At 71.9% G+C, this 56475-nt stretch carries 50 protein-coding genes and 2 pseudogenes (1 of these 52 only partly in view); 34 read left to right on the top strand and 18 right to left on the bottom strand.

Annotation, left to right across the window (positions count from 1 at the left end):
- The 3 genes from ACFF45_RS12190 to ACFF45_RS12180 all read right to left on the bottom strand — a co-directional run.
- Nucleotides 1-508: the 5' portion of a 2'-5' RNA ligase family protein gene (locus tag ACFF45_RS12190; RefSeq protein WP_381345620.1), read on the bottom strand. The gene continues 116 nt to the left of window position 1, outside the view; only the first 508 of its 624 coding nucleotides appear in the window; it begins with the start codon at nucleotides 506-508; the stop codon falls past the left edge of the window.
- 322 nt (nucleotides 509-830) lie between these two features.
- Nucleotides 831-2666 carry an FG-GAP-like repeat-containing protein gene (locus ACFF45_RS12185; RefSeq protein WP_381345619.1) on the bottom strand — a complete coding sequence of 612 codons (1836 nt, stop codon included), beginning with the start codon at nucleotides 2664-2666 and terminating at the stop codon, nucleotides 831-833.
- A gap of 67 nt (nucleotides 2667-2733) precedes the next feature.
- Nucleotides 2734-3453: a hypothetical protein gene (locus ACFF45_RS12180; protein ID WP_381345617.1), complete on the bottom strand. Its 720-nt coding sequence runs from the start codon at nucleotides 3451-3453 to the stop codon at nucleotides 2734-2736.
- Nucleotides 3454-3784: 331 nt separating this feature from the next.
- Here ACFF45_RS12180 and ACFF45_RS12175 point away from each other — a divergent pair, with 331 nt between their 5' ends.
- Nucleotides 3785-4900: a flagellar basal body L-ring protein FlgH gene (locus ACFF45_RS12175; protein WP_381345615.1), complete on the top strand. Its 1116-nt coding sequence runs from the start codon at nucleotides 3785-3787 to the stop codon at nucleotides 4898-4900.
- A gap of 5 nt (nucleotides 4901-4905) precedes the next feature.
- Entirely contained in the window at nucleotides 4906-5394 is a 489-nt protein-coding gene (locus ACFF45_RS12170) for a hypothetical protein (protein WP_381345687.1), read from the top strand.
- A gap of 51 nt (nucleotides 5395-5445) precedes the next feature.
- Here ACFF45_RS12170 and ACFF45_RS12165 read toward each other — a convergent pair whose 3' ends face one another.
- The 3 genes from ACFF45_RS12165 to ACFF45_RS12160 form a co-directional block, all read right to left on the bottom strand.
- Entirely contained in the window at nucleotides 5446-6516 is a 1071-nt protein-coding gene (locus ACFF45_RS12165) for an RICIN domain-containing protein (protein WP_446697132.1), read from the bottom strand.
- Nucleotides 6513-6851, bottom strand: a complete 339-nt coding sequence (locus ACFF45_RS35640) for an NHL domain-containing protein (RefSeq protein ID WP_446697131.1) — start codon at nucleotides 6849-6851, stop codon at nucleotides 6513-6515. Before ACFF45_RS35640 ends, ACFF45_RS12165 begins: the two co-directional genes overlap by 4 nt.
- A gap of 153 nt (nucleotides 6852-7004) precedes the next feature.
- The gene (locus ACFF45_RS12160) at nucleotides 7005-7736 is read right to left on the bottom strand and encodes a PDZ domain-containing protein (RefSeq protein WP_381345613.1); all 732 of its coding nucleotides are present in this window, start codon (nucleotides 7734-7736) and stop codon (nucleotides 7005-7007) included.
- A gap of 297 nt (nucleotides 7737-8033) precedes the next feature.
- Between ACFF45_RS12160 and ACFF45_RS12155 the strand changes: the two genes are divergently transcribed.
- The 6 genes from ACFF45_RS12155 (at nucleotide 8034) to ACFF45_RS12130 (ending at nucleotide 14975) form a co-directional block, all read left to right on the top strand.
- Nucleotides 8034-9230 (top strand): exo-beta-N-acetylmuramidase NamZ family protein, encoded by a 1197-nt coding sequence (locus ACFF45_RS12155; protein ID WP_381345611.1) that lies wholly within the window; start codon nucleotides 8034-8036, stop codon nucleotides 9228-9230.
- Between the two features lie 165 nt (nucleotides 9231-9395).
- Complete coding sequence (locus ACFF45_RS12150) at nucleotides 9396-10379, top strand: GNAT family N-acetyltransferase (protein WP_381345609.1); 984 nt, start codon at nucleotides 9396-9398, stop codon at nucleotides 10377-10379.
- The gene (locus ACFF45_RS12145; RefSeq protein WP_381345607.1) at nucleotides 10376-11716 is read left to right on the top strand and encodes an ABC transporter substrate-binding protein; all 1341 of its coding nucleotides are present in this window, start codon (nucleotides 10376-10378) and stop codon (nucleotides 11714-11716) included. The genes ACFF45_RS12150 and ACFF45_RS12145 overlap by 4 nt, the downstream gene beginning before the upstream one ends.
- Nucleotides 11710-12672: a carbohydrate ABC transporter permease gene (locus tag ACFF45_RS12140; protein ID WP_381345605.1), complete on the top strand. Its 963-nt coding sequence runs from the start codon at nucleotides 11710-11712 to the stop codon at nucleotides 12670-12672. Before ACFF45_RS12145 ends, ACFF45_RS12140 begins: the two co-directional genes overlap by 7 nt.
- On the top strand, nucleotides 12669-13538 hold the full coding sequence (locus tag ACFF45_RS12135; RefSeq protein WP_381345603.1) for a carbohydrate ABC transporter permease: 870 nt from the start codon (nucleotides 12669-12671) through the stop codon (nucleotides 13536-13538). The genes ACFF45_RS12140 and ACFF45_RS12135 overlap by 4 nt, the downstream gene beginning before the upstream one ends.
- A gap of 312 nt (nucleotides 13539-13850) precedes the next feature.
- Nucleotides 13851-14975 (top strand): MFS transporter, encoded by a 1125-nt coding sequence (locus ACFF45_RS12130; RefSeq protein WP_381345602.1) that lies wholly within the window; start codon nucleotides 13851-13853, stop codon nucleotides 14973-14975.
- Between the two features lie 8 nt (nucleotides 14976-14983).
- Here ACFF45_RS12130 and ACFF45_RS12125 read toward each other — a convergent pair whose 3' ends face one another.
- Nucleotides 14984-17779: a glycoside hydrolase family 2 protein gene (locus tag ACFF45_RS12125; protein WP_381345600.1), complete on the bottom strand. Its 2796-nt coding sequence runs from the start codon at nucleotides 17777-17779 to the stop codon at nucleotides 14984-14986.
- A 232-nt stretch (nucleotides 17780-18011) separates the two neighbouring features.
- Between ACFF45_RS12125 and ACFF45_RS12120 the strand changes: the two genes are divergently transcribed.
- Nucleotides 18012-18299 (top strand): hypothetical protein, encoded by a 288-nt coding sequence (locus ACFF45_RS12120; RefSeq protein ID WP_381345598.1) that lies wholly within the window; start codon nucleotides 18012-18014, stop codon nucleotides 18297-18299.
- A 564-nt stretch (nucleotides 18300-18863) separates the two neighbouring features.
- On the opposite strand, the gene ACFF45_RS12115 is transcribed toward ACFF45_RS12120, so the two are convergent.
- Nucleotides 18864-19580 (bottom strand): TetR/AcrR family transcriptional regulator, encoded by a 717-nt coding sequence (locus ACFF45_RS12115; protein WP_381345596.1) that lies wholly within the window; start codon nucleotides 19578-19580, stop codon nucleotides 18864-18866.
- 83 nt (nucleotides 19581-19663) lie between these two features.
- Here ACFF45_RS12115 and ACFF45_RS12110 point away from each other — a divergent pair, with 83 nt between their 5' ends.
- On the top strand, nucleotides 19664-20608 hold the full coding sequence (locus ACFF45_RS12110; protein ID WP_381345594.1) for an aldo/keto reductase: 945 nt from the start codon (nucleotides 19664-19666) through the stop codon (nucleotides 20606-20608).
- Between the two features lie 143 nt (nucleotides 20609-20751).
- Here the strand turns inward: ACFF45_RS12110 and ACFF45_RS12105 are convergent, their stop codons facing one another.
- Entirely contained in the window at nucleotides 20752-22494 is a 1743-nt protein-coding gene (locus ACFF45_RS12105; protein WP_381345593.1) for a CocE/NonD family hydrolase, read from the bottom strand.
- A 121-nt stretch (nucleotides 22495-22615) separates the two neighbouring features.
- Between ACFF45_RS12105 and ACFF45_RS12100 the strand changes: the two genes are divergently transcribed.
- The gene (locus ACFF45_RS12100) at nucleotides 22616-23260 is read left to right on the top strand and encodes a TetR/AcrR family transcriptional regulator (protein WP_381345592.1); all 645 of its coding nucleotides are present in this window, start codon (nucleotides 22616-22618) and stop codon (nucleotides 23258-23260) included.
- A 113-nt stretch (nucleotides 23261-23373) separates the two neighbouring features.
- Nucleotides 23374-23904 (top strand): DUF6584 family protein, encoded by a 531-nt coding sequence (locus ACFF45_RS12095; RefSeq protein WP_381345590.1) that lies wholly within the window; start codon nucleotides 23374-23376, stop codon nucleotides 23902-23904.
- A gap of 379 nt (nucleotides 23905-24283) precedes the next feature.
- Here the strand turns inward: ACFF45_RS12095 and ACFF45_RS12090 are convergent, their stop codons facing one another.
- Complete coding sequence (locus ACFF45_RS12090; RefSeq protein ID WP_381345589.1) at nucleotides 24284-25597, bottom strand: vanadium-dependent haloperoxidase; 1314 nt, start codon at nucleotides 25595-25597, stop codon at nucleotides 24284-24286.
- A 528-nt stretch (nucleotides 25598-26125) separates the two neighbouring features.
- Between ACFF45_RS12090 and ACFF45_RS12085 the strand changes: the two genes are divergently transcribed.
- Nucleotides 26126-26851 (top strand): DUF4241 domain-containing protein, encoded by a 726-nt coding sequence (locus ACFF45_RS12085; RefSeq protein ID WP_381345588.1) that lies wholly within the window; start codon nucleotides 26126-26128, stop codon nucleotides 26849-26851.
- Between the two features lie 124 nt (nucleotides 26852-26975).
- On the opposite strand, the gene ACFF45_RS12080 is transcribed toward ACFF45_RS12085, so the two are convergent.
- Both ACFF45_RS12080 and ACFF45_RS12075 read right to left on the bottom strand, forming a co-directional pair.
- Nucleotides 26976-27359: a transposase gene (locus ACFF45_RS12080; protein WP_381345586.1), complete on the bottom strand. Its 384-nt coding sequence runs from the start codon at nucleotides 27357-27359 to the stop codon at nucleotides 26976-26978.
- Between the two features lie 363 nt (nucleotides 27360-27722).
- Nucleotides 27723-27926 (bottom strand): annotated as a pseudogene (locus ACFF45_RS12075) (class I SAM-dependent methyltransferase); the annotation flags it as partial.
- Between the two features lie 278 nt (nucleotides 27927-28204).
- Here ACFF45_RS12075 and ACFF45_RS12070 point away from each other — a divergent pair.
- Nucleotides 28205-28390 (top strand): hypothetical protein, encoded by a 186-nt coding sequence (locus ACFF45_RS12070; RefSeq protein WP_381345585.1) that lies wholly within the window; start codon nucleotides 28205-28207, stop codon nucleotides 28388-28390.
- 128 nt (nucleotides 28391-28518) lie between these two features.
- Here the strand turns inward: ACFF45_RS12070 and ACFF45_RS12065 are convergent, their stop codons facing one another.
- Nucleotides 28519-28968, bottom strand: a complete 450-nt coding sequence (locus ACFF45_RS12065; RefSeq protein ID WP_381345584.1) for a phosphotransferase — start codon at nucleotides 28966-28968, stop codon at nucleotides 28519-28521.
- 1854 nt (nucleotides 28969-30822) lie between these two features.
- Complete coding sequence (locus tag ACFF45_RS12060) at nucleotides 30823-31341, bottom strand: ArsI/CadI family heavy metal resistance metalloenzyme (protein WP_381345583.1); 519 nt, start codon at nucleotides 31339-31341, stop codon at nucleotides 30823-30825.
- A 90-nt stretch (nucleotides 31342-31431) separates the two neighbouring features.
- On the opposite strand from ACFF45_RS12060, the gene ACFF45_RS12055 reads away from it, so the two are divergent.
- Genes ACFF45_RS12055 through ACFF45_RS12045 form a run of 3 tightly spaced genes read left to right on the top strand, consistent with a single transcriptional unit; the run spans nucleotide 31432 to nucleotide 33001 of the window.
- The gene (locus ACFF45_RS12055) at nucleotides 31432-31809 is read left to right on the top strand and encodes an ArsR/SmtB family transcription factor (protein ID WP_381345582.1); all 378 of its coding nucleotides are present in this window, start codon (nucleotides 31432-31434) and stop codon (nucleotides 31807-31809) included.
- Nucleotides 31806-32579: an aquaporin gene (locus tag ACFF45_RS12050; protein WP_381345581.1), complete on the top strand. Its 774-nt coding sequence runs from the start codon at nucleotides 31806-31808 to the stop codon at nucleotides 32577-32579. The genes ACFF45_RS12055 and ACFF45_RS12050 overlap by 4 nt, the downstream gene beginning before the upstream one ends.
- Nucleotides 32576-33001 (top strand): arsenate reductase ArsC, encoded by a 426-nt coding sequence (locus ACFF45_RS12045; RefSeq protein ID WP_381345579.1) that lies wholly within the window; start codon nucleotides 32576-32578, stop codon nucleotides 32999-33001. Before ACFF45_RS12050 ends, ACFF45_RS12045 begins: the two co-directional genes overlap by 4 nt.
- 318 nt (nucleotides 33002-33319) lie before the next feature.
- Here ACFF45_RS12045 and ACFF45_RS12040 read toward each other — a convergent pair whose 3' ends face one another.
- From ACFF45_RS12040 to ppk2, 3 genes and pseudogenes are all read right to left on the bottom strand, one after another.
- Nucleotides 33320-34171, bottom strand: a complete 852-nt coding sequence (locus ACFF45_RS12040) for a Vgb family protein (RefSeq protein WP_381345577.1) — start codon at nucleotides 34169-34171, stop codon at nucleotides 33320-33322.
- A 153-nt stretch (nucleotides 34172-34324) separates the two neighbouring features.
- Nucleotides 34325-34791 (bottom strand): annotated as a pseudogene (locus tag ACFF45_RS12035) (alpha/beta fold hydrolase); the annotation flags it as partial.
- Nucleotides 34792-35052: 261 nt separating this feature from the next.
- A complete protein-coding gene (ppk2, locus tag ACFF45_RS12030) occupies nucleotides 35053-35856 on the bottom strand; it encodes a polyphosphate kinase 2 (protein WP_381345575.1) in 804 nt (267 codons plus the stop codon).
- 556 nt (nucleotides 35857-36412) lie between these two features.
- Here ppk2 and ACFF45_RS12025 point away from each other — a divergent pair.
- From ACFF45_RS12025 to ACFF45_RS12010, 4 genes are all read left to right on the top strand, one after another.
- Nucleotides 36413-38794: a phosphoketolase family protein gene (locus tag ACFF45_RS12025; RefSeq protein WP_381345573.1), complete on the top strand. Its 2382-nt coding sequence runs from the start codon at nucleotides 36413-36415 to the stop codon at nucleotides 38792-38794.
- 262 nt (nucleotides 38795-39056) lie between these two features.
- Nucleotides 39057-39704, top strand: a complete 648-nt coding sequence (locus ACFF45_RS12020; protein ID WP_381345571.1) for a nitroreductase — start codon at nucleotides 39057-39059, stop codon at nucleotides 39702-39704.
- A gap of 239 nt (nucleotides 39705-39943) precedes the next feature.
- The gene (locus ACFF45_RS12015; protein WP_381345570.1) at nucleotides 39944-41371 is read left to right on the top strand and encodes an MFS transporter; all 1428 of its coding nucleotides are present in this window, start codon (nucleotides 39944-39946) and stop codon (nucleotides 41369-41371) included.
- 121 nt (nucleotides 41372-41492) lie between these two features.
- Nucleotides 41493-42389 carry a LysR family transcriptional regulator gene (locus ACFF45_RS12010; protein WP_381345568.1) on the top strand — a complete coding sequence of 299 codons (897 nt, stop codon included), beginning with the start codon at nucleotides 41493-41495 and terminating at the stop codon, nucleotides 42387-42389.
- Between the two features lie 34 nt (nucleotides 42390-42423).
- Here ACFF45_RS12010 and ACFF45_RS12005 read toward each other — a convergent pair whose 3' ends face one another.
- Nucleotides 42424-43338: a LysR family transcriptional regulator gene (locus ACFF45_RS12005; RefSeq protein ID WP_381345566.1), complete on the bottom strand. Its 915-nt coding sequence runs from the start codon at nucleotides 43336-43338 to the stop codon at nucleotides 42424-42426.
- Between the two features lie 111 nt (nucleotides 43339-43449).
- Between ACFF45_RS12005 and ACFF45_RS12000 the strand changes: the two genes are divergently transcribed.
- The 13 genes from ACFF45_RS12000 to ACFF45_RS11940 form a co-directional block, all read left to right on the top strand.
- Nucleotides 43450-44136: a DUF6152 family protein gene (locus ACFF45_RS12000; protein WP_381345564.1), complete on the top strand. Its 687-nt coding sequence runs from the start codon at nucleotides 43450-43452 to the stop codon at nucleotides 44134-44136.
- Between the two features lie 3 nt (nucleotides 44137-44139).
- Complete coding sequence (locus ACFF45_RS11995; RefSeq protein WP_381345562.1) at nucleotides 44140-44622, top strand: DUF6644 family protein; 483 nt, start codon at nucleotides 44140-44142, stop codon at nucleotides 44620-44622.
- 450 nt (nucleotides 44623-45072) lie between these two features.
- Nucleotides 45073-46218 (top strand): phenylacetate--CoA ligase family protein, encoded by a 1146-nt coding sequence (locus tag ACFF45_RS11990; RefSeq protein WP_381345560.1) that lies wholly within the window; start codon nucleotides 45073-45075, stop codon nucleotides 46216-46218.
- A complete protein-coding gene (locus tag ACFF45_RS11985; protein WP_381345558.1) occupies nucleotides 46218-48002 on the top strand; it encodes a prenyltransferase/squalene oxidase repeat-containing protein in 1785 nt (594 codons plus the stop codon). Before ACFF45_RS11990 ends, ACFF45_RS11985 begins: the two co-directional genes overlap by 1 nt.
- Before the next feature lie 20 nt (nucleotides 48003-48022).
- Nucleotides 48023-48457 (top strand): hypothetical protein, encoded by a 435-nt coding sequence (locus ACFF45_RS11980; protein WP_381345556.1) that lies wholly within the window; start codon nucleotides 48023-48025, stop codon nucleotides 48455-48457.
- Nucleotides 48454-48765: an acyl carrier protein gene (locus ACFF45_RS11975; RefSeq protein WP_381345554.1), complete on the top strand. Its 312-nt coding sequence runs from the start codon at nucleotides 48454-48456 to the stop codon at nucleotides 48763-48765. The genes ACFF45_RS11980 and ACFF45_RS11975 overlap by 4 nt, the downstream gene beginning before the upstream one ends.
- The gene (locus ACFF45_RS11970; protein WP_381345552.1) at nucleotides 48758-49834 is read left to right on the top strand and encodes an acyl-CoA synthetase family protein; all 1077 of its coding nucleotides are present in this window, start codon (nucleotides 48758-48760) and stop codon (nucleotides 49832-49834) included. Before ACFF45_RS11975 ends, ACFF45_RS11970 begins: the two co-directional genes overlap by 8 nt.
- A 75-nt stretch (nucleotides 49835-49909) precedes the next feature.
- Nucleotides 49910-51115 (top strand): 3-deoxy-7-phosphoheptulonate synthase, encoded by a 1206-nt coding sequence (locus tag ACFF45_RS11965; RefSeq protein WP_381345550.1) that lies wholly within the window; start codon nucleotides 49910-49912, stop codon nucleotides 51113-51115.
- 44 nt (nucleotides 51116-51159) lie between these two features.
- A complete protein-coding gene (locus ACFF45_RS11960) occupies nucleotides 51160-52221 on the top strand; it encodes an SMP-30/gluconolactonase/LRE family protein (protein WP_381345548.1) in 1062 nt (353 codons plus the stop codon).
- Nucleotides 52222-52349: 128 nt separating this feature from the next.
- Complete coding sequence (locus ACFF45_RS11955) at nucleotides 52350-53951, top strand: HAL/PAL/TAL family ammonia-lyase (protein WP_381345546.1); 1602 nt, start codon at nucleotides 52350-52352, stop codon at nucleotides 53949-53951.
- Nucleotides 53952-53996: 45 nt separating this feature from the next.
- A complete protein-coding gene (locus ACFF45_RS11950; RefSeq protein WP_381345545.1) occupies nucleotides 53997-54749 on the top strand; it encodes an SDR family NAD(P)-dependent oxidoreductase in 753 nt (250 codons plus the stop codon).
- A 58-nt stretch (nucleotides 54750-54807) separates the two neighbouring features.
- Nucleotides 54808-56115, top strand: a complete 1308-nt coding sequence (aroA, locus tag ACFF45_RS11945) for a 3-phosphoshikimate 1-carboxyvinyltransferase (protein ID WP_381345544.1) — start codon at nucleotides 54808-54810, stop codon at nucleotides 56113-56115.
- Nucleotides 56112-56475: chorismate synthase (locus tag ACFF45_RS11940; RefSeq protein WP_381345542.1), on the top strand; the 364-nt coding region annotated here is incomplete at its 3' end. The genes aroA and ACFF45_RS11940, both read left to right, overlap by 4 nt.

Here is a 56475-nt window from a genome sequence, read left to right as displayed (position 1 = left end):
CTTCGGCGGTGGGGAAGTCACCGCCGGCCAGGCCGAGGGTGACGTGGGGCCGGAAGCCGTCCTCGACGATGTCCAGGCCCCGGGTGGTCTCCTCCTGGATCCGGGTGAGCTCCGGGCTGTGCTCGACGCCCAGCCGGACCTGTTCGCCCCTCTGGACGACCTCTTCGTCGTGCCGGTAGGCGGGATTCCTCGCCAGGGTCCAGCTGCCGTGGCGGACGTCCCCGGTCAGGCGGATCGTGGGCGCGGCCCAGGAACGCTCTGGGACCAGGGCCTTGGCCTGTCGGAGCTTGTGCTTGTCGGCGTTGTGCAGGAACCCGAGGGTGATGTGGATGTGCTCGGGGTGCTGAGGGCCGACGACGTCGTCGCAGTGCCGTTGCAGGTCGACCAGCGCATCGACGAGCGCCGGGGGAACGCGCAGACAGAAGAAGGCGTTCGTGGTCTCGCCGTCGGACGAGGTGGCTCTCTTCAGGCCGAGGGCGTCCTCGGCGTCGTCGAGGAATCCGGTCATCGCTGCCTTGGAAGTCGTTGTCGGTGAGTACCCGCCGCCGGGTGGCTACAGGTGCGTGTCCGGTCCCCGGGCGCGCGGACCGGGTCGCAGCCCTCGCGCTCGGCCTCGACGGGATCCGGGGACGGGCTGCGGCAGCGCGTGCCGCCACCGCCCGCACTCCGCCCCTGTCCTGATCCGCACCGCGTCGTCCTCACGTGCACTGCGGTCCGATCACGTGCTGCGGGAGCGCGCCGACGCCTCCTGGCCCAGGTGGGGGAGCGCTGTCACTCCTGCACGCCGACGGCCAGTCACCCTGAGGCGGCTGGGGAGGACCCTGCGACGGTCACCGGGTCCTGAAGCGGCGGAAGAGGTTGCGGGCCACGTACACGCCCGGGCCGCCGAAGCCGACGATGTCGACGCGTCCGTCACCGGTGATGTCGGCGAGGAAGCGGGGGTGGTGGCCGACGCGCCAGGCGCCGGCGTCCTCGTCGTACCCGAAGCCGCGGCACACCAGCTGGGCCTGCTCGAACCGGCCGTCGCCGCGGCTGTGCGAGACCCAGACCCCCTCGTCGCCGAAACCGACGATGTCCGGGTTGCCGTCGCCGGTGACGTCGGCGAGGAGGCGGAGGTGCTTCCCGCTCGTCCACCCCTGGGCCGACCCGAAGTCGTTCAGGACCAGCTGCGGGGGTTCGAACGTGCCGTCGCCGCGCCCGCGCGAGACGGCGACGCCCTGCGGGCCGAACCCGACGACGTCCACCGCTTTGCCGACGGTGGTCCCGACCAGGAACCGGGGGTGCTCCTCGACCGAGCTCCACCCCTGGTCGGCCCCGAAGTCGTCGAGGACGTACAGGGGGTCGGTGAACGTGCCGTCCTCGTCCTGGAGTGAGATCCAGACGCCGTCGTCGTGGCAGCCGACGATGTCGAGCCTGCCGTTGCCGGTGGTGTCGGCGAGGAAGCGGGGGTGCTTGTCGGCACGCCACCCGCCGGCCTTCTCGTCGTGGCCGAAGGCCCGCAGCACCGGTTCGCCGGCGATCGGTGCGAACGTGCCGTCCTCGTCCTGGAGTGAGATCCAGACGCCGTCGTCGTGGCAGCCGACGATGTCGAGCCTGCCGTTGCCGGTGGTGTCGGCGAGGAAGCGGGGGTGCTTGTCGGCACGCCACCCGCCGGCCTGCTGTCCGTGTCCGAACGCCGTCAGGGCCGGCTCGCCGGCCGCGGGCGCGAACGTCCCGTCCTCGTCCTGCGGGGACACACGGACACCGTCGGCGCAGAGCACGACGGCGTCGGGCCTGCCGTCGCCCGTCGTGTCCGCGAGGGTCCACAGGTCCGCGGGGCTCGGGGAGGGTACGGGCCGGTGCAGGACGCGCTCGTCGTCGAACGTGCCGTCGCCCCTGCTGGACGACGTCACCGCCCCCTTGGCGGGTGCGAGTCCCACGATGTCCGCGCGGCCCGTTCCCGTGGTGTCCGCGAGGAACCGTTCGCCGAGCCCGGCCCACCAGCCCGGCTGCCCGCTGTGCGCGCGGTCGGCTCCGGCGCTCTTCCACCCGCCGGCGTCCTGGTCGCTCCCGAACCGTTCGAGGACCAGCAGCATGTCGCTGAAGGAGGGCGTCGCCCCGGGGGCCGGCCGCAGCGCGGCCGAGCGGGTCAGCCGCCAGGACCGGCGGCCGTTCCAGTGGCTCAGCGGGGCCCAGCGCAGCACGGGATCGCTGGTGCGCTCGGGCTCGGCCGGCACGAACCGCCACCGCTGGCTCTCCGCGCTGTCGTCGTACTCGCGCAGAACGACCGGGGTGTCCTCGTCGCCGGGGTCGCCCAGGTCGAGGACGGCGCCGTCGGTCGTGTTCTCGATGAAGCAGAGGCCCGCTTCGCCCTCCACGGGCACGACGTGCCACCGCTGGCTCCTGCTGCCGGCCGCGGCGTCCGCCTGGCGGACGCCGCGATCCGCGGCGGCGGGGCCGTCGAGCACCTTGCCGCTGACCGCGTTGCGGATCACATACGCATGGTCGCCCTCTCCCTGGGCGGCCTGCACGGGGGCGAGCCGCCACTGCTCCGGGCCCGGGCCGCCCTCGGGGACGTCACGGACGACGAGTGCCCCGTCCGCGCCCGGCGCGTCCGCGACGCCGAGGGACTTCCCCGTGGCGGCGTGGACGATCTCCAGCTTCAGTTCTTCCGTGGGCACGGGCATCGTGGTGCCTCTTCCAGACGGTGCGGACGTTGGCTCGGGTCGGGTGTGGCACGGCGACGGCCGCGGATCACGTGAAGACGTGGTGGTACGGGACGTTCCACTCGCTGGGCAGCCGCGGGTAGAGCGTGTTGATGACCGTCCCGGTGAAGTCCCCGCCCCAGTTGTAGGTCAGGCGCACCTCGCTGTCGGCCGTCACCGCGTGGTCCTTGAACCCGAGGATGGCGTCGGGGTGGGTGATCGGCACGAAGGTGATGCCGCCCCACGGCGTCACCGTCACGATCCAGAGCTGGGTGTCCTCGGGCGCGCCGTTCTTGCCGCGCCACAGGTCGTCCACCTTGTCGGGAAGGCCGACCTGGACGGTGTCGGCGGTGCTCTTGGGGGCCTCCTGGTGGACGGTGATGCGCCGGCGCCGCGGCTTGGGCACGCCGTCGTCACCGCGCCCGGCGTCGGTGTCGCTCGCACTGGCGGGCCGGGGCGGCACCTGGCCCGCGGCGCTCTCGACGAAGTACAGCGGACGCTGACCGAAGAACCCTGCCGGGGTGACGTACCAGAGGTGGCCCTGCGCCTCCTTGGTGGCCGGGTCGAGCGCGGTGGCCAGCTCGACCCCCTTGTCGTGGCTCTCCTCCTTCAGCTCGGCAGGCCGCAGGTAGCCGCCGTTGAAGGCGTGGACGAGCATGACCGGCCGGTTCTCGACCAGCGCCGCCACGATCGCGTTGTCGTAGCTGTTCACCGCCACCGGGCCGCCGACCACCAAATTCGCCATCGTCGTGCGTTCTTGGGTGTACATCGCGGAAACCTCACTTGTTCTGGAAGTGGAGAACATGCGTCGGACGTTCAGTGCAGTGGTCCCATTGCACGGCATTACCGCAAGTGAAATAGATCTCAGCCGAAAGATCTGGTGGAAAGTATCGGCCGAGCAATCGACAGTGCCGCAACTTACCTTCACGCCAACCCGGTTGAGAGCCGTCCACGAGCGTTGTTCACTCGATTGAGCGTGATGTGCGCAGCCGTCTTCCCGGGAAATAGAGCCCCTGATACTTTCGATTTTCGGCATACGCGCAGATTGCTGTTCACCTTTTCACCGAGTGCGGTTCTGTCAGACCAGTCAAGGACGGGGAATGCCTTCCAACGCGTACAACCTGGCCCGGGCCAAGCGTCAGCCGCTGACGAAGAGGAACCTGCGGGAGCTGAACATCGCGCAGACCTGGCAGTCCATCCTGGACCACCCGAATCTGGTCTACGTCGACGACTACGGCGCACGGCACCAGCCGGTCGGGTTCTCCGTGAACAAGTCGAGCTTCGGCGCTTTTCCCGGCACCGCTTTCCAACTGGGCTGGCTCGCCTACATGAACCTCGGGGAGCCGCTGATCGAGGAGCGGCGCAACATCGACCAGCCCCCGCCCGACACGTTCTCCTCGCGCGCCTACGTCAACCGCAGCCAGACGTCCCCGATGACCTTCACCGACTCGGTCGATTTCACCGTGTCGAACGGGGTCACGTGGTCGCTCCACGGGGACGCCAAACTCACCTTCGGCGGCAGCGTCAGCGCGCAGTTGCAGTTGCAGTTGCAGAATCAGCTCAAGATGGACCTCCAGACGCAACTCCAGACACAGCTCCGGAACGACATGGCGAACAAGAACGCCGACACCACGACCAACAAGAACAGCAAAGACAACATGGGAACGGACAAGTCCAACACCACCGAGACGACCACGACGAATTCCGCGGCGAACTCCGCGACGAACGCGGTGACGAATTCGGTGGCGTTCACGACCCAAGGCAGCGCCACCGGCAGCGCGACGCTCAACGCGCAGCTGGCGCTGGGCATCGCCGCCACCGTCGGCGGTTCCCTGAGCACCAGCTGGGCGTCGAAATCACAGATCTCCGGCCAGGTCCCGCCGGGCTCCCGCGTGGAGACGATCGCCACGCAGCGGCGTTGCCGCAAGCTGTACCGCTACGAGATCCCGGTGACCTTCTCCGGACTGATCGCGGTGAAGTACGACGTGCCGGTGGCGGTGCTGTCTCCCCCGCAGCCCGGGGACTACCCCGGCCTCGCCCACGTGGTCGCCCGCCCCATCGGCGACATCGACCTGGCCGGCGGCGGCTTCCTGATGCACGGGTGGGCCGAGGTCGTCTCCGCCCTGGACGTCCACCACACGATGTTCGACTCCGAGAGCCTGACCGACAGCCACCGAGCGCTGCACAAGCAGCCTTCACCGGATGACCAGGGGTGACGACCATGGTGTTCGACAACATCTTCCAGTCCGCCAGCAAGGGCGCGGGGCTCTTCTCGGTGACCACCGACGGTGCCAGGCCACAGCCGGGCGCGGACGTCGACTTCGAGGACGCCGACGACGACACATACGACGACACGAGCACGAGCCTGTTCAGCAACGCGATCCATGGCGCCACCTCCCGCGCGAAGATCGTGCAGGAGCAGTCACCCGAAGCACGGGCCATCCTGGGCTTCCTCGGCTCCTTCATCCAGACCACCCAGGCATCGGCCGGCGCGCAGGCCCAGTACGCCCGGGACCCCGGCTCGGTGTCCACGGCGGCGGACGCCGGCATGCAGCAGGCGAGCAGGACGGTGACGAAGCACAGCGGCCTGCAGAAGGACGAGGACCTGGCGAACACACCGAGGAAGAGCGACTACACCAAGGCCCCCAAAGCACCGGAGGCCCCCAAGGCGTCCGAACCGAGCGCCGAGGACCCGTCCGGTTCCCCGTAGTACCCGGCAGCCGAGGGGGCAGGGGCGAAGCCGTCCCTGCCCCCTCGTGCGTCACACGGTGAGCAACTGCCACTGCCGCTCCCGGTGATCACCCTCCGCCCCGTGCTGCCTGATCACCGTGCGGGCGTTGGTGTCGGCCCGCAGAAGCAGACCACTGTTCCGGTTCGCGATCTCGTACACCCGCGGGGTGCCGTTCCCTGGGCCCACCGGGATCAGCCTCCAGTGCTGATGGCGTGCGTCGGCACCCTCGTAAGCGCGCTGCGCGACCACCGCCCCGGCCGCCTCCTGCGCTCCGACGACCTCCAGGACCTTGCCGCTGCGCACGTTCTCGATCGTGTACAGGACATCGCCGTCGTCCCGGCCCGCGACGACCAGCCGCCACCGCTGGTGATCCCTGGCGACGGCGAGGGACTGGTGCACCTCGGCCCCGTCTCTGGTGGACTCACGCAGGATCGCCATCCGCAGTCTGCTGCGGACGTTGGCCCACGAGACCACCGTGCCCGACGCGGGCAGCCCGGCCATGTCGGCCAACGCGACCTTGCGGACCCGGTTGTTGACGTAGTCGGCGATGCAGAGGGAGCCGACGCAGTCCACAGCGAGCCCGAGCGGGTAGTTCAGCCGGGCCGAGGCCGCCGGGCCGTCGTCGCCGCCGAAGCCCTCGGTGCCCGTGCCGGCGACCGTGCTGATCGTGCCGTCCGCCGTGATCTGCCGGATCCGGTGGTTGTTGTGGTCGGAGACGTAGAGGGTGCCGGTGCTGTCCACCGCCACACCCAGCGGGAAGTTCAGCCGGGCCGAGGCCGCCGGGCCGTCGTCGCCGCCGAAGCCCTCGGTGCCCGTCCCGGCGACCGTGCTGATCGTGCCGTCCGCCGTGACCTTCCTGACCCGATGGTTGTCGGCGTCGGCGACGTAGAGGTCACCCGCGCCATCCACCGCCACTCCGCACGGGCCGTTCAGCTGGGCCGAGACGGCCGCGCCGCCGTCCCCGCCGAATCCCGCGGCCCCGGTCCCCGCGACCGTGCTGATCTTCCCGTCGGAGGTGACCTTCCGGATCCGGTGGTTGTTGTTGTCGGCGATGTAGAGGGTGCCGGTGCCGTCCACCGCGATGCCGTACGGGTAGCTCAACTCGGCGGCGGTGCGAGACCGTCGTCGCCGCCGAACCCCTCGGTGCCCGTGCCGGCGACCGTGCTGATCTTCCCGTCGGAGGTGACCTTCCGGATCCGGTGGTTGTCGGCGTCGGCGATGTAGAGGGCGCCGGTGCCGTCCACCGCAACCTCACGCGGGCTGTTCAGCTGGGCCGAGACGGCCGCGCCGCCGTCCCCGCCGAATCCCGCGGCCCCGGTCCCCGCGACCGTGCTGATCTTCCCGTCCGTGGTGACCTTCCGGATCCGGTGGTTGTCGTTGTCGGCGATGTAGAGGGTGCCGGTGCTGTCCACCGCGACCCCGTACGGACGGTTCACGCGAGCTGAGACGGCAGGCCCGTCGTCCCCTTCGAACCCGGCGTCCCCCGTCCCTGCGACCGTTCTGATCGGAGGGGCGAAGCGCTCACCATCTGCGGCTGCCGCGTGGGCAGTGCTCATCGTCATCCCTTCACTTCTTCGGCGGGCCGGTGATCACTGGTCGATCGTGTACCGCAGGGTCATGGGGGTGCCGCCACGCCTGATGTCCACGGGCACGGTGGCCCCGGCCCGCCTGCCGGCGAGGGCGGCGTTGAGGGATGCCGGCGAGGTGACGGGCTGCCCGTCGACGGCGGTGACGATGTCGTTGACCATGAACCCCGCGGCGGCGGCGTGCACGTCGGGGTCGACGAACCGGACCCGGGCACCTCCGCCCCCGGGGGCGTTGCCGGCGTACCCGCCGAAGGCACCCGGGGTGCCCGGGGTGATGTCGACGTCCAGGGGCACCGTCACGCCTTCGGCGGTGAGGCTCCCGCTGAACCGGCCGCCCGCCAGGGGCGCGTCGTCGTTGGCGGCGACGTAGACCGTCCACGGCCAGATCCAGTGGTAGCGGCTCTGGAGGTCGAGGGTGGCGGACGAGCCGTCGGCGGCGATGCTCACCGGACAGGCGAGGCCCCTGCAACGGGGATCCACCTGGGTGATGCGGGTGTACTGCGGGGCCTGGACCGTGATCCGGCCGGGATCATGCACCTGCCGGTCCGGTGGGAAGTCGACGGGCCTGGCCGGCCCGGGAGCGTCCAGTCCGGGGACGTTCGACTGAGGAGTCACCGCCCGGACCGCCGCGGTCCTGCCGGACTTCGCCGCAGCGGTGGCCGCGGGCACCGTGCCCCCTGCCAGCAGGCTCGCCCCGAGTGCGAGCACGGTGCATGCCGTCATGGGTCTGCGCATGGATCCCTCCCCAAGTCGGTACTACTGAAAGTAGTCATCCGATAGCACAAGATAACCGCACGCCCGGATGGCATCAATCAGGTATTAACTAGTCATATAACGCGCCAACTCCCCGGGACGGCCCGCCGATCGGCCGGTGATCTCGAAGCGCGGGACAGGACACCTCGCGCGAGGCGCCGCCCCGGCGATCCGGACCGACTTCGATGCGACCCGTAGGTAAACAATTGCGCAATTACCAGACATACCACTAGATTCCTCGCCGTCGCTTCAAGGTGTCACCGGCAGACGGGGCAGAGGATGAGCACGGACGACGGCGTAGCGGTGACGACCGGGATCGCACGACTGCACGCGTCACCCGGACTCGCCGGACCCGGCCGGCTCGGGCTGGTGACCAACCACACCGGCGTCCTGCCCGACCTGCGCCCGGCCGCACCCGCGCTGCTGGAGGCCGGTGTGCGACTGGTCGCCCTGTTCGGCCCCGAACACGGGCTGCACGGGACCGGTCAGGCCGGCGAGAGCGAGGCCGCGCAGGCGGACCCCACCACCGGGCTGCCGGTCCACGACACGTACCGGCGCAGCGGCGAACTCCTCGACAAACTGCTGATCGACAGCGGTGTCGACGCCCTGGTGTACGACCTGCAGGACATCGGGGCCAGGTTCTACACCTACGTGTGGACCATGTACGACCTGATGGTCTCCGCGGCCCGCACCGGCGTACGCTTCGTGGTCGCCGACCGGCCCAATCCGCTCGGTGGAGGCGTCAGTGAGGGCCCCCTGCTCGATCCGGCGTGGGCCAGTTTCGTCGGGCGTGCCGCGGTTCCCGTCCGGCACGGGCTCACCTGCGGCGAACTCGCGCGGTGGCTCAACGCCTCGGACGTCCCCCACGAGGCGGGACGGGCCGCCGACTTGACGGTGATCGAGGTCGTCGGCTGGTGGCGCGCCATGGACGCGGCGGCGACCGGACTGCCGTGGATCGCGCCCTCGCCGAACGTCCCGACGCCCGCCACCGCCGCCGTCTACCCCGGGACGTGCCTGTTCGAGGGCACGAACCTCTCGGAGGGCCGGGGCACCACGCAGCCGTTCGAGATCGTCGGGGCCCCGTACGTCGACGCGCGGTTCGCGGCCTCGCTCGCCGCACTCGACCTGCCGGGCGTGCGCTTCCGTGACCTGTGGTTCGTGCCGGCGTTCCACCGGCACGCCGGGCGGCGGCTGCGCGGAGTGCAGCTCCACGTCACCGACCGCGAGGTCTTCGCTCCCGTACGCACCGCCGTGGCGATGCTCGGGACGCTGCGGGAGCTGTACCCGGACCATTTCGCGTGGCGCGCCGCCGACAGCGGCGTGGAGGGAGGCGACCAGCGTCCCTTCATCGACCTGCTGTGGGGGTCCGACCGGCTGCGGCGCGCCGTCGACGCGGGCGACGACCCGCCGGCGCTGTGCGACCCGCCGGCGCCGCCCACCCGCTGGGCCGGCGAGGACGTGCTGCTCTACCCGTGAGCGGTCCGCCGCACCGCGCGGCCGCGGCCGTGTTCGTGACGGAAGCGGACGCCGGCGCGGAACCGACAGCCGCCACGGGCTCCCCGGGCCCCACCGAACCGAGGCAGCTCCGCGGGCGACCCTCGACGCCGCCCCCGGCCTGCGTATGGAAGGACGACCCCGCCGATGACCGATCGCACGACGATGCCGTCCCGGACCGGCCTCCGCGGCTTCCGCGCGGGTGACGGGCCGCAGGTGGTGCAGGTGTGGCGGCGCAGCGCGCCGGCCGACCTCGTCACCGCGGAACGCTTCCGCTCCCTGGTGCTGCTGGACGCCAACTTCGATCCGGAGGGCCTGCGGGTCGCCGTCGACGGGGACCGTGTCGTCGGTGCGGCCTACGCGGTGCGCCGCCTGACACCGATGACCGGCACCGACCTGGAGCCGGAGCAGGGCTGGATCCCGTTCTTCTTCGTCGACCCGGCCGCGCGCGGACGCGGCCTCGGCCGCCGGCTGCTGACCGACGCCCTCGGCTGGCTGCACGGCCACGGCCGCACCCGGGTGGACTTCTCCGCGTACACCCCGAACTACGTCCTGCCCGGCCTGGACGCCGAGGCGTACCCGGAAGCGGCGCGGCTGCTGGAGTCCCTGGGCTTCCGCACGCTGTACGAGGCGGCGGCGATGGACCGTGTCCTGGTCGGCTACCGCTTCCCGGAGCACGTCGCGCGCCGCGTGGAGGACCTGACAGCGCAGGGCTACCGGTTCGCCACCCCGTCCGACGACGACCTGGTGGATCTGTTCGCGCTCGCCGGGAGCCACTTCGGCCCGGACTGGGCGTGCACGATCCGGGCCTGTCTGGCCGCGGGCACGCCGCTCGACCGGATCGTCGTCGTCCGGGACCCTTCGCACCGCATGGCCGGCTGGGCGATGCACGGCGCGTTCGACGCGGTGGACGAGCGGTTCGGCCCGATCGGCGTGCTGGAGGAGATGCGCGGCACCGGCCTCGGCGAGGTCCTCCTGCATCTGGTCCTGGAAAGGATGCGGGCGCGCCGCGCGCACTCCGCGTGGTTCCTGTGGACCGGCGCGCAGTCCCCGGCGGGCCAGATGTACCGCAAGACCGGCTTCACCACGACCCGGGTCTTCCGCGTGATGCGCCACGAGGTCGCCGGGTGACGCCGGAACGCCGCACCAGCCGGCTGAGCCGCCGTCACTTCGCGCTCGCGCTCCCCTCCGCGCTGCTCGCCTCCGGCTGTGCCGCACCGCACCGGGGGACCGGGCGGCCCGGGGACCCGATCGTCCTCACCCTGCTCTCCCACTACGCGAACGGGGTGCTCAAGCAGGCCCTCCAGGGCCCGGTCGACGAGTGGAACGCGACCCACGACCGGGTGAAGGTGCAGACGAAGGCCGTGGAGTTCACGGACCTGCTGACCACGGTCATGGTCCGGCAGGCCGCCGGCCTGGGCGCCGACATCCTCCACCCGTACTGCCTGTGGAACGGCCAGCTCGTCCAGGCCGGCGTCCTGCGGCCCGCTCCGCCCGGGCACGCCGGGGAGATCACCCGCGGCTACGGCGAGGCCGCGGTCGACGCCGCCTCGGTGGGCGGCCGGGTCTACGGCTACCCCACCGAGGTGCAGACGTACGCCCTCTACTACAACAAGCGGCTGCTGCGCGAAGCCGGCGTGGACGGCCCCCCGCGCACCTGGCGGGAGCTGGAGGAGACCGCCTACCGCACCGCCAGACGCGACCGGTACGGCAACACCCTGGTCCAGGGGTTCGGACTGTCGACCGCGGACGACTCCACCACCGTCGGCCAGACACTCGCCCTGCTCAACGCCGCCGGCGGCAGGTTCGTCGCCGAGGACGGCAGGAGCACCGCCATCGACTCGCCGGCCGGACGGGCCGTGTTCGATCTGGAGCACCGCCTCGTCGTGAGGGGCGCGAGCTCCCCCGGTGTCAACGTCTACAAGGCCTTCCGCTCCGGACAGGTGGCCATGGTCATCAGCGCCGGCTGGTGGACCGGGAGCCTCAAGACCCTGATGGGGGAGGACTACCGCGACGTCGGCGTCGCGCCGCTGCCGCTGCCCGAGGCGGACGGCAGGCGCGCCACGCTCTCCACCGGCTTCATGCTGGGGGTCAACACGGCCAGCAGGCACCCGCGCGAGGCCTGGGAGTTCCTGCGCTGGCTCAACGCCGAGAAGGTGCGGGTGGAGAGCGCGAAGGCGGGTGGGAGGGCGACCCGGATGAGCTCCCTGCAAGTGTCGGCCGGCTCCCTCACCGGCCGCGCCGACGACATGCGCATGCTCCTGGGCGCGCACGGCGACGCCAACCTGCGCCCTTTCGTGGACGCTCTGGCGTACTCGGTGCCGGAGCCGAACGTGCCCGGCGCGCAACAGGCCAAATCGCTGCTGCGCAAGAACATCGAAGCGCTGTGGACCGGTCAGCAGTCGGCCGAGCAGGCACTGCGCGCCACCCGCCGTCAGGTCGACCGAGAGGTGTCGCGCTCATGGTGAACACGCTGACGACGGCGACGGCCGAGCGGGCGGCGCCCGGCACGCGCCCCGCCGGGTCCGCCGCCGGCGGGCACGCCAGGAGCCGGCGCCGCCAGGCCGTGGTCGCCTACCTCTTCCTGGCGCCGGCGCTGCTGTTCTTCGCCGTCTTCCTCATCCTGCCGCTCGGTTTCGCGGTGCTGCTGTCGACGTCCCGCTGGGCCGGGTTCGACCTCGGCGACATCCGACCGGTCGGCACGGACAACTTCGCGGGCCTCTTCGCGGACGGATCGACGTTCCTGACGCCGATCCTCACCAACACGCTGCTGTTCGCCCTGGGCACCGTGGTTCTCGCGCTCGCCGGCTCGGTCCTCGTCGCCACCTGCATCGACAACCTGCGGTTCCAGGGGCTGTGGCGCACCCTGTACTTCCTGCCGGTCGTGACGACCGTCGTCGCCGTCGGCAACGTGTGGAAGTACATGTACGAGCCGGGTGGCCTCGTCAACGGCGTCCTCAACGCCCTCGGCCTCGGCTCGGTGGCCTTCCTCCAGGACCCGGACACCGCGCTGCCTGCGGTCGTGGTCGTCCAGGCCTGGGCCTCGCTCGGCGCCGCGATCCTCGTCCTGACCGCCGGACTGAAGTCCATCCCCGCGTCGTACCACGAGGCCGCGGCGCTCGACGGCGCCGGGCCGGCCACCGTCTTCTGGAAGATCACACTCCCGCTGCTGCGGCCGTCCCTGCTGCTCGTCTGCGTCACCGAGCTCATCAGCGGCCTGCAGTCGTTCGCGCTGATCATCGTGATGACCAAGGGCGGACCGGGTGACGCGACCAACGTGGCCGCCCTGGAGATGTACCGGCAGGCCTTCTCGTACGGCCACTGGGGTCCCGCGAGCGCCGCCGCCTTCGTGCTGTTCGCGGTGGTCCTCGTGGTCACCCTGGCGCAGTTGTGGATCTACCGGCGCAAGGGGGAGGACGCATGATCCGCCGCCGTTTCCCGTGGTGGTCGTACCTGGTGGTCGTGACGGGTGCCGTGCTCACCGTGGTGCCGTTCCTCGACATGGTGATGACGTCGTTCAAGGGGGCGGGCGAGGCCGGTACGCTGCCGTACCGCTTCCTGCCCGAGGCGTTCGACCTGTCCAACTACCGGGCGGCGGTCGGCCAGCTCGATCTGCCGGTGCTCTTCCGCAACAGCGTCGTCGCGACCGCGGTGATCACCGGGTCGGTGCTGCTGACGTCCTCGCTCGCCGGGTACGCGCTCGCCAAACTCCGCTTCCCCGGCCGGGACCTGATCTTCCGACTCGTGCTGTCGACGATGATGTTCCCGCCGTTCCTCTTCTTCATCCCGCACTTCCTGATCCTGGCGCACTGGCCGCTGGCGGGCGGCAACGACCTGTTCGGGCGCGCGGGCGCGGGCCTGACCGTCAGCATCGCGGCGCTGGCCATGCCGTTCCTCGTCAACGGCTTCGGGATCTTCCTGATGCGCCAGTTCACGGTCTCGATCCCGGACGAGGTCCTGGAGGCCGCCCGCATCGACGGCGCCGGCGAGTTCGCCGTGTGGTGGCGGATCGTCGTGCCGCAGACCAGGCCGGTGGTGCTGACACTCGGCCTGCTGACCTTCGTCCACGCGTGGAACGAGTACATCTGGGCGCTGCTCATCTCGACCGCCAACCCGGACGTGATGACCCTGCCCGTCGGGATCCAGCTGCTGCAGGATCACGTGGACCCGGCCCGCACGATGCCGATCGTCATGGCCGGTCTCGTCCTGAGCACCCTGCCGGTCCTGACGGCCTTCCTGCTGCTGCAGAAGTACTACATCCGCGGCATGATGCTCAGCGGCCTCAAGTGAGGGGCTTCGCGTTGGACGGGACCGCACGCTCCACCGCCCGGCCATGACGCGACCGGCGGGACGGATCCGTCCCGAGCGGGGCACGCCTCACGGCTCGCTCCAGCAGGCGGATCCCCGTCCGCCGGGCGATCGGCCCCTGGGGCTGAACCGCACACGGCAGATAAAATTCGGTTGCGGCAGGATCTGTGCGCCCGGTGAAGTACCTCGATGGGCGGTGCCACGGAGCAGGGGCGATGGGCGCGGGCGGGAAGAGGCCGTGCGGTCACGGGGCGGCCGGCCCGCTGGCACCGGTCGGCGGTCCTCGTGGCCCTCATGCTGGCCGCCTTCACCTTCAACACCGCGGAGAACCTGCCGATCGGCCTCCTGGAACTCATCGCCGAAGGCCTTCGGGTGTCAGTGCCGGCGGTCGGACTGCTGGTCACCGGTTACGGCGTGACGGTCGCCGTCGCGTCCGTGCCGCTCGCCCACGTCACGCGGACCGTGCCCCGGCGTCATGTGCTCACGGGACTGCTGGCCGTGCTGGTCGTGTCGAGTCTGGTCGCGTCGTTGGCCCCCTCCTACGGGCTGCTCCTTGTGGCCCGGCTGTTCACCGCGCTCGCCCAGGCGCTGTTCTGGGCCGTGACGGGGCCGGTCGCGGTGGGCCTGTTCGCACCCGAGGTCCGCGGACGAGTGGTCGGGGCGCTGTCCGTCGCCGGTTCGCTGGCCCTCGTGCTCGGTGTGCCCGCCGGGACCTGGCTGGGCCGGCAGAGCGACTGGCCAGTGCCGGTCGCTCTGCCGGCCGGCCTGGGGCTGGTCTCCCTCGTCACCATCGCCGTTCTGCTGCCGGTCTCGCGTCCGGACGAAGAGCCCGCCGCCTACGGAACCAGTCCCGACGCCCGCCGGTTCGGGATCGTGCTGGCGGCCGGGACGCTGTCCGCCACCGGAGCGTTCACGGGTTTCACCTACGTCGTGAAGTTCCTGGGCGACGTCAGCGGATTCGCCCCGAGCACGGTCAGCGTCCTGCTCGTGGCTTTCGGCGCCGCGTGTCTGGCCGGGGTGAGCATCACCGGGACGCTACTGGACCGCTGTCCGCACGCTGCGCTGACCACCGCGGTGGCCACGCAGGCGGTAGGCATGCTCGGCCTGTACGTGGCGGGCACCGACCCGGTGGCGGCGGTGGTGTTCCTGGTGCTGATGGGCGGCGCGCTCGGGCCGGTGTTCATGGCCACGCAGAACGAGATGCTCCACTGCGCTCCGGGCCGTACGGACATCGCACTCGCGGCGAACTCCGGTGCGTACCACGCCGGTATCGCGGCGGGTGCCGCACTCGGGGGAGTGGTCCTGCCGCTCGCCGGCGTCCGGGGCACCTTCCTCGCGGGCGGGCTGCTGACCACCGGATCCTGCGCGGTGCTGCTCGGCGGGCGGCTGCTGCGTCGCCGGCCGGAATCCGCCGAGTAGAGCCGCCGTCAGCGGGACGGGACGGTCACGGGGCGGGCGTTCCAGCCAGCGACACGGACGCGCGGGGCGCGGTCCGCGTCGGCCGTCCTGTAGGAGGCCACCAGAGTCGCCGATTCACCCGGCCACAGGCTGACGTGGTTGTCGGTCCAGTGGACGGGCAGTGCCGGAGTCCTCCCGTCCGCGGAGACGACGTCGACGTCGGTGAGCAGGGCGGGGGCCGCGGTGGTGCCCGGGTGGCGCAGGGTCACGGTCGTCGTCGACGTGCCGGACCTGGTGGTCGTCGTGGCTGTGACGTCCAGGGCGACCCGCGGCATCGAGGCCAGCCCCGTCAGGTCGGCGTAGGAGGTGGTGGGGGTGTGGTACCAGTCGGCCTTCGCGTAGTCGAGGACGTCGTCGCGGGTGGAGAGCCAGTAGACGTTGCGGCTCAGTTCCCGGCCGGTGGCGTCGGTGAGCAGCAGCCTGGCCAGGTACGTCCCGTCCAGGCCGGGGACCTCGGCGGGGAGGGCCAGCGAGGTGGTGGTCACGCCGCGGGCTTCGACGTCGACACCGGTCACCGTGCGGTCGTACCTCGCGGTCCCGTCGGTGGTGAAGAGCGTGACCCGGGCGTTCAGCCCCGAGGCGGCGGTGGGGCGGTCGTTGACGACGCTCACCGCGCGGTTGTCGTAGCCGTACTGGACGTGGAGCGGTTCGTTGGCCTTCTTCGCGCCGAAGTAGGAACCGTTCTGGTCGAGATAGCGGTCGATGAGCTGCCAGTGCAGCGAGGTCCAGCCGCTGTTGAGCATCCAGTAGATGACGCCGGTCGCGGGGGCGGTGGTGTCCTTGGCGTTGCGGGTGTACGCCTCGAACTGCGCCCGGACGGTCTCGTACTGGGCCAGCTGGGCCTTGCGCACGTAGTCGCCGAGATCGGCCGGGGGGCCGTAGCGGCCGGCGAGCGCGGCGTTGTACAGCTCGAGCGTCGAGAACGTGGCCGAGGGGGAGCGGTGGTACTGGGGAGCGTCGGGCCGCTTCCAGAGGGTCTCCAGCTCGGCCGGGGTCAGCATCCGCCGCAGTGTGTCCATGGTGGGGATGCTCGGGCCCGCGCTGGTCTCGGAGTTGAAGCCGGTGGCTCCTCCCTCGCGCTTGTCGTACCAGTAGCCGGGCGGCACCCAGTCGTAGGGGCCGGTCATCCGCATCCCCGAGGCGCCGGTGACGGGTGCCGGCCTCCCGGCGGCGGAAGGGATCACGGGCAGGTCCCAGTCGGCGCCTCGCAGCGCTTCGAGGTATCCCGACTCGATCTGGGCGTTGGGTGCCGCGTCGCTGCCGATCAGGAACGAGATCACGGCGGGATGGTCGCGCAGCCGGGCCGCCTCGGCGGCCATCGAAGCCCGGGCGACCGCGTGGTCGGCGGCGGTCCACTTCTCCCCGGACCCCGCGGGGTTGACCTCTCCTTCCCACTTGTTGCAGCACTCCCAGCCGGCGATGGTGAGGATGCCGTACCGGTCGGCGAGGTCGAAGAACTCGTCGGGCTCCAGGTGGCCTTCCAGGCGCAGTGTGTTCAGGCCCAGGTCGCGGACGTAGCGCATGCGGTGCTCGGCGTAGGCGGCGTCCCACCGCAGGAACTCGTCGGGGGACCAGCCCGCGCCCTTGATCAGCAGCGGGCGGCCGTTGATCCGGTACTGGCGCGCGCCGTCGGCGTTGACCGGGGCCTGCACGTCGCGGATGCCGAAGGTGGTGTGCGAGGTGTCGGAGGTGACCCCGTCGACCGACACGGCCAGGTCCAGGTCGTACAGGGGCTGCCCGCCCATCCCGGCGGGCCACCACACGCGCGGTGACGGCAGACGGAGTCGGGGGTGGTCGGCGGGGGAGTAGACCACGGTCCGGCTCTCCCCGGGCGCCAGCGTCACCTGCCGGCTGAGGGCAGCGGGCCCGGCGGTGCCGGAGAGGGTCGCCGTGACGGTGTCGGGGGAGTCGTTGCGCAGGCGGGCCTTGACGGTCAGGTCGGCGGAGGCCAGCGACGGCACGTCCAGGTCGGTGACGACGTGGGCGTCGCGGAGGGCCACCGGGCCGCTGCGGCGGACGACGACGTCGCGGACGATGCCCATGTTCCGGTCCGGTGGCGGCTGGAGCCAGTCGAGCCAGCCCACGGTGAGGTGCTTGCGCGGGTCGTTGGGCTGGACCCGGAAGGCGACCGTGTTGGTGCCCGGCCTGACCAGAGCGGTGACGTCCAGCTCGTGGCGGGTGTACGTGCCGGCGACCTCCCTCGCCGTCGAGACCTGACGGCCGTTGACGAAGACGTCGGCGGCCGAGGTCACCCCGCTGAAGTCGAGATACGTCCGGCCCACCCGGCTGTCGTCGACCGTGAAGTCGGACCGGTACCACCACGGGACCGTGAAGTCGGCGGCGGGGATCAGCTTCTGGTTGGTGGAGTGGAACGGGTCGGGGTGAACCCCGGCCGCCAGCAGGGCGGCGAGGACGGTGGAGCGGGGTCCGGCCCGGTACCAGCCCTTCGTCGGATAGCCGGGGCCGGACACCTCGGCCGCCGGATCCGTCACCCGGGCGGTCGACTGGATCATGAACCCGGCCAGGGCCCTGCCGGAGTCGTGGCCGACGGGGACCACGGCGGCGGCCGCCGTGCCGAACGCCGCCTGGCCGGTGAAGCCGCCCGGGGTGAGGGCGAGGGCCAGGAAGACGAGCAGGCCGAGCAGGGCGATGACGGCCGGCCGGCCGGACACCCGGGCCCGGCGGCGGGACGGATCACCCGCGGGGACGGACGGGAACGGATCATCGGGGCGGCGCAGCGACACCGGGCCCAGCTGTTGCGGCATGTCCCTCAGAATGGCGCCCCGGCGGTGGCAGCCGGGGCGCCACATGCCGCGCGTCGCCCGAACGCAGCAACCGGGGGTGCCGGGCGCGTGCCGAGTCGTGACCGCACGGCGGGTTCCGCCCTCCGGCCGGCGGCGGCCCCAGTGACGGACTCACGGGGCGGCCGCCGCCTTGCCGTACAGGCGTTCTCGCGGATGCGGCCGCCCGGGGCGAGCCGCGTGACATCATCCGTACATGAGCGGCGACCTGGAAGTGAGTGCTCTGGCGATCAACGTCACGATCCCGCGGGAACTCCGCTGGACGGACACTCGACGCGGTGAGACGTTCACACTGACCACACTCAACATCCGGCTCCTCCCGGACGGTCACCTGGCCGCGAAGGCCTATGGCCGGCCGGTCGGCGGCGGCCGGGGCACCTACGTCTCGTTCCCCGTCCCCGACAGACGCGAGCTGGCGGCCCTGGTCGCCGACGCCGCCGGCCGCGCCGGGGCGCTGTGGGCCGCCCATCGCGGTCTCGGCTGAGCTCGGTTCGGCCCGAGAGCGGACCGGGCGCGCGGACACGAGACGCCGCGCGGTCCGGCGACCTCCGTGACGACCGCCGGGCCCGGCGCCGCCGGGATGCCACGGCCGGCGGCGTCGGGCGGTGGCGGGTTCGAGGCTGGAGCGGCATGCTCCGGCAGCTGGACGTGGCCGGCACACCGCCGGCCCGTGGGGGCGGCTCGGACGGCTGAGCCGGGTCGTTGCGGTGGCGGACCCGCGTCCGTGTCGGCCGGGCGGTCCGGGTAGGAGGGTGTGACCCGGCCGATGCCGGTGAGGTCGAGCATGCGGCGGACGGTGTCGTGGGGAGCGAGCAGGGCGGGACGTGGCGACGGGGGGCGGTGTGCCCCCGCGCCTCGTGACCCCCGGTGCATGCGTTGCCTCCGGGGCCTCAGGGGATCCCGGCGAGGCCCGCCCTTCCGGTAGGCCGGAGCCGTCCGGCGGCGTCGTGGTCCGGAAACCCGGGACGCGACACCGGCGGCGGCGATCAGGGGAACATCGCTCCGGCGCGCGTCCTCGGAGCAGTGAGAACCCTGACCTCCTGAGTGGTCAGAGCTTGTTCGTCGAGCTGATCACGGCCTCACGTGCGCCGGCGGTCAGGGGGGACACAGCGCCTCGCCCAGGGTGAGACGGACCGGCGAGACCGGATGCCTCGCCTTTCGGACGCAGGGCGTCCACGACGAGGTCGAGCAGGCGGCCCGTCTGCTCGGGGGTGTTGCCGGCTGTCGTGGACAGGAAGATCCCCAGGAGCATGGTCGTGACGTCGTCGGGGTCGACATCGGCGCGCAGGGACCCCGCGTCCGCCCCCTTGCCGATGATCGCCGCGATCGCGGCGGTGATGCGCGCCCGAGTGGTCGGAGTAGCGATCCGCCCCGAGGCCCAGCCCGCCCGGAGGATGTCGAACATGCCGCGTTTGGCCGAGATGAACGCCGCGTAGCGGTTCATCCACGTACGCAGCGCGGCGTCGGGCGGGAGCTGGTCGAGCAGGGCGGGGACGCTGCCGACGATGTCGTCGAGTTCCGCACCGTAGACGGCTTCGACGAGGGCTTCACGGGTGGGGAAGTGGCGGTAGAGCGTGCCGATGCCGACTCCTGCGTCGCGGGCGATGCCCTCCAGCGGAACCGTGTCGTCGGCGGCCGCGAAGGCCGCCCGGGCCGCGGCGATGAGCTTCTCGCGGTTGCGCCGGGCATGGGCGCGGATCGGGCGGCCCGTGCCGGCGTCCCCGCCGGCGGCGTCCCCGGGCGGCGTGGGGGTCGACGGACTCAAAGCGGAGGCACCTCCGGTAATGGTACTGTCGATGTAACGGAGGATCCTCCGTTTTCCCCATCATCGCACGGGACGGGATACCCATGCCTTCCAGCAGCACCCCCAGCCACGAGACGACGGCCACCGGCGCTCCGCGCCCGGCGGGCCCCGGTCTGCTCGCCGGCCGCACCGTCTCCCGGATCGGTTACGGCGCGATGCAACTGGAGCGCCTGCACGGCGATCGCGACACCGCCCTCGCGACCCTGCGCCTGGCGGTCGAGCTCGGCATCGACCACATCGACACCGCCCAGTTCTACGGCGACGGATTCGTCAACGGACTCCTGCGTGAAGCGCTCCGCCCCGAGGACGGCGTCCTGGTCGCCACCAAGGTCGGCGCCGACCCCAACCCCGGCGGACCGGTCCCCATGCGTCCCGCCCAGCGACCGGAAGAACTGCGGGCGAGCGTCGAGGCCAACCTCGCCGGCCTCGGCCTGGACCAGATCCCCTTGGTGAACCTGCGTCGTATGGACGCCGCACCCAGGATCCCCCTCGAAGCGGACCAGGTGGTCGACCTCGACGACCAGCTCGCCGAGATGACCGCGCTGCGCGACGAGGGCAAGATCGGCGCCATCGGACTGAGCACCGTGACCCTGGACGGGCTGCGCCGCGCGATCCCCGCGGGCATCGCCTGCGTGCAGAACGCCTACAGCCTCGTGGCGCGCGGCGACGAGGACCTGCTCCAGCTGTGCGTCGCCGAGAACATCGCCTGGGTGCCCTACTTCCCGCTCGGCAGCGCCTTCCGCGGTATGCCCAAGGTGACCGACGAGGCGGCCGTCCAGGAGGCGGCTCGCGCCCTGGACGCCACCCCTTCGCAGGTCGGACTGGCCTGGCTGCTGCACCACGCGCCCAACGTGCTCCTCATCCCCGGCACCGCGAACGCCGACCACCTCCGGGCGAACGTCGCCGCGGGCGCGCTCACGCTCGATGCGGCCACCCTGGCCGCGCTCGACGCCGTCCCCGCCCGCACGGGCGCCATCGGCATCGACTGACCTCCGCGACCCCGCCGTGATGCCGGCCCTCGGGCACGGCGGCCGGCCCCGCCCGGAGGCCGACACCCGCGTATCCCGCTCCTGACGCCGTCGGTCGTCGTCCTGGCCCGCCCCGCCTCAGAGGCGGAGCGGGCCGCTGCCGATCAGGCGGTCCTGACGGGCAGTTGCAGGTAGGAGGCGCGTTCGCCGCCGGTGTGGACGACGTGCTCCCCGCTGTTGGCGGGGACGTACTCGCGGTTACCGGGCATCATCGTGCCCAGCAGCGACCGGCCGCTGACGACGAGACGCAGCTGCTCACCCGGGTAGAAGACGAGCCCGACCGGGAGCAGGTCGATCTCGACGTCGACGACCTCGCCCGGTGAGAGCTTCTCCACCCGGTCGAAGCTGTGGGCGGGGACGTCCTCGGTGGACAGCGCCTCGTCCAGGTGGCGCATCGAGACGCGCAGCCGTCCGTCGGAGCCCTTGTACCGCAGGATCGAGGCGCCCCGCTCGGTGACGTCCTGGATCAGTGCACCCTGGTTGGGCACGGTGAACTGCTGCAGCGGCGTGCCGTAGGCGTCGAGCTTCTGGACCAGGACGAAAAGGTCCATGTCGTCGGAGCCTCGCGCCTCGACCCACAGGTGCGCCTTCGGGTACCCGGCCAGCACGGTCTCCTGGTCGAACCGCGTCACGAACGACACCACGTCGGGGTTGGACCCCACCGTGTAGCCGGCTGTCGCCTCGGCGGTGGGTGCCGTCGTGGCCAGGGTCCGTGAGCGGCCGTCGAGGTAGTACTTCGTCAAGGTGACGTCCGCCGGCGGGAACTGGTCGGCCGGGATGTTCACCTGGTCGCCGCCTTCGAGGTCGAGGAGCGAGTAGCGCACGCGTGGCGTCTGCTCCCACCCGTTGTCCTCACCCTTGAGGAAGCGGTCGAAGAACCGGCGCAGGTCCTCCGTGTTCGCCTCGTCGTAGTAGTCGGGCCACTCCTGGGTGTTGTGGATGCGCAGCCACTTGTCCTCGGACGCCATCCGGCGCCAGGCGCGGAAGGTGCCCGCGGTGTGCAGCGTGTTGGAGTAGCTGGCCACGACGTACGCGGGCACGGTGATCTTGTCGAACTGCGGGATCTTGTTCTCCCACAGGTCGTGCATCAACGGGTGGCGCTCGGCCTCGGTGAGGATGTCCTCCCTGCGGCTGTTGCCCCAGAAGCTGTTGTTCTGGAGCTGCTCGGCGAAGCCGGTGTCGGGCATGCCGCCGCGCATCACCAGGTCGCGGTAGACGTCGCTCACGCCCTCCCACGGGTTGATCGCCGCGAGGTGGGGCGGCTGCTCGGCCGCGGTGAACCACTGCGAGACCGCGAGGTACGACGTTCCGCTCATCGCGACCTTGCCCGTGCACCAGTCCTGGACGCCCAGCCACTCGATCAGGTCGTAGCAGTCCCGGCCCTCCTGGCGGTCCCACAGGACGCTGTCGCCCTCCGACTGGGCCACGCCCCGGACGTCGGGGTTGCAGATCGCGTAGCCTCGCGCGCACCAGTAGGCCGGGTCGGGGCCCTCGAACTTCGCCAGACCCGAGACGACGCCGTTGTCCAGCCCGACCATGCCGAAGATGCCCATCACGCTGGCGGACGTCCCCTGGCCCTTCCCGTACGGGCTCCACGCCACGATGACCGGCACCTTCTCGGCCCCGGCGGGACGGAAGACGTCGACGTGGATGGTCACGCCGTCACGCAGGGTGACCGGTACGTCCTTGTCGAGGACGATGTCGACGGGCAGCGGCTTGAACGGCGGCGCGATCTGGAAGCCCGCCTCCAGCGTTCGCGTCCCGGGATCGAACCCGCTCAGGATCCCGTAGCGGGCACCCGGCTCCAGCGGGTGAGAGGGCATGTAGATCCTCTGGTCATCGCTCATGGGGGAGCTCCTTGCATCTCTTCGCCCGCGGACGGGCTCCGGCAACGACGCGAGCGTACGTCTGCGGACCCGGAAACTCAACACGCGTTGAGATCGTGTTCGAGGAAGGTAGTTTTGGTGCATGGCCACGAACACGAGCCCGGCCGCCCGCCGCGGACGCCGACCGGGAACGAGCACGACACGACAAGCCATCCTTGACGCGGCCCGCGCCCGGTTCGCGATCGACGGCTTCACCGCGACCACGATCCGACGGGTCGCGGCCGACGCCGACGTCGACGCCTCCCTGGTGATGCAGTTCTTCCGGTCGAAGAACGAGCTGTTCGCGGCGGTGATGTCCGTCCCCGCGGAGGCGCTGACGCGCTTCAGTGCCGCGTTCGAGGGAGCGGAGGACGGCCTCGGCGAACGTGTGGTCCGCACCTTCCTCGACATGTGGGAAGGCGACGCTCCGAGCGCGAAACCGCTCATGGCGATGCTCCGGGGCGCCATCGTCAACGACCAGGCCAACGCCCAGCTGCGTGAGTTCCTCCAGGAGCGGCTGCTCGTCGACGGTATCGCGTCGCGCGCCGTCGACAACGCGACGCTCCGGGCGGGCATCGTGTCGTCCATGCTGGTCGGGCTCGTCGTGGGACGAGGCATCGTCGGTGTCCCGATGCTCGCCGAGGCGGACCGCGAGACGCTGGTCGCGCTGGCCGGACCCGCCGTGCAGAGCGTGCTGGTCCCCACGCCGCCGACCACCGCCGAGGACGACGAGAGCAGGGATGTGTGACGGCCGACGGCGCCCCCCACGTCTACGGGCGCCGCTGTGACTGCCCCGCCTGCGGGGTGCCGCGATCTGAAAACAGGTCGACGTGGATCAGTGGGGTACTCGATCATGCGTTCATGCCCCTGGAAGAGACCCTTGCCCGAGTCGAAGCGGACCTGACCGCCGGCCGGGTTCCCGTCGCGCGCCAGCGTTTGCGCGGTCTCGTCTCGTCCTACCCGTACGATCTGACGCTCCGCCGGCGTCTGGCCGAGGTGTACCGGCTCTACGGCGACGCCGCCGAGGCCGGACGCTGGACGTACCTCGAAGAGGACCGCGACGCCGACGAGACCGCCGCCTTCGAGGCGCGGTACGGATCTCCCGGGTGGCGGATGAAGGCCCTGGGCTGGCGTGGTCCCGAGACGATGGCTGCCACCGCCTTCGCGGAGGGGCAGCTGGTCGCAGTGCGGACGGCCTGCGCCGAGGAACTGGGGCACCCCGTCGACTGGGACGACCCCGACTCCTACCGGGGCGGTCCGGACGAGCAGTACAAGGAGGCACCCTCCGAACCGTGGACGGTCGGCGGTGTGCTGGCGGGCGCCGGCTGCCTGGTGGGGGCCCTTGCGTTCCTCGCGATCTGGGTGAGGGGAGTCGTCGCCCTCTTCGGCTGACCCAGGTCACGAGGGCCACCGTGATCGCCGGGTGGTGCCCTGACCTTCCGAACGCCGGTGGACCCTGTGTGCGCCGGAGCGGCCGCCCGCGCACGTTGCCCTGACCGGCGACGGCAACCGCCGGTGGGCCGCTCGTCGCGGGCCGGCCCGCAACGACGGGCACGCCGCCGCCGTGCCGCGCCTGCTCGGCACCATCGACGGTGCCGTCGAGGCGGGGATCCGCTGCCTGTCGTTCGATGGCACCGCCCGGCACGCCACCGCCACCCGCGCACCCGCGAACGGCGCATGGTGTCGGTGGCCGGCACGGACGGGAGCGTCGGCGGGTGCGCGCCTCGGCACGTACCCGCCGACGCTCTCGGTCCGGGCAGGTGTCAGGGCATCAGCGCGTGCCGGTCTGCGGGCACGTGGGTCGTACCGCCGGCGAGGCCGGGGTGTGCGAGGAGCGCAGCGGCTGGAAGTAGTGGGTGACCGCCCAGACGCCGATCCGGCTGCCGGCCCGGCACCCGGACACGTCCGCGGAGCGGAAGTGGATCCCGGCCCAGACACGGGCGTTGATCATGTCCTCGTTGAGCCGGTCGGCGTACGCGTAGTGCCGTGTGGTGCCGGTGGCCTCGGAGAAGAAGGTGAGGTCGAGGCGCGGGGTGCCGAGCAGCCCGCTCAGGGTCCGGGTCACGGCGCCGGCGACCGCCGCATGGCCACTGATGTGGTCGGGGTGCGGTGGCGTGACGAGCAGCGGCTGCCACTGCGGGTCGGCCGGGGTGGCGGGGTTGCCGTCGGTGTGCGCCAGGTGGATGGCGGTGATCGGCCGCCAGCGTCCGTAGTGGAGTTTGGCGTCCCAGGAGGCGACGACGGCGTCGGTGGCCGAGGTGTTCGCCGCGGCGAACAGCCGTGCCGTCTCGGTGATGCCCAGGTGGTGCCGAGCCGTGTAGAGCCGGAGCGCCGCCTGGATCTGCACCGCCAGGTTGCCCCCGAAGAACAGGGCGGTCTCGGTCTGGAACGCGGTACGGGACGACCCGGTCCTGGCGCCCATGGCCCTCACCTCGTTCACGTCCCGGGCGTAGCGGGCCGAGGACAGCGCGGGCGGGGGGCCGGGACGGACCTGGTCCGGAGAGGTGAGCAGCATCGGGCGCAGCGTGCCGAGCCAGGGGTCGATGAACGGCTGGTAGGCGGGCGGGGTGGGCCGCCAGACGCCGGGCGCGGGCGGGGTGGTGAACCGCACCGGTGCACCCCGGCCGTCGCCTTCGCGCAGGTCGATGACGTGTTCGGCGGCCCGCTCCCCGAAGGCCACGCCCTGCGTCTTGGCGCTGCCTCGCGGGATCCGGGCGAGCGATGCGGAGTAGGCGGCGTCGAGCGGCGCCTGGGAGGCGGGGAAGTAGGTGACCAGCACGCGGTGGGCCGCGGCCACGGCGGCCGCCTCGGGCGACGCGGTGGCGGGACCGCGCGCCCGCCACTTGTACGGGGCGTAGTCGCCCCGGATGCCCACGACCGCGTTGTAGACGGCGGCCGAGACGAACCCGTGCCAGATGACGACCTGGCCGGAGGGGCGGGTGGCGCCGAGGTTGGCGCTGATGGTGTCGGTGGCGATCGTGTTCCATTCACGGATCGCGTCGGGGTCCGCCGCGGGCGGCGCGTGGCTGCCGGCGGTGGCCGGGGGGCCGCTCAGGACTGTGGCGAGCAGCAGGAGGAGTGACATGACGGCGCCCACGGCAGCCGGTCTGCCCGAAGTGGAAGCATGCATGACCGGCGTAACCGTTCACCCGCGCGGATGGTCACGCGGAGGTGGTTCCCCGCTCGACGCTCCGTACTGACGCCGCTCACCTGCCGCAAGCGGAACTCGTCCAGCTCCCGGGCGTGTACGCGTGGCGGACGATGACGCCGCGCGGCTCCCCTGCCGTCACCCGCCTGGAGCTGCTGACTTCGGCGCACCCGCGGACCGGCACCTCCGGCCTCGCGCTTGGCCGCCCACGCCGTCGGTGTCGATCGTGGTGCCGTCGTCTCCCTGACAGAGGGCGACAGCCATGCCGGGCTTGTGGTCGGCGGCCCTTGGACGGGTCCGCTCCCGCAGCGTGGCCGGCGGGGATGGCTTTGTACGTGGGATCTGGGTCCTGGCACAGATCTTGGGGAGCGATCACGGATCGTGACGATGCGCGAAGTGCAGATGTCAGAGGGCCCACGTAGCTTTCGGTTGACCGCCCGGCCGGGCGGTGAGGAGGGGTGAGACATGGAATGGGCCGGAAACGCTCGGCTGGCAGCTGGGCCTGAGGCCACCTGGTACTTGGAGGCGGCTTTCACGCCCGGTGCGCATCTGGGGACGGTGTACGACGATCCGACAACGCCGGTAGTCGTGACAGGGGTCGAGGAGCTGACCACCCTCCGCGTTCCCAGCGGCCGGCTCGTCGTCGATGCGCCGTGGGACGACGACGACGTCTGGAGATACGAGAAAGGGCTGCCGACGAGGCCCCCGCGTGAGCTGGCGGTGAGCATTCCCCCGGGCGTGTACCGAGTGGAGATCGCGTGGACGGCGGGCCCGTACGAGTTCTTTGGCGAGCACGTCGATGGCGTTGAGTGTGCCGCGACGCGCCTGTGCATCAGCGACGACCCTGTGGTCGGGTGGGAGATGGGCCTGGGTGTCGACGAGGACATCGATCAGCTTCAGGCGGGCGATGAGCCCCGTTTCTTCTCCGACGCGAATGTTGGCTGCTTCGCCGACGCAGGCGCGTGGACCACCTTGTCCGCGCCGTTTCGCACGTTCGTAGACGGCATGCCTGCACCGCGTGACACCGAACAGCTGGCCGACGGTTGCGAGCGGGTGCGCGACGAGTCACAACAAGCCGATCTGGTCACGTTCGGGGCCGAATCGGGTGGCGTCGTCTGGTTGGGCCGCACCGAGGCTGGTGACGTGGCCGCGATCGTTGTCACCAGTGGGATGGCCGGCGCCACAGCATGACGTCGCTGCCGCCTCTCCCTTCCTGTCCTGCAAGTCGCGTAGCCGGACGTGGTGGCCGCCTGCACGGGGAGGAACAGCCCGAGGAAGGTACCGGGAGTCGCACCCGAATAACCACGGCGAGGCGCTACTGCAGCAGGATCATCTCCCGGAGCAGGTGGATGCCGGCTCGGCCGCAGAGCTGTTTTTTGATCTTTTTGATGCGGTTCACGGTTCCCTCGATGCTGCCCGAGCTCCAGTCCAGGGTGAGGCCGGCGGTCACGGCGTCGAGGTCCCGGAGCAGGTGGCGTGCGAAGCCGGCAAGGCCAGGTAGCTGGCTGGCGTCGACGGCGTTGATCCAGGCAGGGAGCGTGGCGCCGAGGCGGCCGCTGAGCATCTCGCCGAATGCACGGACGTGTCCGGCGGCCGTGTCCAGTTCGGGGCAACGGGCCAGGACGTCTTTCAGGCCGACGCGGTCTTCCTCGGTCAGAGCGGTGGGGTGGCGGGTGAGCCAGCCGGTCACCTGCCGCACCGTCGCCCTTCTTGCGCTCGGCCCGTCGGCCGACGGGCTCCGAGTCGTCGTGCGGCCGATCGGGAGCCGGTGGGGTGTCCTGTGGCAGCACGCCGCCGGGTGTGGGGGTGCGCAGGCAGTCGCGGTGGGCGGTGACGCAGGTCTCTACCGCCCGGCCGAGGCCCTGCCAGAGATGGAACCGGTCAGCGACCAGCAGAGCATGGGGGGCGCCGCGTCGGGCGCCCTCGGCGTAGGCGCCTGCCCGGTCCCGGCAGATGATCTCCATGCCAGGGTGGCGGTCCAGCCGGTCGGCCAGTGGCCCGGCTTCAAGGTCGAGTGGTACGCGGCGATCCGCCGTGCTGTCCGCGCGGGCCCGTCGAACCGGGCCTGCCGGAGGCCAGGGCGGTCGGCCGCGTCGACGAGTTCGGTCGGCAGCAGGAAGGTCATGACGAGCGTCGATCCCGGTGCAAGCCCGGCAATCTGGCGCAGGGTGGCCGCGCTGGCGTCTTCGGTGAGGTACACGGTGACGCCTGTGGAGACGATGACCGCAGGCCGACCCGAATCGAAGCCGGCAGTGACCAGCTGCTCCAGGGCTCGACAGCGGCGGCCGTCACTGCGGGAACGTCACAGCACGTGCTCCTGGGGCCCGTCGTCGGCTGCACCACCATCCCCGGCCCTCGCCCGCCACCCCATAAGATCAGCCCGTGACCGCCACCTCACTGCTCGCCGACGGGAGCCGGCCCCTCCAGGAAAGCGCGCCGGGACTGTTCGCCGACTCGACGAACCAGTTCGGCCTCGACCCGACGCTGTAACCACCACGACGCGACCGGCCCCGTCCGCGAGCCCGACAGAGAGCAGACCTCACCGTGTTCCACGAGACCCCCATCTTCAGCCGCCTCGTCGCCGAGCGCGGAGACATCCCCGCACAGGTGCGCGGTGAAGCCGAACGCATACGCCGCGATCTGGCCCGGGTAATACCCCAGACACCCGCACCCCACCACGGCACGCCGCACCACGCCGGCGGTTGGACGGTGCCTCCCGCCCTCCCTTAGTACTCGTGCGCCGGAGGCGCCGCGCTGCGGCACCTCGCCTCCCGAAACCGGTGACGCTGCACCCGCGTGCCGTCCGCCTCGGGGAAGTCCGCTTCCAGAGGGGAGCGCGCCGGCCGTGCTCCGTCGCGCTACGCGAAACGATCGTGATCGTCCAGGACCGCGTCGATCACGCGGGAGTGGACGGCAACCCGCTCGTCCCAGGGATCGGCACACTCGCTCACCGTCAGCAGAGACTTCCACAGTGCCCAGCCGCGGGCCCTGGCCCAGGTGCCGTCATCCTGGCCGACGGTGTGCCGGAACGCCTCGCGGCCGTCCCCGCGGAACATCGTCCAGGCGATCACGAGATCGCAGGCCGGATCGCCGACGCCGGAGGTACCGAAGTCGATGACGGCCGACAGTTCGCCGTCGGCGACGAGCAGGTTGTTGCCACCGACGTCGCCGTGGAACCACACCGGTGTCCCGCGCCATTCGGCGTCCAGTGCCGCCTGCCAGACCTCGGCGGCCCGCGCCCCGTCGACACGGCCGTCCAGAGCGGCGATGCAGCGGCGCGGCTTCGGCGAGCCCTTCCGCGTGACCACACCGGCCGGGAGCGGTCTCGGAGCGTCGGCTGGCGGAAGAGGTCCTCGCAGCCGCGTGACCCCGTGACGTGTCGAGCCGCCGGGACGATGCACCGAGATCGGAGCCCGGCCAGTACGCGCTGTCACCGGGGTCGCCCCGTCGGTCTCCAGATCTTGCCTGCGATCTCGGGGATCCGCTCCCGGACGACCGGGCGACCGGGCGGTCAGGCATACGATCCAGGGCTACGGCGGCCCCTGCAGGGGTATGCCACGCATGACGAACCATGGGGGCGTGGGTGGTGCGGTAGCGGAGCCCGTCAGCCGGCTCGCTACCTGCCGCCGAGGGACGGGCACCCCCATCCGCCACGCGAGAGGGGGGTCGTGGTGCGGATGCAACCAGTCACGACGGGAGCAGGTCCGGGACAGGAGTGGAAGTCCGCGAAAGCTACGGGTGGTGGTCACGAACTCGGCGCTACCGTGAGTGACCGACAGCCGGAATCCGGATCGGACCGCGCGACCGTAAGGACCGAGAGCAACGCGCGAGTGCGGGAGAAAACCCGGTCAAGAGATCGTCCGCTCTCGCGCCCCGCGCCCTGACCGGCGACGGCTTGCGGGTACGGGAGTCATGGACCCGGACCCCCCTCCCGTGCGGGGAGTTGCATCTGGCGCTGGTCGATCTCATCACCGATGTGATCCCGCACGAAGCGGCTCTCGCCGTCTCGGCCACCTTCTGCTTCGGCTCGCGAACGTGCTGCCCGGTCCTCCTGCACGGCACGACTGGCACATCGGGCGGCTGGACGCGCTCGCACCGCGCTGAGTGACAAGACGCACTGAGGAGTTGATGTGACCGTCCCGAGCGACATCGTACGCGGCCCGTTCCCCATGAACCGCCCCCGTGCCATCACGGGAGCGGCCCGCCCCGGGGCGGGGGAGTGTGTGGTGGTGCTCCTCGGCACCGCCCTCCACTGTCTGCCCAAGGGGGAGTTGCCCACATCAGGACAGCGGTGGTTCCGGTCCACGAGCGAGTACTGGGTTGTCAACGTCGCAGTGGACCACATGTCTCTTGCCGTCGAACTCGACAGTGCGGACCCGGGCTTGCGTTTTCACGGCACCGTCGATGTCGACTGGCGCATTGAGCCTACGTATCCGGTGTTGGCAGGCCCGCCGCCCGTCGCCGTGGCCGCCCCGGTTCCTGCCAGCCGCACGAATCGCGAGAGAGCCGCTATCGGTCCGCTCGCGGCACCGGCCCCGCGTCTCTTCCGGGCCATGAGCCTCCCACCCCCGACATCCCCGGGCCCACAACGATCACATCGACTGCGGCGGACACAGCAGCCCACAGCGCCTTGCGCCGGCCCTGGGCGCATGACTGCGAGCTTGCGCCCGCCCTACTGAGGAGCGGTCCCCGTATTGGCCGGTCCTCCGTCGGCTTCCGCCTCCCCCGTCCCCGTGACCTCCACCCTTGTAGGACCACCGAGGCCGGTGGGGACGATCGCACCCGTGTTTGCGCTGCCACCGCCACGAGCGGTGGCCCTGCCGGTGTCGGAGACATGAATGCTGACCCCGGAGGGCGCTGAGGCGGCGGCCGAAGTGGCCCAGAGGGCGACCCCGAGCGATGCGACGCCGACGAAAGCGGACACGATCCCAGCGACCTGACCGGCACGGTCCCACGTCAGGAAGCAGATGACTCCCGCGAGCACCCCCAGTGTCAGGCCCGAAGCCACCACGACCACCCGTTGCATCCCCGTCATGACTCCATGATGGCCGCACAGGCCCGGTTACGCGTCCACTTCAGCGCCGGCGCTGTCGGCAACCAGGCCCGGGCCCGGGGCGGGAGCCGGACGGCCGGCGCCGTCCGCGCCGGCCGGTACCCGCCCGTCAGGCAGCCGGTCGGCTGCCGCAGGCGCACCCGGCGGCGGCCTTCGCCCGTGCCGGGCTCCGCGCGGGGTCGAGGGCCTGCTCCTCGGGAGTGCGGCAGGCGCCGGCGCCGCAGCATGCGTCCGGGGAGGCGTCGGCCTTCTCCAGGGTGCCGGCGTCGGCCTTGACCACGTACACCTCCCACGGCTCCTGGCCCGGGCCGGTCACCCACACCTTGTCCTGCAGGGCGTAGCAGCAGGAGGTGTCGTTCTCCTCGAAGGTGGCCAGGCCCGATTCCCTCAGCCGGGTCGCGGCGGCGTTGACCTCCTGGGTGGTGGCGACCTCGACACCGAGGTGGTCCAGGCGGGTCTCCTCGCCGGCCTCGCCCTCGACGAGGACCAGCTTCAGCGGGGGCTCGGTGACGGCGAAGTTGGCGTAGCCTTCGCGCCGCTTGGCGGGCTCGGTGCCGAAGAGCCTGGAGTAGAAGGCGATCGAGCCCTCCAGGTCGGCGACGCGCAGGGCGAGCTGGACTCGGGACATGGCGGTCTCTCCTCGGGACTCGGTTCTGTATCGATATCTGTCGATACAGCTGAGCTTGCCACTTGGATAGACGGGTGTCAACATAGAGGCATGTCGAATCAAGCTGATCTGCCCGTGCTCGGCCAGGACGAGGCGTGCTGCGCCCCGATGGTCCGTGAGCCGCTGGGCGAAGTGGACGCGGTCGCGCTGTCGCGGATGTTCAAGGCGCTGTCGGATCCGATCCGGCTGCGGCTGCTGTCCCTGATCGCCTCCCACGAGGGCGGGGAGGCGTGCGTGTGCGACCTGATCGGCCCGTTCGACGTCTCCCAGCCGACCATCTCCCACCACCTGAAGGTGCTGCGCGAGGCCGGGCTGGTCGGCTCCGAGCGGCGGGGCACCTGGGTGTACTACTGGGTACTCCCCGAGGCCCTGACCAGGCTTTCCGCCCTCCTTGAGGCACCGGCCGCACCCGTCGAGGCGTCCGCGTGAGCGCGCCGGTTCCGCTCGCGCGGCGGGCGGCGGCCGAGGCCGTCGGCACGGCGGCGCTGGTGGCCGTGGTGGTCGGTTCCGGGATCCAGGCGAGTGAGCTGACCCGCGACGTCGGTGTGCAACTGCTGGCCAACTCCCTGGCGACCGTCTTCGGCCTGGGCGTGCTCATCGCCCTGCTCGGACCCGTCTCCGGGGCGCACTTCAACCCCGCGGTGACGCTCGCCGCCTGGTTCACCGGGCGCCGTACGGCCGACGGTCCCAGCCCGCGTGAGGTGGCCGCGTACGTGCCCGCCCAGATCACCGGGGCCATCGGCGGCGCGGTCCTCGCCGACGCCGTGTTCGCCCGGCCGCTGGTGCAGTGGTCGACGCACGACCGGTCCGCGGGACATCTGTGGCTGGGCGAAGTGGTCGCCACCGCGGGACTGGTCTGGCTGGTCTTCGGGCTGGCGCGCGCGGGCCGCGCGCACCTGGCACCGGTCGCGGTCGCCTCCTACATCGGCGCCGCCTACTGGTTCACCTCCTCCACCAGCTTCGCCAATCCGGCGGTGACCATCGGCCGGGCCTTCACCGACACCTTCGCAGGCATCGCTCCCGCCTCGGTGGCGCCGTTCCTCGCCGCCCAGCTCGCCGGCGCGGTCGCCGGCCTGGCCCTGGTCGCCGTCACCTTCGGCCGCCCGACGCCCGTATCCGGGGACGAAGTCGCCGTCCCGCACGGCGAGCAGCAGTTCGCCGCCCCCGCCCGACCTGAAGAAAGCGCCGTGTCCTCATGAGCACCTCCGCCGCCCCGTCCGCCCCGTCCGTGCTGTTCGTCTGCGTTCACAACGCCGGCCGGTCCCAGATGGCCGCCGCCTTCCTCACCCACCTCGCCGGTGACAAGGTGCGGGTCCGCTCCGCCGGCTCCGCCCCCGCCGACGCGGTGAACCCCGCCGTGGTGAACGCCATGAAGGAGTCCGGCATCGACATCTCCGCCGAGACCCCCAAGGTCCTCACCGTCGAGGCGGTCCAGGCCTCCGACGTGGTCATCACGATGGGCTGCGGGGACGCCTGCCCCTACTTCCCGGGCAAGCGGTACCTGGACTGGAAGCTGGACGACCCCGCCGGACAGGGAGTCCAGGCCGTCCGGCCGATCCGCGACGAGATCGAGCGGCGCATCCGCGGCCTGCTCGCCGAGCTCGGCGTCGCACCGGGGTGACGCCGTGAGCACGGTCACCGGCGTCCGCGGCGTCCGCCGGGCCCTGGCCCACCGCAACGGCGAGTGACAGCGGACCACCGGCCCCACGGATCAAGGGACCTGCACCCCAGGGCGAGGAGGGCGCTCGCGGAGGGAGCCGGGGTTCGGCGAGGTACCGGACGGATCCCGCAGGGCGGCGAGCCATCGCCGGTCACCTCGGCCGACTGCTCGGCACGGTCCCCGTGCAACGGCTTGCGGGCGCGGTGGCGGGGCAGACGGGCCGTGTGCCCGCGACGTGAGGTGGACAGGGCGCGAGCCGAGCCGCGCCACTGTCGGCGCTCAGCTGTGGTAAGCGATCTTCTCGGCGATGCCGTGCGGCTCGGACGACGGTGACGGCAGGTTGTACTCGGTGATCTCGCCGCTCTCGGTGATGCGGCCGATGCGGTTGGCTCCCCATTCGGTGAACCAGCAGTCCCCGGTGGAGGTCGCGGCGATGGCGTGAGGCCGGGCCGTGCGGTCAGGGAGCGGGAACTCCTCGATCCGGCCATCCACCGAGATCCTGCCTATCTGGCCCGCTGCGATCTCGACGAACCACAAGGCGGTGCCGTCACCGGCGATGCCCACGGGTGCGGCGCCGGCGGTGGGGAGTGGGTGCAGCACGATGTCGCCGTGGACAGTGATGCGTCCGATCGCGTTCGCCTGGTTGAGGGTGAACCACAGAGCCCCGTCAGGGCCCGCGGTGATTGCCGCGGGAAAGGCACCCGCGTGGGGAAGGGCGAACTCGGCGATCTCTCCCTTGCCGGTGATGCGGCCGATGCGGTCGCTGTTCATCTCCGTGAACCACATCGCTCCGTCCGGACCGGCAGTGATGCCGTAGGGTCCGCTGCCGGGTGTCGGTACGGGGAAGGACTCCGATTCCCCGTCGGCGGTGATACGGCCGATCCGGTGGTCCTGGGACCGGGCGAACCACAGCGCTCCGTCGGGCCCGGGGGTGATGACCGCGGGGCGGCAGTCGGAGGGGTCCAGGGGGTATTCGCTGAGTTCGCCGTCGAGGGTGAGACGCGCGACACGACCGCTGTGCGCGAAGGTGAGCCACAGTGCACCGTCGGCTCCGGCCGCGATGCCGTAAGGCCCGGCCTTCTTGTCCGCCACGGGGATCTCCCTGATGGCCGGGGCATCGGAATGGTGCACGGCAACTCCTTGCGACGGTGGGTTCAGTCAGCGATCCCGACCGGCTTCGCAGCTCGGCCTCGCACCAGGTCGAGTCGAGAACGATTGCCGCGAGGTCGGCGGGCCGGGTCATGGGACGTGGTGGTGCGAGCCGATGTCGATCAGCCGGCGGCCGGCCGCACAGCCGTAGCGGAACAGGGTCCGCAGACGGTCCGCCGCCTCGGTGGTCCGCGCGTCCGCATGCCCGCGAGTGACATGTTGCGGTCATCGAGCACCACGCCGTCCACGAGGCAGAGAGCGGCCGGTTCCACGTGTCCACCGGCAGTGGCGGCCGTCACCGCGTACCCGCCGGTGCGACGGCCCACCGATACGGGGCGGTCCCGGGGCGGCGCGGTGACGGCGCTACCGATGTCTCGCCAGTACTGCTCGGGACCGGTGGAGCCGAGCCGGGTCTGCCCAGGGCCACGCAGGCCGAGGGCGACCGGATGGCACGCGCCCACCAGGTGCGACGCCGCTTCCGTCCAGGCAGCAGCGTTGTGCCCACTGCCGTGGAACAGCAGCACGCCCACACCGCGACCGCCGAAGTCCACGCCGGACAGGACTCCGTCCGCGACGGGGAGCCCGGTCTCCGTTCCGATCACCACCGCACCCTGTCTGCGTGCGGACAGCGAGGGCAACTGTTTTTTCTCACCGGCCGTGGGGGTGGGAGTTCCCGAGGTGGGTGCGGGCGGCGCCTACCAGTCCCGGGGGGCGGGTGGCGCTCTGAACGTCCGTCAGGCAGGCCACGGTGCCGGTGCCGGTGCCGGTGCCGGGGGAGACTTGCGCCGGGTGCGACGGCGAACCCTCCCGCCTGCCCGCCGTGACCGTGCGGTAACCCGGAGACACGGGGCCCGGCCGGTGCCTCACAGGTTCGCCGCGTGATCGGGGACGTAGGTCTGAAGATCGCGCGGCGGGCGTTCGTAGCCGGTCGACGGCGGCCGCTCCGGCAGCTCCAGCACCGGCGGCGGCACCTCGTGGTACGGCACGGAGCCGAGCAGGTGGGCGATCATGTTCAGCCGCGCCCGCCGCTTGTCGTCGCTCTCGACCACGTACCACGGTGCTTCGGCGATGTCGGTGTGCACCATCATCTCGTCCTTGGCCCGGGAGTACGCCTCCCAGCGGGTGATCGACTCCAGGTCCATCGGCGACAGTTTCCAGCGCCGCACCGGATCCTCCAGTCGGCGCCGGAAGCGTTCCTGCTGCTCGGTGTCGCTCACCGAGAACCAGTACTTGCGCAACAGGATCCCGTCCTCCACCAGCATGCGCTCGAAGATCGGGCACTGGCGCAGGAAGAGCCGGTGGTCCTCCTTCGTGCAGAAACCCATCACGTGCTCGACCCCGGCCCGGTTGTACCAGGAGCGGTCGAACAGCACGATCTCCCCGGCGGCCGGCAGATGCTCGACGTACCGCTGGAAGTACCACTGGGTGCGCTCGCGCTCGGTCGGTTTGGGCAGTGCCGCGATCCGGGCGACGCGGGGGTTGAGGTGCTCGGCGACCCGCTTGATGGTGCCGCCCTTGCCGGCCGCGTCCCGGCCCTCGAAGACCACGACCAGGCGGGCGCCCTCGGAGCGCACCCACTCCTGAAGCTTCACCAACTCCGTCTGCAGACGGTGCAGCTCCTGCTCGTACCTCTTGCGCGGCAGCTGCGCCGCCTCTCTCCCTGCCATGCCGCCTCCCATGCCCGAGCGTCCACGTGGGTGACTCCAACGTAGTCGTCTGCCGGGCGGAGGCCACAGCGCTGCCCTGGCCGGCAGCGGCAGCGGCAGCGGCAGCGGCGGCGCGCCGCACGCCGCACCGGTACGCCCTGCCTCGGCCCGGCGCTGCCGAACCGCGGCGCGGCCCGGTCGGCGCCGGGCCGGGCACGACGGGCCGGGGCTCGCCGCCGCCACCGGCGCTGCCCGAGGACCGCGGGACGGAGACCCGACGGACGCACGGTCCGCCGCACCGGCCCACCCCCTGCCGGCGGGAGCGCACCAGTCCGGCGTCGTGGTCACGGGCCCGCGCGGGCGCGGAGGGCGGCTCGGACCGCCGCTCGGTCCGGTCGCACACGTCCTGTGCGTGCCTCCCGCTGCCCGGCGACGCCGGTGCGACGAACGGGTGACCGGGACGCCGCGGCCCCGGGATGGCCCGGTCGGCCCTGTCGGGGACCCGGCGGCTCGGGAAGGGTGGGGACGTACGGATCCGCGTGCACACCTCCGAACCCCGATCCGGAAGGGCACCACGATGTCCGCTGACACGCAGCAGGCGCCGGCCCCGCTCCCCGACGACGAGCTGAGGACGCTGGACGCCCACTGGCGCGCCGCGAACTACCTGTCCGTCGGACAGATCTACCTCATGGCCAACCCCCTGCTGACCGAGCCGCTGCGCCCGGAGCACGTCAAGCCGCGACTGCTCGGACACTGGGGCACCTCGCCGGGCCTGAACCTCGTGCACACGCACCTCAACCGTGTCATCCGGGCCCGTGACCTGGACGCCCTGTGCGTCTGGGGCCCCGGCCACGGCGGACCCGCGGTGGTCGCGGGCTCCTGGCTGGAGGGCTCGTACACCGAGACCTACCCCGACGTCACGCGGGACGCGGCCGGCATGGCCCGGCTGTTCAAGCAGTTCTCGTTCCCCGGCGGGGTGCCCAGCCATGTCGCGCCCGAGACGCCGGGCTCGATCCACGAGGGCGGCGAGCTGGGCTACTCCCTCTCGCACGCCTACGGGGCCGCCCTCGACAACCCTGGCCTGCTGGTCGCCTGCGTCGTCGGGGACGGCGAGGCGGAGACCGGCCCACTGGCGGCCTCCTGGCACTCCAACAAGTTCCTCGACCCGGTCCACGACGGCGCCGTCCTGCCGATCCTCCACCTCAACGGTTACAAGATCGCCAATCCGACGGTGCTCGCCAGGCTGCCGGAGCACGAACTCGACGATCTCCTGCGCGGCTACGGCCACGACCCGGTCCACGTCACCGGTGACGACCCGGCAGCGGTCCACCGCGCGATGGCGCAGGCCATGGACAGCGCCCTGGACCGCATCGCTGCGATCCAGCGCGCCGCGCGCGAGGAGGGGGTGAGCGACCGTCCTCGCTGGCCGGTGATCGTGCTGCGCACCCCCAAGGGCTGGACCGGTCCGGCCGAGGTGGACGGTCTGCCGGTGGAAGGCACCTGGCGCTCCCACCAGGTCCCCCTGTCCGCGGTCCGCGACAGCCCGGACCACCTGCGGCAGCTGGAGGCATGGCTGCGGTCGTACCGCCCCGAGGAACTGTTCGACGGGCACGGCCGCCCCGTCCCCGACGTCCTGGCCTGCGTTCCCGAGGGCGCTCGCAGGCTCGGCGCCACCCCGCACGCCAACGGCGGGCTGCTCGTGCGCGAGCTGCCCCTGCCGCCGCTGGAGCGGTACGCCGTCGAGGTCGACAAACCCGGCGCGACCCTGCACGAACCGACCCGCGTCCTGGGGGACCTGCTGGAGGACGTCATGCGCGCCACCACCGACCGGCGCGACTTCCGCCTCGTCGGCCCCGACGAGACCGCCTCCAACCGACTCCAGGCCGTCTACGCGGCCAGTGGCAAGGCGTGGCAGGCCGGCACCCTCGAAGGGGACGAACACCTCGACCGGCACGGCCGGGTGATGGAGATCCTGTCCGAGCACACCTGCCAGGGCTGGCTGGAGGGCTACCTGCTGACCGGACGGCACGGGCTGTTCTCCTGCTACGAGGCGTTCGTGCACATCGTCGACTCGATGGTCAACCAGCACGTCAAGTGGCTGCGCGTGACCCGCCGCCTGCCCTGGCGGGCCCCCATCGCCTCCCTCAACTACCTGCTCACCTCACACGTGTGGCGCCAGGACCACAACGGCTTCTCCCACCAGGATCCCGGTTTCGTCGACCACATCCTCAACAAGAGCCCGGAAGCCGTGCGGGTCTACCTGCCACCGGACGCCAACACCCTGCTGTCGGTGGCCGACCACGCGCTGCGCAGCCGCGACTACGTGAACGTGATCGTCGCGGGCAAGCAGCCCTGCTTCGACTGGCTGTCCATGGACCAGGCCGCGGTCCACTGTGCGCGCGGCGCGGGGATCTGGGAGTGGGCGGGCTCCGAGAACGGCGGCGAGCCGGACGTGGTGCTGGCCTGCGCCGGTGACGTGCCCACCCAGGAGGTCCTGGCCGCCACCCGGTTGCTCCGCCGGCACCTGCCCGAGCTCGCCGTCCGCGTCGTCAACGTGGTCGACATCGCCCGGCTGATGCCGAGCGAGGAGCACCCGCACGGGATGACCGACTTCGAGTACGACGGGCTGTTCACGGCCGACAAGCCGGTGGTCTTCGCCTACCACGGCTACCCGTGGCTGATCCACCGCCTCGCCTACCGCCGCACCGGTCACAAGAACCTGCACGTGCGGGGCTACAAGGAGATCGGCTCCACGACCACGCCGTTCGACATGGTGGTCCGCAACGACATGGACCGCTACCGCCTGGTCATGGACGTCGTCGACCGCGTGCCCGGCCTCGCGGTACGGGCCGCCGGCGTGCGCCAGCGGATGCAGGACGCGCGTCAGCGCCACCACACCTGGATCAGGGAGCACGGCACCGACCTTCCGGAGGTCGCCGACTGGTCCTGGGACGGCTGACCGGTGTCGACCGGACCGGTGGGACGTGCTCGTTCGAGCGAGCCGCCCGTCCGGTGACCGAGGGGGGCCGAGCGTCACGTGCCGCCCACGCCGTTCCATGCGGTCGGGGCCGGCCGGAGCCTTCGTCCGTGGGCGGTGCGGGACGACCGCGTCCGCCCGGCCCCGCCGGACGGGGACCAACGGCCCCCCGGACCGGGCCGGCCGGCCCGTGCGCGTCCGTGGCCGGCGCACGACGATGGAAGGGCGAGACGAGGAGGCTGACATGACCGGTGTGACGGTACGGCTCCGTACGGGGCCGGCGCTTCCCGACCTGTTCCCGTCGGACGAGGGCGAGCTGCCCGTGGTGGACGCCGCCGGCGACGAAGGGGCCTGGCTCACCTTCCCCACCGGATGGCATCTGCGGGAGGTGCTGGAGCTGACGCAGGAGGCCGAGGCCCGCAACCTCACCGATCGCGGCGTCGGGGAAGACCTGCGGCAGTGGACGCACGGCGGTGTCCCGTTCGCGGACTCGGCCGCCGCAGGGGTGCCGGAGTACGCCTTCGGTCCCCGCAGGTTCGGCGGAAGGGCCCCGACGCGTGACTTCGCCGGCGGCCGGCCGGTGCCGGGCCGGGCCGCTGCCGAGTTCGAGCAGCAGCCTCACCTGGCCCTGCTGAGCACGGCACGGGACCGCCCGGAGGACTGGTTGCGCGCCGGCCAGGCGATGGAGCGCGTCCTTCTGCTGGCCACCCTCAAGGGCCTGTCCAGCTCCTTCGTCACCCAGGCCCTGGAGTGGCCCGACCTGCGCTGGCCACTGCGCGATCCGGTGACGGGCACCGGGTACGTGCAGATGGTCCTGCGCCTCGGCTACGGCCCGACAGGACCCGCCACGCCGCGTCGTCCCCTCTGGGACGTGCTCGACCTCAGGCCCTGACATGTCACGGGCCGGCCACTGCGAGCCGCCGGTCCCGCTCATCCCCGACCTGACCGGCGCCGGTCGCCCGGCCGTCGACATTCCGCCTCGCGTCCAAGTCTGAGCATTTTGGCTTATCAGTTGAAAAGCAACAGGACTTGGACGCGAAGAGCGCCATATGGATCAATCAGTCCATGGGAACTCTTCGGCGAACTCCGGACCCCGGCGGAGCCGCGGCCGGCGCGGGGGCGGGGTCAGGCATGGTCCTCGTCTCCGTCCTGACCGCGACCTTCATCGGCGGCTTCGACGCCAGCATCATGCTGCTGGCGGCTCCCACGCTGCAGAGCGCGCTCGGAGCGTCCTTCGCCCAGACCCAGCTGGTCGTCGTCGGGTACACGACGGCCTACGCGGTCGCCCTGATGACGGGGGGCAGGCTGGGTGACGTCCTCGGCCGCCGACGGGTCTTCCTGTGGGGCGCCGCGGGCTTCACGTTCACCTCGGCGGTCTGCGCCCTCGCGACGACGCCGAGCGTACTCATCGCGGCCCGGGTCGCTCAGGGCCTGACCGCCGCGCTGATGCTGCCCCAGGTACTGGCGATCATCCGGGCCTCGCTGCCCCCCGCGGCCCGGCGCCGCGCGGTGGGGCTCTACGGCGCCACCATCGGCCTGGCCTGGGTCGCCGGACCGGTGTGCGGCGGGGCGCTCATGGCGTGGAACCCGTTCGACCTCGGGTGGCGTGCGCTGTTCCTGGTCAACCTCCCCATCGGCGTGCTGATCATCGCCGGTGCCTGGCACCGTGTGCCCGAGAGCCACGGTCCGCGCAGACGGCTCGACGTCATGGGCGCGGTGCTCCTGGGCGGCGCACTCTTCCTGCTGCTGACCGTGCTCGGCGGTTCCCTCCGGCTGCGCCCCGCGTACGTCGTACCGGCGCTGGGCGCGGTCGGCGCCCTGCTGGCGGTGTTCTGGGCACGTGAGCGCCGGCTCGAAGCGCGGTCGCTGTCCCCGATCGTCCCCCCGGGCCTGTTCCGGCAGCGCCGCTTCGCCCGGGGGCTGGCCGCCGTCCTGGCTTTCTACGCCGGGAACCAGGGCTTCCTTGCCCTGCTCGCCTATTACGTGCAGGACGGGCTGGAGCGCAGTCCGCTCGTCGCGAGCCTGCTCTTCTGCCCCCTGTCCGCCGGATTCGCGCTGGCGAGCGCCGTCGGCGGGCGCATTCCCGCGCACACCGAACGCCGGACCGCGCTGGGCGGCATCTCCCTGATGGCGGCCGGACTGGCGATCTTCGCGGGCACGGTGTGCTGGGCCCCGGTCTCCCTCCAACTGGCCGTGATGCCGGGTGCCCTGGGCATGCTGGGTCTCGGACAGGGGCTGGTGGCGGGCCCGCTGATCTCCCTCGTGCTGACCACCGCTCCGCCGGAGGACAGCGGCGCGGCCAGCGCCGTCCTGCTGACGGTCACCCAGCTCGCCCACGCCTGCTCGGTGGCGGTCATCGGCTCCGTCTTCGGCGCGATGCTCGGCGGTGACCCCGGTGAGGGCGCGCACTCCGTGGCGGACCACGCGAGGGCCGCCACCGCGACGACCCTCCTCGTGCTGGCGGTGTGTCTGCTGGCCGGGTTCCTGGTGCACCGGCTGTTCTCCCGAGGGCGGTCGGCCGGGGTGCCGGAGGCCGACCCGAGCGTGCCGACGGGCTGACACCGTACGGTCCGGGATCTTGGCACGACGACCGCACGACGACCGCACAGCGTGCCGGAAGTGGAGGGAGGAATCACGGTCTGCAATCGAACGCGGACCGCGCTCTATAGAATTCGTGATCGTGGAGTTACGGCACCTTCAGTACTTCGTTGCGGTGGCGGAGGAGTTGCACTTCGGGCGTGCGGCCGAGCGACTGGGCATCGCGCAGCCCGGCCTGAGCCAGCAGATCAAAGCACTTGAGCGGCGCCTGTCCGCCGAGCTGTTCGCACGGGACCGGCGCGGGGTCGAGCTGACCGAGGCCGGGCGGGTCCTGCTGCCCCTGGCGCGGGACGTGCTGAGCCGGTGCCGGAACCTCCAGGAGGTCATCCGTACCTACGGCACGGGTGAGGTCGGCCGGCTCCGGATCGGCATCGCGCGTTCCGCCGCGGGCGGCATCACCGACGTCCTGGTGGAGAGCTTCATGGCGGACTCGCCCCGGGTCGAGGTCCGGCTGATCAGCGGGCACACGGCGGCCCATGAGCGGGAGCTGAGCGCGGGCGCGATCGACGTCGCCTTCGTACGCCTTCCCCTGGAGAACACCGATGAGCTGGTCAGCCGCGAGGTGGGCCAGGAGCCGCTGGTGGTCGCCCTGCCCGAGGGACATCGGCTGGCCGCGCGGCGCACCCTGGGAGTGGGGGACCTGGCCGGCGAACCCCTCGTGTGGTGGCCCCGTGAGAACGGGCCGGGGATGTGGGACCGTATCCTCGACCAGGTGTTCGGGCTGGGGAACCATCCCGTGATCTCCCGCTGGGAGCCGGAGGAGGAGCGTATGCTGCACGCTGTCGCCCACGGGCACGGGATCACCGTCCTCGGGGAGGGGCGGGCCGGCCGGCTCTCGGTCCCCGGCGTCGTGATCAAGCCCTTCGCCCAGCCGGTTCCCACTCTCGCGCTCGGCCTCGCCTGGCGGAGCGACAGCACGCTGCCCACCCTGCACCGGTTCCTCGAACACGCGCAAGCCCTGATCGAGGCATCCGACTGACACGGGCGTTCCGGACCCCGGCTCGCTTCGGTCCTCAGCCGTCGACGCGGCCACGGGGCAGGGGGGAGTCCTTGGTGAGGATCGTGCGGAAGTTGCGCACCACCGGGCTCGTCTCACCCCGGCGCCAGACGAACTGGATGGGCAGCGGCTCGGGTTTGGGGGTGAGCTGCCGGAACTCGACACCGGGCTGCCGCAGCGCCGCCATCGTACGGGGGACGACGGATACGCCCACCTCGGCCGCGACCAGCCCGATGATGGTCTGCATATGACCTGCCTCCTGCGACACCCGGACCTCGAAGCCGGCGGCCCGGGTCAGGCTGGTTATCCGGTCGTGCAGGGCCGGTCCCATGTGGCGGGGGAACATGATGAACGGCTCACCGGCGAGCTTGGAGGTCGGCAGGGGAGAGGTGGGTGCCAGGGGGTGCCTGCGGGGCAGTGCCGCGACCAGGACGTCACGGAAGATCTCCTGGCTGGTCAGGCCTTCCGGTATCTCCCTCTCGTTCAGGGCGTGCAGGATGCCCACATCGATGCGGCCGGCGAGCAGTTCGTCGATCTGGCGGGCGCTGGGCAGCTCCCGCACCTGAAGCTCGACGCCCGGATAGACGCGCCGGAAGCGGCGCAGCAGCCGGGGGATCAACTCGGGGACGGCCGAGCCGACGAACCCCAGGGACAGCTCGCCCACATCGCCGCGGCCCGTCTGTCTGGCGGTCAGCTGCGCCCGCTCGACATGGTGCAGGGCGCGGCGGGCCTCGGCGACGAAGCTCTCGCCCGCCGCGGTGATGCTGACCTCACGGGTGGTCCGGTCGAACAGGGAGACACCTAACTCGTCCTCCAGCTTGCGCACTTGCTGGCTGAGAGTCGGCTGCTGCAGGCCCAGACGCCGGGCGGTGCGACCGAAGTGGAGCTCCTCCGCCAGTACCACGATGTAGCGCATCTGTTCAAGATTCATATCTCCCATGCAATCACAGAGATTGAATCTGATGAACAATCAACAGAGGGAATGGATCCACCAACGAGACTGTGCTGCATGCGACTTCGATCCTCCGCTTCCGCTCTGGCCATGACCGTTGCCGCACTCGGTCTCGCCGTGGTGCCCGCCGGTCCGGCGGCGGCGCACCACGGCTGGGAGCACTACGACACGAGCGCGGCCTACTACGTTTCCGGCACCGTGACCGACGTCCGCTGGGGCAACCCGCACCCCGAGGTGACGCTGCGCGTCGAGGGCAAGCAGGTGCCGGGCGACTGGGCGGACCGGGAGATCCCCGCGGAGCTGGAGGACATCGGCGGACGGCAGGTGATGGAGGCGACCCGCTCCTACTCCGGGTCCAGCGACGAACTGAAGCTGTTCCTGGCCCCCATCGAGCGGCTGTCGGCCTGGGGGATGGACGGCGAGGTGGAAGCGGGGGAGAAGCTGGAGGTCGTCGGCTACCTGGACCGGGAGCACGATGACGAGCTGCGCCCCGAGATGATCGTCCTGGAGGACGGGCAGGCGGTGCGCCAGCGGTCCGTGCCCTTGCCGGTGGCTCCCGAGGCCGCGCCCCAGGGGGGTGACGCGGCGGCGCCGGCCGAGTCCGCGTCCGGGACCGGCGCCGGCGGCGCGACGGACGACGACGGTACGTCGAGCAGTGCGGCGTCCGACTCCAAGGACTCCTCCGACGCGACCGTCTGGCTGGTGACCGGCGGAGCCGTGCTGCTGCTCTTCGCCGTCGGCGGGTACTACGTGGTGCGGCGCGCCAACAGGGCCTGAGCCGTGGACGACTTCTTCTCCTGGCTCGAACGGTCCAGCCTGGGCGAGGCCGTCCGCACGACGCCGATGGTGTACTCCTCGCTCGAGAGCGTGCACATCCTCGGCATCGCGCTGCTCGTCGGCCCCGCCCTCGCCTTCGACCTGCGGCTGCTCGGTGTCGGCCGGCAGCTGCTGCCCGTCACGGCCGCCGCCCGGCATCTGCTGCCGCTGTCCCGCTTCGGTCTCGCGCTCGCCGTCATGACCGGAGTGGTGATGTTCGTCTCCGGCGCCGTCGCCGTCGGCAACAGTGGCGCGGCACCTTGGAAACTCGGCCTTTTGATCGTGGCGGGCGTCAATGTCGCCGCCTTCCACTGGGGGGTCTACCGCGGTGTGGCCGCCTGGGACATCGACGTCCCGACGCCGGCGAGAGCCAGAATGGCGGCCGTCGTCTCGACCCTCGTCTGGTGCGGAGTGATCGCCGCCGGCCGGCTGCTCGCCTACACCTGAGGAAGCCCGCTTCCCATCCCGCACCCAGCGAAGCCCTCCCCGACCCCCGGGGGAGGGCTTCGCTGTGTGGCGGGCCGATCCGACTGACCGGTATCTCACGATCCGAGAATTGAAAGTTCTCAGTGAAGGTATTGTGAATTCCGGTTAACGCTCGGAGGGATTACGTTGTCATGGTCAAATAAAGGAGTGCCATTAATTTCTCTTTACCTGTTGATGTGTTGACTCCCGCGGGGCTACTGTGACTGGCGAGTGCCCGGGATGTGTACGGAAACCGGAGGAGCTTTGTTAATCAACAGCCACGACCGGCTCCAGGAACTTCTGGAAGCTCAGGCGGAAGTCAACGAACATCGTGACAGAACGCCCACCGAGGCGTTCTACGAAGAAAAGCTTCGTCGTGTCTGGGAGAGAGCTTCCGGCGTTCAGGCCTATGGAATGCTCGACTCTTTCTCCATGGAAAACTTCCGGCAGCTCCAGATCACCTCCAAGGATGAACTGAAGAAGCGGCCGCTGGAGTTCTGTGCCGTCACCCCGGACGGCGCGGACAAGTACTACGAGACGACGGGCACCACCGGTCTCGCGACGCCCACCCCGCGGCTGGCGTCGGACGTCATCCGCAACGCGGTGTCCGTCGCCGAGGCCTGGCGCCCCCTGCTCGCCCCGGACGACCGGGTGCTCAGCCTGCTGCCCTCGGACGTCGTCCCGGTCGGCGATCTCATCGCCCAGGCCTGTGAGTACCTCGGACTGGTCCACACGCGGGCCTACCCCTTCGCCACCGGCATCTGCGACTGGGACCGGCTGACCGGCATCTGGCGCACGCTGCGCCCCACCACGGTGTTCGTCGCGCCGGGCGTCGCCCAGCAGCTGACGCGGCTGCTCAAGCGCCGCGGCGACCTCGACGAGCTGAGCGGGAGCGTCGCCCGGATCATGCTGCTCGGGGAGGTGAACACCGAACCCTTCCGGGTCCGGCTCGGCTCCTGGTGGGGCGCCGCCGTGTACGACGCCAGCTACGGCAGCACCGAGACCGGAACGCTCGCCACCTCCTGCCGGAGCGGCCGCCACCACCTGCTGCCGGCCGCCCACCTCTTCGAGCTGGCCACCGACGCGGGCGTCGTCCCGCTGCGCGCGGGCGCCCGCGGACGCCTGGTCGTCACCCCGCTCAACATGCACGCCCGGCCGCTGCTGAGGCTGGACACCGGCGACGAGGTCACCGTCACCGACGGCTGCCCCTGCGGCTCGCCGGCGCCCTCGCTCGTCGTGCACGGGCGCAGCAGCGACGCGCTGGTCCTCGGCGGCGCCAAGGTCACCGTCCGGGACCTCGAAGAGATCGTCTACGGGGTGACGGGCGCCACCGGATACCTCATGGAAATCGATCCCGAAGGCACACCGCTGCGCCTTCTCCTGGAACGCGACGGCGATTCCGACCGGGATCTCGAACGGGAAATGGCGGAGGCGGTGCGCACGGCATCCCGGGATTCCCTGCGGCTCTCCTGGGACACGGTCGCCTTCGTCAACAGCCTGCCGGCGACGACAAAGAGCGGCGGGTCCCAGAAAAGCTGGAAGCGCACCAACATCCGTGTCGTGGAAAAGGTTTCGTAATGGTCTCCAAGGACCTTGTGGTCGATTCCTCCGCCATCGGTACATCGAGCGGCCAGCCTGATCTGTGGTGCACATACGCCGCCATACGCACCATTTCCTGGCTCGGCCGGCCCGACGGGTTCGTGGACGGGGAGCAGACCGCGCGTTACCTCGCCTCGCGGCGCAACGGCGACGGCGGCTACGCGTGGAGCCGCGGCATGGCCTCCGACGCCTGGGCCACGTACTACTGCACCCAGGGGCTGACCGACCTGCTGCGCGCCGGGGTCACCGAGACCGCGCCGACCGGCGTCGAGCAGACCACCCGCTGGCTGCGCACCACCTGGTCGGGCGATGCCTTCGCCATGATGCCCGGGCAGGCCCCGGACGCCTGGGCGACGTTCTTCTCCACCCGCACGGCCGTCGAGGTCTGCGCGGACGGCGACGCGGTCGACGGCGAGCGGCTGCTGAAGTGGCTCTCCGGGCTCCAGACCGCGGAGGGCGGCCTCGCCTGGACCCCGGAGCACGCCGCGCGCGGCGAGGCCGACGCCCGTGCCTGCTTCTACGGCGTACTGGCCTGGCGCGCGCTCACCCGGACCGGCGCCCACCCGGCACCCTGGGACGTCGACCGGCTGGTGGCCTGGCTGCGCGCCCAGCAGACGCCGGAGGGCGGATTCCGGTTCTCCCCGGACGCCGAGGTGCCCTGCATGTGGGCCACGTACCGGGCGACCGTCGCCCTGGACGCGCTCGGCAGCGGCCCCGCCGCTCCCCGGGCCTGCGTGTCCTGGATCGAGAGCATGCGCGGCCGGACCGGCGCGTTCGTCCGGTGGGAGGGCTACCCGGTCGAGGACGTGTGGGCCTCGTTCTGCGCCATCGGCTCGCTGCGCGCCCTGCGCGCGCCCACCGAGGCCCACGCGGACGCGGTGGTGGCCCGGATGCGGCAACTGGCCTGCGCCGACGGCGGCTACACCTACCGCGAACCGGCCCTCGCGGCGGACGCCCTCTCCACCTCGGCGACCCTCCTCTCCGACCTCGCGCACGGCGGGGACCCGGCGCGCCCCGACATCGAGAGCCGGCGCCGCTGGCTGCGCGGCTGCCTGCTGCCCAACGAGGGCGGCGTGATGTACATGCCCGCCCGCGGCAGCGAAGTGCGCTGCACGCTCTGGGCGCTGGAGGCAGGGGCGCTGCACGGTGCCGGACACCTGGCCGGGCGGATCGCCCCCTGGCTGCGGGGCCTGCAGAACCCCGACGGAGGATTCGGATACTGGGAGGGCCGCGGCTCCGACGTCGTCTCCAGCGTGGCGGCGGCCGAGATCGGGCGGATCCTCGGGGACCGCCACGGCAGTCCCCTGGAACCCGCGGCGCTGCTGCGCTTCCTGGAGTCCTGCCGCACGCCCGGCCAGCCGCAGTGGCAGGCCGGCAACGTCCCGGGCGGCGAGCCGACCCTGCGGTCCACCCTCCAGGCCCTGCGCGCCCGCCAGCTTCTCGGCCACGCCGACGCCCAGGCGGTGAACCAGGCCGTGCTGCGCCACCGGGTGCCGGGCGGCGGCTACGCCAACACCGGCAACCGGATCCCCGATCTGCTCAGCACGTACGAAGCCGTGCTCACCGCCAGTCGGCACGGCATCGCGCTCGACCGCGAGCACATCCGCCGGTTCTGCGACCGGGTGACCCAGGAGCGGGGGACCGCCTGGACGCCCCTGGCCCCCGCCGACAGCCACGACCTGCTGGCCGGGTGCGTCGGCGACCTGCTGCGGCAGTGGGTGTCCGCGGACCTCGCCGAACTGCCCGCCCTGACCATCTCCTGAGGCGACGAGGCCGATACCGCATGCCCACCATCACCATCACCACCCCCGAGCTGTCCGCGCCCGCCCGCAGAGCCATAGCGGTCCGGCTGACCCGCTGGCTGACCGCCCGCGGCGTCGTCCCCTCCCACGTCGTGCTCCGGTTCGTCACCGAACGGCCCGGCAGCCTCTACACCGCCGCCATGCCCGTCGAAGCCCTGCCGTCCCCGGGCGACGGCGAGTCGATCCACCACGCCGGTGTGGTCTGCCAGATCGGTGCGGACCGGGACGAGTCCTTCCGCGACGCCCTCGCCGCCGAGATCGGCGCCGCCCTGAACGTCGGACCCGGCACCGCCTTCTTCCACCTCGACATGCAGCCCGCGGCCCGCAGCCACGTGTACGTGGCCGTCGACGGCCGGCTGCGCCGCGCCGACCGCCTCGGCGGCGTGCCCGAACAGATCAAGGAGCCCTCAGCATGACCACTTCCGGCGTGATCCCGGACAACGCCCAGATCCTCGACCGGCTGCGGACCGCGCTGGCCGTTCCGCTCGGTGACGCGGTGCAGGGCGTCCCCGACGACGTCGACCTCGCCGAGGCGCTGGGCGAACGCTACGACAGCCTCGCCGCCATGGAGTGCATCACCACCGTGGAGACCCACTTCGGCGTCGAAGTCGACTTCGTGGCCGACGACGTGCGCCACATCTTCTCCACCCTCTCCCGCATCGCCGAGTTCGTGCGGGGACGGCTGGAGGACGAAGCGGCCCTGGGAGCGGCCCCTCATGTCTGAGCCGGCCACCACGGACCGCCCCCGACCCGCCCCCCGTGCGCAAACCGAGGCCGAGGCCGCGTTCGAGACGTCCGGCCACACCGGCACCCCCGTGTCGTGGTGGCGCGGCCCGGACCAGCTGACGTACGAGGCCGCGCTGGTCGCCGACCTGCTCGTCGGCGAGATCGACCACGTGATCAACTTCGCCCCCACCCGGCACCTCTACGGGCATCTCTTCGGCGAGGTACTGCCCGCCACGCGCGGTGTCGACGTCCACCACGCGTGGCGGCACGCGGTGACGGAGGTGCCGCCGCTGCGCCCGGGAGCCCGCACCCTCCTGGTGTGCCTGCCCTCCACCTGGCCGCTGCTGCGCCGGCTGCTCACCCCGCTGGGCGCACTGCCCCGCGCGGTCGCCCTGCACAGCACGGCCGCCGCGCCCGAGGCGGCCAAGGAGGTCGTCCACGCCCTGCGCGGCACCGGATTCACCGCCCACGCCCTGCTGGGCTCCACGGAGACCGGAGCCGTCGCGCACCGCCCCATCGCACCGGCCGGGACCGACGACGGTCCGTGGCGGCTGCTGCCCGACGTCGTCCTGGTGCCGGACCTGCGCGCCGCCCGTACGGCGGACCCGGTCCAGCCCCTCCATGTCATCAGCCCGCGTCTCGGACGGCGGCACGACATGGCCGAGCCCCCCGCGTCCTGGCGGACCACGGACCTCGTCCGCCGCCGCGGCCTCCGGGAGTTCGACCACCTGGGCCGTTCGTCCCGGCTGGTGAAGGCCAACGGAGTACGCGTCTGGCTGGACGAGGTGGAGAGCGCCGTCGCCGAAGCCCTCCCCGGCCTGGACGTGGCCTGCCTGCCCGTGCCCGACGGGGTGCGGGGCGAACACTACGAGATGTACTGCGCCCCCCGGCCGCACGGGGACACGGCCCCCGAGGGACCCCGCACGGTCCACGGTGTGCTGGCCCGTCGCCTGCCCGGCGTGCCCGGCCCGAGAGCCGTGCACCTGGTGGACCGGATCCCGCGCTCGCCGCTCGGCAAGGTGCGCATCCCGGAGCTGCGCGTCCCCGTGTCCGGCAAGACCGCCTGAACCCCACGGCGGAGCACGCCTTCCTCGTGGTCCCAGCGCTGTGACCACACCCGCCGGAACCCATGTTGAGGAGTCATGTCCAATACCCGTTTGCTCATTCCGTCGCGCGCTGCCCAGCAGCCCGACTGGACGCGCTGGGACGATCTGGACCGTGTGCTCGGGGAACTGGCCAGACGGCCCGCTCTCGTGAGCGAGGAGACGACCGCGGCACTGCGCGAGGAACTCGCCTTCGTGGCGCGCGGCACGGCCTTCGTCATCCAGGCGGGGGACTGCGCCGAGCTCTTCTCGGACAGTGGACCCGAGCGCATCCGGGCCAAGGCGACGGCCCTGCACGCCCTCGGTGACCTCTTCGAGTCGCTCACCAAGATCCCCGTCGTCCGCATCGGCCGCTTGGCGGGCCAGTACGCCAAGCCCCGCTCGAACTCCTGGGAAGAGCTGCCGGACGGCACCCGCGTCCCCGTCTACCGGGGCGACGCGGTCAACGGCGCCGAGGCCACCGCGTCCGCCCGGCAGCCCGACCCCCACCGGCTGCTGCGCGCCTACGAACTGGCGCAGCGGGCGCTCGCCGAACTGCGCACCGCACCGCCCCGGTCCGGCAGTATGACCGCCGTCCTCGCCCCCACGTACATCAGCCACGAGGCGCTGCTGCTGGAGTACGAGCACGCCCTGCTGCGCGCCGACGCGCGCGGCGGCCGCTACGCCTCCTCCGCGCCGTTCCTGTGGATCGGCGAACGGACCCGCCAGCCCGACCACGCCCACATCGACCTCGCCGCCACCGTGTCCAACCCCATTGGCGTCAAGGTGGGGCCCGACGCCTCCCCGGCCGACGTGACCGCCCTGCTGGACCGGCTGAACCCGGCCAACCAGCCGGGCCGGCTCACCCTCATCGTGCGGATGGGCGCCGAGCGGATCGGCACCGCCCTGCCCGCGCTGCTCGGCGGGCTCGGTCCGCGCGCCGCCGAGGCCGTCTGGATGACGGACCCCATGCACGGCAACACCAGGACCACGGCCGCCGGACAGAAGTCCCGGGTGCTCACCGACATCCTCACCGAGGTCGAGACCTTCTTCGGCGTGATGAGCGCGCACGGCCTGCATGCGGGCGGCCTGCACCTGGAGTCGGCCCCGGACGACGTCACCGAGTGCGTGCTGCGGACCGAGGACCTCGCCGTCGACACCCCGCTGCCCCGGTACGAGTCGGCGTGCGACCCGCGGCTCAACCCCGCCCAGGCCGAGGAAGTCGTCCGCCTCGCCGCCTCGCTGGCCGTGGGGCGTGCCGCGTGACGCACCCGTCCTCGTCCACCCGACCGAACGAAAGGCCGACCGGCATGTCCGTCACCCCGGTTGTCCCCCGAACGGGCCGGCGGCTGGACCGCCGCCGGCTCCTCGGCGCCGGACTCGGCGTCGTCGTCGCCTCCGTACCCCTCACGACCGCCGGGCCGGCGAGCGCGGCCCCGGCAGCCGGGGGGAGCGCTCCCGCCCTGCCCGTGCCGCAGGTCGCCGAGATCGCCCGCATGGGCCCGATCGGCTGCGAAGGCATCGTCTTCGACCGCGCCGGCCGGCTGTTCATGTCCGACACCCTCGGCACCGAGATCCTGTCGATCCGCCCCGACGGATCGGCACAGGTCTGGTCGCGGGGCCTGACCGGCGCCCCCAACGGGCACAAGGTGCTCCCGGACGGCACCCACCTGGTGGCCCAGATGGGCCCGCCCGGCGCCGTCCTGTGGCTCGACGCCGACGGCACCGTGCTGCGCACGATCACCGAGGACGACCGCGGCCGCCCGCTGCGCGCGCCCAACGACGTGACCGTGGACCCCCGCACCGGCGCCTGCTACATATCCGACCCGGGCCGCTTCGCCACGGCGGAACCCGGCCGGGTCTACCACCTGGACAGCCCCCGGGGACAGCTGCGGACCGTGGTGGACGAGGGAGTCCTCCAATTCCCCAACGGGCTCGCGCTCACACCGGACCGGCGGTTCCTGGCGGTCTCCGAGGGAGGCCGCAACCGTGTGATGCGCTTCCCCGTGCGCCCGGACGGCAGTCTGGGGGAGCGCCGGTTCTTCACCTCGCTGCCCTCCCAGCCCAACACCTGGACCAACGGGGAGGCCCAGCCGGACGGCCTCGCCTTCGACGCGGACGGCCGGCTGTACATCGCGCACTTCGGGACGGGACTGGTCCGCGTCCACGACGCCGCGGGACGCGACCTCGGCTCGCTGGACTCCCGGACCCCGTGCATCACCAACCTCGTCTTCGGCGGCCCCCGGCTGGACCAGCTCTTCGTCACCGGGCACCTCGGCACCTCGCTGAGCGATCCCGGGCCCGCCGTCGTCGTCCGGCTGACCCTGCCCGGGATCCGCGGGCTGTCGTTGCTGACCCCGGACGGCGGGTGAGGCCGCACCGCCCCGTGCGGGCCGGACCATCCCGCCCCGCGTGAACACCGCCCGCGCGGCCCGCGCCGCCACCTGGACCCCCGGTGGCGGCGCGAGCCCGCGGCACGACGACACCCGAGGAAACGAACGTGACCACGGTGAAGATCGACGGCCGGTCGCTGACCCTGGACGACATCGGCGCGGTCGCCCGCAGCCAGGGGGCCCACGTCGAGTGCACGACCGAGGCGCGGCAGGCCATGACGGCCTCCCGCGAGCTGAAGACCCGGCTCATCGCCACCGGCGACCCGATCTACGGGGTCACCACGGGCTTCGGGGACAGCGCCAACCGGCAGATCTCCCCGGACAAGGCAGCCGCCCTCCAGCGGAACATGATCCTCTACCACCTCAACGGGACCGGCCCGCCCGCCCCCGACGAGGTCGTGCGGGCCACGCTGCTGATCCGGGCCAACTGCCTGGCCCGGGGGAATTCCGGGGTACGGCCGCAGATCGCGGAGAAACTGCTGGAACTGCTGCGCCACGACGTCCTGCCCGTCGTCCCGGAACGCGGATCGGTCGGGGCGAGCGGAGACCTCGTCCCCCTCTGCTACGTGGCCTCGGCACTCATCGGCGAGGGCGAGGTCCACCACCGGGGCGCGCTGCGCCGTACCGGCGACGTCTTCGCGGACCTGGGTCTGACGGCCGTCGACCTCGAAGCCAAGGACGGCCTGGCGCTCATCAACGGCACCTCCTTCAGCGCCGCCTACGCCGTGCTCGCGGCGCGCGACGCACACCGGATCGCCGCGCTGGCCGACCTCTGCACGGCCCTGGCCTCGGAGGCGCTCCTCGGCAACCGGGGCCACTACGCGGCGTTCATCCACGATCAGCGACCGCACCCCGGCCAGCGGACCAGCGCCCGCCACATCAGCACCCTGCTGGAGGGATCGGAGCTGTCACGGCCGCACAGCCAGATCGTCGGAGCCGCCGGCTCCCTCGACGGCCAGGGGTACGCCGTGCTGCACCGCAGCATCCAGGACCGCTACTCCCTGCGCTGCGCACCGCACGTCAACGGAGTCCTGCGGTCCACCCTGAGCTGGGTCGACGACTGGCTGGCGACGGAGGTCAACGCCTCGACGGACAACCCCCTGTTCGACGCGGCGGACGGCACGGTGCACAGCGGCGGCAACTTCTACGCCGGACATGTGGCGCAGGCGATGGACGCGCTGAAGGTCGCCGTGGCGAACGTCGCCGACCTGCTGGACCGGCAGCTGGAACTCCTGGTCGACGAGAAGTTCAACAACGGGCTCACCCCCAATCTGATCCCCCGCTTCACCGGGGAGTCCTGGGAGGCGGGCCTGCACCACGGCTTCAAGGGCATGCAGATCGCCGCCTCGGCCCTCACCGCCGAGGCACTGGGCGTCAGTTCGCCCGCGAGCGTCCACTCCCGCTCCACCGAGGCCCACAACCAGGACAAGGTGAGCCTCGCGCCCATCGCCGCACGACAGGCGCGCTCGGTCGTCGAGCTGGCCGAGGAGGTCGCGGCGATCCACCTGCTGGCCGCCTGCCAGGCGCTGGACCTGCGCGGCCCCGCGCGGATGAGCCCGCGCACCCGCGCCGTGCACCGCGTGGTCCGCGAAGCGGTGCCGTTCCTCGACCGCGACCAGCGGCTGGACCACGGGATCAGGAAGGTGCTCGGGCTGGCCCGGGCCGATGTGCTCACCCAGGTCGCGGACCTGGGCGCGACCGACGACTGAAGACGAGGGCCGCGGCCGGGGCCGCGGCCACCTGGAAGGGACGCAATGCCAAGACTGATCATCGTCACGGGTGCCGGCTCGGGCATCGGCAGGGCGACCGCGCAGCGCTTCGCGGAGCACGGCGACACCGTGCTGCTCGTGGGCCGACGGCCCGACCGGCTCCGGACCACGGCCGACGGACTGCGGGCCGCATTCCCGGGTTCCGACGTGCGCGGCGTCGCGGCGGACCTCTCCCACGAGGCCGGTGCGCTGCTGCTGCGCGAGCACGTCGAGGCGCTCGGCCGGCCGGTGGACGCGGTCGTGTGCTGCGCGGGAGCGTCACCGGCCGGGTCGGACGTCGGCGGACTCAAGTCCGTCGCGGCCGAGTGGCAGGACGCGTACGGCAGCAACGTACTGACCGCGGTGCTCACCGTGGAGACCCTGGCCTCCCTGCTGGCGGACGGCGCGAGCATCGTGCTGTACAGCTCCATCGCCGCCTACCGCGGCTCGGCGGGCACGGGCGCGTACGGGGCCGCCAAAGCCGCGCTGCACGCCTACACGCATCACCTCGCCACCCGCCTCGGCCCGCGCGGCGTCAGCGTGAACGCCATCGCCCCCGGCTACGTGGCGGACACGGACTTCTTCGGTGACCGGATGACACCGGCCCGCGAGGCGCTGCTGATCCGGCAGACCGCCCTGGGCCGGGCCGGCACCCCCGACGACGTGGCCGGACTCGCCCACTTCCTCTGCTCACCGGACGGCGCCTACCTCACCTCGCAGATCCTGCAGGTCAACGGAGGCTCGCAGCACGGCGTCTGACGGCCCGTCCGGAGCAGCCGCCGCCATCGACACGGCACGACAGACAGGAGCGGTATTCATGAAGACGGGAGGGCCCCAGGCCGTGCCCGACGTGGAACTCGTCGCCCGGATCCCCGGCTCCAAAAGCCTGACCAACCGCGCGCTGCTGCTGGCCGCCGCGGCGCCCGGCACCAGCCGCGTGCGGGCCCCGCTGGTGAGCGACGACACCGTGGCCTTCCGGACGGCCCTGAACGAACTGGGCGCACGCGTGGAAGCCGCCGGCGCCGACGAGTACTGGCAGGTCACCGGGACCGGCCGCGGCCCGGCCGGACCGGCCCGGGTGTGGTGCGCGGACGCGGGCACCGCCGCCCGGTTCCTGCCGCCGTTCGCGGCGACGGGCCACGGCACGTTCGTCTTCGACGGCTCGGCGCAGCTGCGGGCGCGGCCCCAGGCGGCGCTGGCCGACGCGCTCGCCCGCCTGGGCGCCCGGGTGCGGGCGCACGAGGGCGGACGGCTGCCGCTGCACCTGGAGGCGGCGGGACTCGACGGCGGGGAACTCACCCTGGACGCGTCGATGAGCAGCCAGTACGTGTCCGGTCTGCTGATGGCGGCCCCGCTCACCCGCCAGGGCCTGACGCTCGACGTCCGCTCGCTGGTGAGCCGCCCCTACCTGGACATGACGCTCTCCCTGATGCGGCACTTCGGTGCCCGTTTCGAGGTGGACGAGGCAGCCGGCCGGATCGCGGTGCGGCCGGGCGGCTACCGGGCGGCCGACGTGCTCGTCGAGCCGGACGCGTCCACGGCGTCGTACGTCTTCGCCGCCGCCGCGGTCACCGGCCGGACCGTCACCGTGCCCGGTCTCGGGGCGGACAGCCCACAGGGCGACCTCGGCTTCGTCCGCGTCCTGGAGCGCTGCGGGGCGCGGGTGACCATCGGTGCCCAGGCCACCACCGTGACCGGTGGCGGCGGGCTGCGGGGCGGATTCGACGCCGACATGGGGGACGTCTCCGACACCTTCATGACTCTCGCGGCGATCGCCCCGCTCGCCGACGGCCCCGTCACGATCCGGGGCGTCGGGCACGCCCGGCTGAAGGAGTCGGACCGCATCGCCGCGGTCGCGGTGAACCTGCGGGCCTGCGGCATCCGGGTGGAGGAGGGCGCCGACTGGATCACCGTGCATCCCGGGGCCCCGGTCCCGGCACGGATCGCCTGCCACCGGGACCACCGGATCGCGATGTCGTTCGCCGTCCTGGCACTCGGCTCCGGCGTCCGGCTGGAGCTGGACGATCCCGGCTGCGTGAGCAAGACCTTCCCGGGGTTCCACGCCGAACTGAACCGGCTGTTCCCCGCCTATCCGATCCCCGCGAGCAGGCAGGAGCGGCAGTGAGCAGGTTGCGTTGGCTGACGGCGGGGGAGTCCCACGGTCCGGCTCTGGTGGCGGTGCTGGAGGGGCTTCCGGCGGGTGTCCCGGTCACCACGGAGATGGTGGCGGACCACCTGGCGCGGCGGCGGCTCGGGTACGGGCGCGGCGCGCGGATGAAGTTCGAACGGGACGAGGTGACGTTCCTCGGCGGTGTGCGGCACGGTCTCACCCTCGGTTCGCCGGTCGCGGTGACGGTGGGCAACAGCGAGTGGCCCAAGTGGGAACAGGTCATGGCGGCCGACCCGGTCGATCCCCAGGTGCTGTCGGAACTGGCGCGCAACGCGCCGCTGACCCGGCCCCGGCCCGGCCACGCCGATCTCGCCG

Origin of the sequence: Streptomyces cinereospinus (assembly GCF_042430725.1) — a bacterium.
Lineage (GTDB): Bacteria > Actinomycetota > Actinomycetes > Streptomycetales > Streptomycetaceae > Streptomyces > Streptomyces cinereospinus.
This window is presented reverse-complemented; position numbering and strand designations above follow the sequence as displayed.

Bases quoted from the DNA above. Each gene is read 5' to 3' on its own strand.
- ACFF45_RS12185 (WP_381345619.1), bottom strand. From the start codon at position 2,666: ATGCCCGTGCCCACGGAAGAACTGAAGCTGGAGATCGTCCACGCCGCC.
- ACFF45_RS12180 (WP_381345617.1), bottom strand. From the start codon at position 3,453: ATGTACACCCAAGAACGCACGACGATGGCGAATTTGGTGGTCGGCGGC.
- ACFF45_RS12175 (WP_381345615.1), top strand. From the start codon at position 3,785: ATGCCTTCCAACGCGTACAACCTGGCCCGGGCCAAGCGTCAGCCGCTG.
- ACFF45_RS12170 (WP_381345687.1), top strand. From the start codon at position 4,906: ATGGTGTTCGACAACATCTTCCAGTCCGCCAGCAAGGGCGCGGGGCTC.
- ACFF45_RS12160 (WP_381345613.1), bottom strand. From the start codon at position 7,736: ATGCGCAGACCCATGACGGCATGCACCGTGCTCGCACTCGGGGCGAGC.
- ACFF45_RS12155 (WP_381345611.1), top strand. From the start codon at position 8,034: ATGAGCACGGACGACGGCGTAGCGGTGACGACCGGGATCGCACGACTG.
- ACFF45_RS12150 (WP_381345609.1), top strand. From the start codon at position 9,396: ATGACCGATCGCACGACGATGCCGTCCCGGACCGGCCTCCGCGGCTTC.
- ACFF45_RS12140 (WP_381345605.1), top strand. From the start codon at position 11,710: ATGGTGAACACGCTGACGACGGCGACGGCCGAGCGGGCGGCGCCCGGC.
- ACFF45_RS12135 (WP_381345603.1), top strand. From the start codon at position 12,669: ATGATCCGCCGCCGTTTCCCGTGGTGGTCGTACCTGGTGGTCGTGACG.
- ACFF45_RS12130 (WP_381345602.1), top strand. From the start codon at position 13,851: ATGCTGGCCGCCTTCACCTTCAACACCGCGGAGAACCTGCCGATCGGC.
- ACFF45_RS12125 (WP_381345600.1), bottom strand. From the start codon at position 17,779: ATGCCGCAACAGCTGGGCCCGGTGTCGCTGCGCCGCCCCGATGATCCG.
- ACFF45_RS12120 (WP_381345598.1), top strand. From the start codon at position 18,012: ATGAGCGGCGACCTGGAAGTGAGTGCTCTGGCGATCAACGTCACGATC.
- ACFF45_RS12110 (WP_381345594.1), top strand. From the start codon at position 19,664: ATGCCTTCCAGCAGCACCCCCAGCCACGAGACGACGGCCACCGGCGCT.
- ACFF45_RS12105 (WP_381345593.1), bottom strand. From the start codon at position 22,494: ATGAGCGATGACCAGAGGATCTACATGCCCTCTCACCCGCTGGAGCCG.
- ACFF45_RS12100 (WP_381345592.1), top strand. From the start codon at position 22,616: ATGGCCACGAACACGAGCCCGGCCGCCCGCCGCGGACGCCGACCGGGA.
- ACFF45_RS12095 (WP_381345590.1), top strand. From the start codon at position 23,374: ATGCCCCTGGAAGAGACCCTTGCCCGAGTCGAAGCGGACCTGACCGCC.
- ACFF45_RS12090 (WP_381345589.1), bottom strand. From the start codon at position 25,597: ATGTCACTCCTCCTGCTGCTCGCCACAGTCCTGAGCGGCCCCCCGGCC.
- ACFF45_RS12085 (WP_381345588.1), top strand. From the start codon at position 26,126: ATGGAATGGGCCGGAAACGCTCGGCTGGCAGCTGGGCCTGAGGCCACC.
- ACFF45_RS12060 (WP_381345583.1), bottom strand. From the start codon at position 31,341: ATGTCCCGAGTCCAGCTCGCCCTGCGCGTCGCCGACCTGGAGGGCTCG.
- ACFF45_RS12055 (WP_381345582.1), top strand. From the start codon at position 31,432: ATGTCGAATCAAGCTGATCTGCCCGTGCTCGGCCAGGACGAGGCGTGC.
- ACFF45_RS12045 (WP_381345579.1), top strand. From the start codon at position 32,576: ATGAGCACCTCCGCCGCCCCGTCCGCCCCGTCCGTGCTGTTCGTCTGC.
- ppk2 (WP_381345575.1), bottom strand. From the start codon at position 35,856: ATGGCAGGGAGAGAGGCGGCGCAGCTGCCGCGCAAGAGGTACGAGCAG.
- ACFF45_RS12025 (WP_381345573.1), top strand. From the start codon at position 36,413: ATGTCCGCTGACACGCAGCAGGCGCCGGCCCCGCTCCCCGACGACGAG.
- ACFF45_RS12020 (WP_381345571.1), top strand. From the start codon at position 39,057: ATGACCGGTGTGACGGTACGGCTCCGTACGGGGCCGGCGCTTCCCGAC.
- ACFF45_RS12015 (WP_381345570.1), top strand. From the start codon at position 39,944: ATGGTCCTCGTCTCCGTCCTGACCGCGACCTTCATCGGCGGCTTCGAC.
- ACFF45_RS12005 (WP_381345566.1), bottom strand. From the start codon at position 43,338: ATGAATCTTGAACAGATGCGCTACATCGTGGTACTGGCGGAGGAGCTC.
- ACFF45_RS12000 (WP_381345564.1), top strand. From the start codon at position 43,450: ATGACCGTTGCCGCACTCGGTCTCGCCGTGGTGCCCGCCGGTCCGGCG.
- ACFF45_RS11990 (WP_381345560.1), top strand. From the start codon at position 45,073: ATGGAAAACTTCCGGCAGCTCCAGATCACCTCCAAGGATGAACTGAAG.
- ACFF45_RS11985 (WP_381345558.1), top strand. From the start codon at position 46,218: ATGGTCTCCAAGGACCTTGTGGTCGATTCCTCCGCCATCGGTACATCG.
- ACFF45_RS11980 (WP_381345556.1), top strand. From the start codon at position 48,023: ATGCCCACCATCACCATCACCACCCCCGAGCTGTCCGCGCCCGCCCGC.
- ACFF45_RS11975 (WP_381345554.1), top strand. From the start codon at position 48,454: ATGACCACTTCCGGCGTGATCCCGGACAACGCCCAGATCCTCGACCGG.
- ACFF45_RS11970 (WP_381345552.1), top strand. From the start codon at position 48,758: ATGTCTGAGCCGGCCACCACGGACCGCCCCCGACCCGCCCCCCGTGCG.
- ACFF45_RS11965 (WP_381345550.1), top strand. From the start codon at position 49,910: ATGTCCAATACCCGTTTGCTCATTCCGTCGCGCGCTGCCCAGCAGCCC.
- ACFF45_RS11960 (WP_381345548.1), top strand. From the start codon at position 51,160: ATGTCCGTCACCCCGGTTGTCCCCCGAACGGGCCGGCGGCTGGACCGC.
- ACFF45_RS11950 (WP_381345545.1), top strand. From the start codon at position 53,997: ATGCCAAGACTGATCATCGTCACGGGTGCCGGCTCGGGCATCGGCAGG.
- aroA (WP_381345544.1), top strand. From the start codon at position 54,808: ATGAAGACGGGAGGGCCCCAGGCCGTGCCCGACGTGGAACTCGTCGCC.